This window comes from Clostridium sp. MCC353, assembly GCF_018785315.1.
Classification (GTDB): Bacteria; Bacillota; Clostridia; order Lachnospirales; family Lachnospiraceae; genus CHH4-2.
On sequence record NZ_WQPN01000059.1, the window covers coordinates 1 to 52,792 of the forward strand.

The 52,792-nt window shown below is 43.5% G+C and carries 48 protein-coding genes and 1 riboswitch; of the genes, 10 read left to right on the top strand and 38 right to left on the bottom strand.

Annotated elements, in window-relative coordinates; all coding sequences use genetic code 11:
* Nucleotides 1-180: 180 nt before the first annotated feature.
* The gene (locus GPL15_RS11700) at nt 181-1,431 is read right to left on the bottom strand and encodes an ammonium transporter (protein WP_215698852.1); all 1,251 of its coding nucleotides are present in this window, start codon (nt 1,429-1,431) and stop codon (nt 181-183) included.
* 151 nt (nt 1,432-1,582) lie between these two features.
* Nucleotides 1,583-1,921: a P-II family nitrogen regulator gene (locus GPL15_RS11705; protein WP_215698853.1), complete on the bottom strand. Its 339-nt coding sequence runs from the start codon at nt 1,919-1,921 to the stop codon at nt 1,583-1,585.
* A gap of 276 nt (nt 1,922-2,197) precedes the next feature.
* On the opposite strand from GPL15_RS11705, the gene ispE reads away from it, so the two are divergent.
* From ispE to GPL15_RS11720, 3 genes are read left to right on the top strand one after another with little or no spacing between them, the layout of a single operon-like run.
* On the top strand, nt 2,198-3,106 hold the full coding sequence (ispE, locus tag GPL15_RS11710; protein WP_215698854.1) for a 4-(cytidine 5'-diphospho)-2-C-methyl-D-erythritol kinase: 909 nt from the start codon (nt 2,198-2,200) through the stop codon (nt 3,104-3,106).
* On the top strand, nt 3,096-3,770 hold the full coding sequence (locus GPL15_RS11715) for a GntR family transcriptional regulator (RefSeq protein ID WP_215698855.1): 675 nt from the start codon (nt 3,096-3,098) through the stop codon (nt 3,768-3,770). The genes ispE and GPL15_RS11715 overlap by 11 nt, the downstream gene beginning before the upstream one ends.
* Before the next feature lie 3 nt (nt 3,771-3,773).
* Complete coding sequence (locus GPL15_RS11720; protein ID WP_215698856.1) at nt 3,774-3,968, top strand: hypothetical protein; 195 nt, start codon at nt 3,774-3,776, stop codon at nt 3,966-3,968.
* Between the two features lie 237 nt (nt 3,969-4,205).
* On the opposite strand, the gene GPL15_RS27720 is transcribed toward GPL15_RS11720, so the two are convergent.
* Nucleotides 4,206-4,331 (bottom strand): hypothetical protein, encoded by a 126-nt coding sequence (locus GPL15_RS27720; RefSeq protein ID WP_275950475.1) that lies wholly within the window; start codon nt 4,329-4,331, stop codon nt 4,206-4,208.
* Nucleotides 4,332-4,975: 644 nt separating this feature from the next.
* A complete protein-coding gene (locus GPL15_RS11725; protein WP_215698857.1) occupies nt 4,976-5,695 on the bottom strand; it encodes a YesL family protein in 720 nt (239 codons plus the stop codon).
* Between the two features lie 180 nt (nt 5,696-5,875).
* Here GPL15_RS11725 and GPL15_RS11730 point away from each other — a divergent pair, with 180 nt between their 5' ends.
* Nucleotides 5,876-6,556 carry a hypothetical protein gene (locus GPL15_RS11730; RefSeq protein ID WP_215698858.1) on the top strand — a complete coding sequence of 227 codons (681 nt, stop codon included), beginning with the start codon at nt 5,876-5,878 and terminating at the stop codon, nt 6,554-6,556.
* On the opposite strand, the gene GPL15_RS11735 is transcribed toward GPL15_RS11730, so the two are convergent.
* The 4 genes from GPL15_RS11735 to GPL15_RS11750 all read right to left on the bottom strand — a co-directional run bounded on the left by GPL15_RS11735 (nt 6,486) and on the right by GPL15_RS11750 (nt 11,608).
* Nucleotides 6,486-7,289: a GNAT family N-acetyltransferase gene (locus GPL15_RS11735; RefSeq protein ID WP_215698859.1), complete on the bottom strand. Its 804-nt coding sequence runs from the start codon at nt 7,287-7,289 to the stop codon at nt 6,486-6,488. The two genes, GPL15_RS11730 and GPL15_RS11735, sit on opposite strands and share 71 nt — an antisense overlap.
* Nucleotide 7,290: 1 nt before the next feature.
* Nucleotides 7,291-7,809 carry a peptidylprolyl isomerase gene (locus tag GPL15_RS11740; RefSeq protein ID WP_215698860.1) on the bottom strand — a complete coding sequence of 173 codons (519 nt, stop codon included), beginning with the start codon at nt 7,807-7,809 and terminating at the stop codon, nt 7,291-7,293.
* Nucleotides 7,810-9,078: 1,269 nt separating this feature from the next.
* Nucleotides 9,079-10,005 carry a calcium/sodium antiporter gene (locus GPL15_RS11745; RefSeq protein ID WP_346344947.1) on the bottom strand — a complete coding sequence of 309 codons (927 nt, stop codon included), beginning with the start codon at nt 10,003-10,005 and terminating at the stop codon, nt 9,079-9,081.
* Between the two features lie 262 nt (nt 10,006-10,267).
* On the bottom strand, nt 10,268-11,608 hold the full coding sequence (locus tag GPL15_RS11750; RefSeq protein ID WP_215698861.1) for a sodium:alanine symporter family protein: 1,341 nt from the start codon (nt 11,606-11,608) through the stop codon (nt 10,268-10,270).
* A gap of 145 nt (nt 11,609-11,753) precedes the next feature.
* Between GPL15_RS11750 and GPL15_RS11755 the strand changes: the two genes are divergently transcribed.
* Nucleotides 11,754-12,731 carry a zinc dependent phospholipase C family protein gene (locus tag GPL15_RS11755; protein WP_215698862.1) on the top strand — a complete coding sequence of 326 codons (978 nt, stop codon included), beginning with the start codon at nt 11,754-11,756 and terminating at the stop codon, nt 12,729-12,731.
* Nucleotides 12,732-12,883: 152 nt separating this feature from the next.
* On the opposite strand, the gene GPL15_RS11760 is transcribed toward GPL15_RS11755, so the two are convergent.
* Nucleotides 12,884-13,912 carry an MBL fold metallo-hydrolase gene (locus GPL15_RS11760; RefSeq protein WP_215698863.1) on the bottom strand — a complete coding sequence of 343 codons (1,029 nt, stop codon included), beginning with the start codon at nt 13,910-13,912 and terminating at the stop codon, nt 12,884-12,886.
* Nucleotides 13,913-14,386: 474 nt separating this feature from the next.
* On the opposite strand from GPL15_RS11760, the gene GPL15_RS11765 reads away from it, so the two are divergent.
* Nucleotides 14,387-15,910 carry a BCCT family transporter gene (locus GPL15_RS11765; protein WP_215698864.1) on the top strand — a complete coding sequence of 508 codons (1,524 nt, stop codon included), beginning with the start codon at nt 14,387-14,389 and terminating at the stop codon, nt 15,908-15,910.
* A 13-nt stretch (nt 15,911-15,923) separates the two neighbouring features.
* On the opposite strand, the gene GPL15_RS11770 is transcribed toward GPL15_RS11765, so the two are convergent.
* The 9 genes from GPL15_RS11770 to GPL15_RS11810 form a co-directional block, all read right to left on the bottom strand.
* Nucleotides 15,924-17,801 (bottom strand): LCP family protein, encoded by a 1,878-nt coding sequence (locus tag GPL15_RS11770; protein WP_215698865.1) that lies wholly within the window; start codon nt 17,799-17,801, stop codon nt 15,924-15,926.
* Nucleotides 17,802-17,810: 9 nt separating this feature from the next.
* Complete coding sequence (locus tag GPL15_RS11775; RefSeq protein WP_215698866.1) at nt 17,811-19,229, bottom strand: undecaprenyl-phosphate glucose phosphotransferase; 1,419 nt, start codon at nt 19,227-19,229, stop codon at nt 17,811-17,813.
* Between the two features lie 123 nt (nt 19,230-19,352).
* Nucleotides 19,353-20,327, bottom strand: a complete 975-nt coding sequence (locus tag GPL15_RS11780; protein ID WP_215698867.1) for a glycosyltransferase family 2 protein — start codon at nt 20,325-20,327, stop codon at nt 19,353-19,355.
* Nucleotides 20,328-20,350: 23 nt separating this feature from the next.
* The gene (locus tag GPL15_RS11785; protein WP_215698868.1) at nt 20,351-22,537 is read right to left on the bottom strand and encodes a glycosyltransferase family 2 protein; all 2,187 of its coding nucleotides are present in this window, start codon (nt 22,535-22,537) and stop codon (nt 20,351-20,353) included.
* Nucleotides 22,534-23,640, bottom strand: a complete 1,107-nt coding sequence (locus GPL15_RS11790) for a glycosyltransferase family 2 protein (RefSeq protein ID WP_215698869.1) — start codon at nt 23,638-23,640, stop codon at nt 22,534-22,536. Before GPL15_RS11790 ends, GPL15_RS11785 begins: the two co-directional genes overlap by 4 nt.
* A 4-nt stretch (nt 23,641-23,644) precedes the next feature.
* The gene (locus tag GPL15_RS11795) at nt 23,645-24,712 is read right to left on the bottom strand and encodes a zinc-binding dehydrogenase (protein WP_215698870.1); all 1,068 of its coding nucleotides are present in this window, start codon (nt 24,710-24,712) and stop codon (nt 23,645-23,647) included.
* Nucleotides 24,709-25,860: a class I SAM-dependent methyltransferase gene (locus GPL15_RS11800; RefSeq protein ID WP_346344950.1), complete on the bottom strand. Its 1,152-nt coding sequence runs from the start codon at nt 25,858-25,860 to the stop codon at nt 24,709-24,711. Before GPL15_RS11800 ends, GPL15_RS11795 begins: the two co-directional genes overlap by 4 nt.
* 3 nt (nt 25,861-25,863) lie before the next feature.
* Nucleotides 25,864-26,796, bottom strand: a complete 933-nt coding sequence (locus tag GPL15_RS11805) for an NAD(P)-dependent oxidoreductase (RefSeq protein WP_215698871.1) — start codon at nt 26,794-26,796, stop codon at nt 25,864-25,866.
* A gap of 17 nt (nt 26,797-26,813) precedes the next feature.
* Nucleotides 26,814-28,742: a thiamine pyrophosphate-binding protein gene (locus GPL15_RS11810; RefSeq protein ID WP_215698872.1), complete on the bottom strand. Its 1,929-nt coding sequence runs from the start codon at nt 28,740-28,742 to the stop codon at nt 26,814-26,816.
* 544 nt (nt 28,743-29,286) lie between these two features.
* Between GPL15_RS11810 and GPL15_RS11815 the strand changes: the two genes are divergently transcribed.
* Together GPL15_RS11815 and GPL15_RS11820 are read left to right on the top strand one after the other, a co-directional pair.
* Nucleotides 29,287-30,651, top strand: coding sequence for a cell wall-binding protein (locus tag GPL15_RS11815; RefSeq protein WP_215698873.1), 1,365 nt, complete (start codon nt 29,287-29,289; stop codon nt 30,649-30,651).
* A 415-nt stretch (nt 30,652-31,066) separates the two neighbouring features.
* Nucleotides 31,067-31,450: a hypothetical protein gene (locus GPL15_RS11820; RefSeq protein ID WP_215698874.1), complete on the top strand. Its 384-nt coding sequence runs from the start codon at nt 31,067-31,069 to the stop codon at nt 31,448-31,450.
* Between the two features lie 47 nt (nt 31,451-31,497).
* Here the strand turns inward: GPL15_RS11820 and GPL15_RS11825 are convergent, their stop codons facing one another.
* Entirely contained in the window at nt 31,498-31,656 is a 159-nt protein-coding gene (locus GPL15_RS11825; protein ID WP_215698875.1) for a hypothetical protein, read from the bottom strand.
* A 181-nt stretch (nt 31,657-31,837) separates the two neighbouring features.
* Between GPL15_RS11825 and GPL15_RS11830 the strand changes: the two genes are divergently transcribed.
* Nucleotides 31,838-32,203 (top strand): hypothetical protein, encoded by a 366-nt coding sequence (locus GPL15_RS11830; protein ID WP_215698876.1) that lies wholly within the window; start codon nt 31,838-31,840, stop codon nt 32,201-32,203.
* Here the strand turns inward: GPL15_RS11830 and GPL15_RS11835 are convergent.
* A complete protein-coding gene (locus tag GPL15_RS11835; RefSeq protein WP_215698877.1) occupies nt 32,175-32,693 on the bottom strand; it encodes a hypothetical protein in 519 nt (172 codons plus the stop codon). The two genes, GPL15_RS11830 and GPL15_RS11835, sit on opposite strands and share 29 nt — an antisense overlap.
* Before the next feature lie 214 nt (nt 32,694-32,907).
* Here GPL15_RS11835 and GPL15_RS11840 point away from each other — a divergent pair, with 214 nt between their 5' ends.
* On the top strand, nt 32,908-33,225 hold the full coding sequence (locus tag GPL15_RS11840; RefSeq protein WP_215698878.1) for a hypothetical protein: 318 nt from the start codon (nt 32,908-32,910) through the stop codon (nt 33,223-33,225).
* A 162-nt stretch (nt 33,226-33,387) separates the two neighbouring features.
* On the opposite strand, the gene GPL15_RS11845 is transcribed toward GPL15_RS11840, so the two are convergent.
* The 18 genes from GPL15_RS11845 to GPL15_RS11935 all read right to left on the bottom strand — a co-directional run.
* Nucleotides 33,388-33,828, bottom strand: coding sequence for a phage tail protein (locus GPL15_RS11845; protein WP_215698879.1), 441 nt, complete (start codon nt 33,826-33,828; stop codon nt 33,388-33,390).
* Between the two features lie 101 nt (nt 33,829-33,929).
* Nucleotides 33,930-35,663 carry a phage tail sheath C-terminal domain-containing protein gene (locus GPL15_RS11850; protein ID WP_215698880.1) on the bottom strand — a complete coding sequence of 578 codons (1,734 nt, stop codon included), beginning with the start codon at nt 35,661-35,663 and terminating at the stop codon, nt 33,930-33,932.
* A gap of 226 nt (nt 35,664-35,889) precedes the next feature.
* Nucleotides 35,890-35,965: riboswitch (cyclic di-GMP riboswitch) on the bottom strand.
* A gap of 77 nt (nt 35,966-36,042) precedes the next feature.
* Nucleotides 36,043-36,561: a restriction endonuclease gene (locus GPL15_RS11855; RefSeq protein ID WP_215698881.1), complete on the bottom strand. Its 519-nt coding sequence runs from the start codon at nt 36,559-36,561 to the stop codon at nt 36,043-36,045.
* A gap of 133 nt (nt 36,562-36,694) precedes the next feature.
* Nucleotides 36,695-37,609, bottom strand: coding sequence for a hypothetical protein (locus GPL15_RS11860; RefSeq protein WP_215698882.1), 915 nt, complete (start codon nt 37,607-37,609; stop codon nt 36,695-36,697).
* A 363-nt stretch (nt 37,610-37,972) separates the two neighbouring features.
* Complete coding sequence (locus GPL15_RS11865; protein ID WP_215698883.1) at nt 37,973-38,986, bottom strand: hypothetical protein; 1,014 nt, start codon at nt 38,984-38,986, stop codon at nt 37,973-37,975.
* A 99-nt stretch (nt 38,987-39,085) separates the two neighbouring features.
* Nucleotides 39,086-40,282, bottom strand: a complete 1,197-nt coding sequence (locus GPL15_RS11870; RefSeq protein WP_215698884.1) for an amidohydrolase — start codon at nt 40,280-40,282, stop codon at nt 39,086-39,088.
* A gap of 228 nt (nt 40,283-40,510) precedes the next feature.
* A complete protein-coding gene (locus tag GPL15_RS11875; RefSeq protein WP_215698885.1) occupies nt 40,511-41,470 on the bottom strand; it encodes a hypothetical protein in 960 nt (319 codons plus the stop codon).
* Entirely contained in the window at nt 41,467-42,948 is a 1,482-nt protein-coding gene (locus tag GPL15_RS11880) for a hypothetical protein (protein WP_346344952.1), read from the bottom strand. Before GPL15_RS11880 ends, GPL15_RS11875 begins: the two co-directional genes overlap by 4 nt.
* A 615-nt stretch (nt 42,949-43,563) precedes the next feature.
* Nucleotides 43,564-44,769 (bottom strand): hypothetical protein, encoded by a 1,206-nt coding sequence (locus GPL15_RS11885; RefSeq protein ID WP_215698887.1) that lies wholly within the window; start codon nt 44,767-44,769, stop codon nt 43,564-43,566.
* A gap of 11 nt (nt 44,770-44,780) precedes the next feature.
* Nucleotides 44,781-45,581 (bottom strand): glycosyltransferase, encoded by an 801-nt coding sequence (locus GPL15_RS11890; RefSeq protein WP_215698888.1) that lies wholly within the window; start codon nt 45,579-45,581, stop codon nt 44,781-44,783.
* 7 nt (nt 45,582-45,588) lie between these two features.
* On the bottom strand, nt 45,589-46,509 hold the full coding sequence (locus GPL15_RS11895) for a glycosyltransferase family 2 protein (protein ID WP_215698889.1): 921 nt from the start codon (nt 46,507-46,509) through the stop codon (nt 45,589-45,591).
* 206 nt (nt 46,510-46,715) lie between these two features.
* On the bottom strand, nt 46,716-48,275 hold the full coding sequence (locus GPL15_RS11900; RefSeq protein WP_215698890.1) for a hypothetical protein: 1,560 nt from the start codon (nt 48,273-48,275) through the stop codon (nt 46,716-46,718).
* Nucleotides 48,276-48,280: 5 nt separating this feature from the next.
* On the bottom strand, nt 48,281-49,249 hold the full coding sequence (locus tag GPL15_RS11905) for a glycosyltransferase family 2 protein (RefSeq protein ID WP_215698897.1): 969 nt from the start codon (nt 49,247-49,249) through the stop codon (nt 48,281-48,283).
* A gap of 158 nt (nt 49,250-49,407) precedes the next feature.
* On the bottom strand, nt 49,408-49,806 hold the full coding sequence (locus GPL15_RS11910; protein WP_346344954.1) for a transposase: 399 nt from the start codon (nt 49,804-49,806) through the stop codon (nt 49,408-49,410).
* Nucleotides 49,807-49,833: 27 nt separating this feature from the next.
* Nucleotides 49,834-50,040, bottom strand: a complete 207-nt coding sequence (gene tnpB / locus GPL15_RS11915; RefSeq protein WP_215698891.1) for an IS66 family insertion sequence element accessory protein TnpB — start codon at nt 50,038-50,040, stop codon at nt 49,834-49,836.
* A gap of 168 nt (nt 50,041-50,208) precedes the next feature.
* On the bottom strand, nt 50,209-50,592 hold the full coding sequence (locus tag GPL15_RS27445) for a hypothetical protein (protein ID WP_252198336.1): 384 nt from the start codon (nt 50,590-50,592) through the stop codon (nt 50,209-50,211).
* A gap of 405 nt (nt 50,593-50,997) precedes the next feature.
* On the bottom strand, nt 50,998-52,023 hold the full coding sequence (locus tag GPL15_RS11930; protein WP_215698893.1) for an acyltransferase: 1,026 nt from the start codon (nt 52,021-52,023) through the stop codon (nt 50,998-51,000).
* A gap of 186 nt (nt 52,024-52,209) precedes the next feature.
* A partial coding sequence (locus tag GPL15_RS11935; protein ID WP_215698894.1) for a sulfatase-like hydrolase/transferase occupies nt 52,210-52,792 on the bottom strand: 583 nt, incomplete at its 5' end.

Below are 52,792 nucleotides of genomic sequence, written 5' to 3' on the forward strand. Positions count from 1 at the left end.
TCACCGTGAATGGGCATCGGACCGTCTTTTTTGATGCCTGCGGGCTTTAGTTCCACTTACGGTTGGAAGCCGATTTCCCATACCGTCAGAGCACGGCCCGCCCCGCAGATTTCAAGCCCCGGCCCGGCCACCGTCCCCTCGTCCCGCTTTCCTGCGTAACTTCCTCAACTAAATCCCAATTTATTTATCCAGCCTGAATCCCGCATAAGCCGTCATTCCATGCTCATGCATATCCAGCCCGTCAATCTGTTCCTGATCGCTTACGCGCAGGCCGACGGTCTTGTCAATGATTGTGAATATAACAAATGCCATAACTGCCACATAGAGAATAACGGAACCTACACCGATCACCTGGGTTACAAAGCTGCATCCTTCACCGAACACTCCGGTTAAAATGGTGCCAAAGCATCCGCAGGCGCCGTGAACGCCGATTGCGCCAACAGGATCATCAATCTTAAATTTCTTATCCACCACTTCAATTACAAGGACTACCAGAATACCTGCTGTTGCACCGATAATAATGGCTTCATAAGGTGTTACCACATCACAGCCTGCTGTGATCGCCACCAAACCGGCAAGGGAACCGTTGAGGGTCATAGAAACGTCAGGTTTGCCGTATTTTAACCATGTGAACGCCAAAGTCACCAGAGTAGCCGCCGCCGCTGCCAGATTTGTGGTTATAGCGATTTCTCCTACGCTGGTGGCTGCCGCTGTTGTGGAACCGCAGTTGAATCCAAACCAGCAGAACCAGAGAATGAACACGCCCAGAGCACCGATGGTGATATTATGGCCCGGAAATGCATTGGGCGTGCCGTCTGTATTGTACTTTCCAAGTCTGGGCCCTAAAATCTTCGCGCCGATCAGGGCGCAGAGGCCGCCTACCATATGAACTGCCGTAGAGCCGGCAAAATCATGGAATCCCATATCCGCTAACCAGCCGCCGCCCCAGATCCAGTGGCCTGTTACAGGGTAGATGAAAATGCTGATGGCCGCGGAGTAGATCAAATACGCCATAAATTTCGTACGTTCCGCCATGGCCCCGGACACAATTGTGGCCGCCGTTGCGCAGAATACCGTATGGAAAATCATAAATACACCGATTGGAAGGCCATTTATCATCCCTGAACCATCAGCTAAGGAATATGGCTGGAAAAATCCGGAGGTTCCGATAAATCCGCCCGCATCCGCGCCGAACATAACCGCAAATCCGACAACAAAGAAGAATAAAGAACCGAGTACAAAATCCATCATGTTCTTCATGATAATATTTCCGGCATTTTTTGCCCTGGTAAAACCAGCCTCCACCATTGCAAAACCGGCCTGCATAAAGTAAACGAGAAATGCTCCAAGCATGGTCCATGTGACATTCATCAGAAGGTTCGCCGCCTGGGAAGCCTCCATACCGCCATTGATTAAATCCAGTAAGTTCATAATCATTTCCTCCTATCCTTTTTCAAAATATCCTGAAATCCTAAAGCCAATCCGCCGGGATGGCAGGCCTGCGCAATAGAAAAGGAGATAACTGCCGTTTCCAGCAATTATCTCCTTTGATAATCTATATTTTCTGTATGAAAGAACCAGTCTACAGCGCCTGCTCGCCTCTTTCACCTGTACGGATACGCACCGCATCCTGGACATCGTAAATGAATATCTTGCCGTCTCCGTAATTGCCGGTGGTAATCTCTTTTACAACCTTTTCGATGATCGCTTCCGATGTTTCTTCAGCCACAACGGTTTCTACCTTGACCTTGGGCAGCAGATTTACCGTATATTCGGTCCCCCGGTACATCTGCTTGTAGCCCTTCTGATTACCATAACCCATGACATTGCTGATCATAATGCCATTTGCCCTGCAGCCTTCTAAAATAGTTTTAAGATCTTCCAATTTCTCAGGCTTAATAATAATCTCCAACTTCTTCATACAGCATATCCTCCTTATATTTTTCTGCGCGGTACGGAACGTGTTCCATACAACGACGAAGAGGGCGTTTCCAGCAGACTGGAACGCCCTCGTTCAATATACGTTTATTATACAGAGATTCCCGGCATTGTCAAATATATTTTTAACCTCAGATGCGGATATCTTTTGTGAAATATAGACAAAATGAAATGCTTGTATTTTTGCTGTATAGAGTATATAATATATTGTATACAAAATAATACAAAAATACAATTGTAAAATAAAAGGGGTTTTTACATGATCAGACACCTTAGCTTAAAGGCCTATGGTAAGATTAACCTTGGTCTCGATGTACTCAGAAAACGTGAGGATGGCTACCATGATGTACGTATGATAATGCAGACAGTGGGCATCTATGACCGCATTGATTTAAACTACCAGCCGTCTCCCGGCATCGAGGTGGAGACTAACCTGTACTATCTGCCAAATAATGAAAATAACCTGGTCTACAAAGCGGCCAAGCTTTTAATGGATGAATTCGGGATACAGTCCGGGATCAAGATACGGCTGAAAAAATTCATCCCCGTATCCGCCGGAATGGCAGGAGGAAGCAGCGACGCCGCCGCCGTTCTTTTTGGGGTCAACAAGATGTTCGGTCTTGGCCTCACCATGCAGCAGCTCATGGAACGGGGCGTCAAAATCGGCGCGGATGTCCCTTATTGTATCATGAGAGGGACCGCCCTTTCAGAAGGAATCGGTGAAGTGCTCACCCCGCTGCCGCCGGTTCCCCAGTGCCAGGTCTTGATCGCAAAACCGGGCATCAATGTTTCCACAAAATTTGTTTATGAAAACCTTCATGCCAATGACCTGCGCCCGGACCAGCATCCTGACATAGACGGCATGATCGATGCCATAAAAGCCGGAGACCTCTACCGGATCGCCGGCAAGTTTGGAAATGTGCTGGAAACCGTGACAGCCAGAGAATATCCGGTCATTGAGGAATTAAAAAGCATTATCAGGGAATCCGGGGCCATAGGTTCTATCATGAGTGGAAGCGGCCCTACCGTATTCGGCCTGTTCACCAGCCCCAAAGCTGCGGAAGCCGCCTATGAGGCCCTGCGCTACGGACAGTACAGCGAACTGGCAAAGCAAGTATATTTGACCAATTTTTACAACATTAAGGAGGACCGGTCTTATGGATCATGATTTAAAGGTTAATATGAATGAATATCTTCCCCTGCGCGACGTTGTGTTCAACACTCTGCGCCAGGCGATTTTAAAAGGGGAACTGACACCCGGGGAAAGGCTGATGGAAATCCAGCTTGCAGAGCGTCTGGGGGTCAGCAGAACGCCGATCCGTGAAGCGATCCGCAAACTGGAATTGGAGGGCCTTGTGCTGATGATCCCAAGAAAGGGCGCTGAAGTGGCCAAGATTTCAGAAAAAAGCCTTAGGGACGTGCTGGAAGTCCGCCGTTCTTTAGAAGAGCTGGCCATTGAGCTGGCCTGCCAGAGAATGAGCGATGATGAAGTGAAACAACTGGAAGAGGCTCAGGCCAAATTCCGTCTGGCCATTGAAAGCAAAGATGCCATGAAGATTGCGGAAACGGACGAGCACTACCACGATATCATTTACTTCGGAACCGGCAATTCCCGCCTGGTTCAGATTTTAAATAACCTTCGTGAGCAAATGTACCGCTACCGCCTGGAATATATTAAAGATGAGGACAAACGCCAGGTTCTTCTCGTCGAACACGAGAACATTTTAAAGGCTGTCCGCAGCCGCCATGTGGCTGAAGCCAAGGCTGCAATCCGGGAACATATAGACAATCAGGAGATCACCGTTTCTAAAAATATAAAGGAGCAGGAATAGCCTATGACTTTTAAAGAGCGTTACCTTGCAGGTGAAATTGAATTTGAAGAAATCGACCGCTATATTTCCCAGTGGAATAACAGCGATGATCCGCAAACCCTGGCCCAGTTTTTGGGGCTGAACGCGGAGGAAGAGGATGTGTGGATTGAGGACAGCGATGAGGCGCTGATGGAAATCCTGGATAAACAAAGAGGGTAGCTTTATTTAGCTGAGGAAGCAACGCCGGGGATCCAGGGAATGTGAAGCCCGAGGCTGGTCAGGCGGACGGGGAAGAGGCACCGGATGGAAGTTTGGATCCGCAGGAGGCCAGTTCACGGTTCACAGTTCCAGCTCATGGTTCCAGCCGGGGCAGTTCTAGGGCTGAAAGGAAGGGAAATGAAGGGTACCGAGAACATTCATCGAAGAATTTCTGAAGAAATTTTCGATTCAGGTTCTCTAAATCGCTGACTTTGAGGTCAGCGATTTCCCCTGCATTTCCCTTCCTTTCGGCCCAAGAGCTGCCGACGGCCGGAACAAATCGCTGGAACCGTGAACCGGCCTCCTGCGGACCCAAACTCTCATCTGGTGCCCCTTCCCCGTCCGCCTGACCAGCCTCGGGCTTCACATTCCCTGGATCCCCGGCTGTGTACTGCTTCGAATAAATGAAAATAAAGATTTGGAAAGTGGAAGGAGAAAAGGCAAAAATGTGTTTGGTTGAGACGTTATTTAGTGCAGATTATGACATAGACATTTCAAGTAACTGACGTGGGGATTAACAGTAAAACGTCAAGGCTTTTTCAAAAATGCCTTCGCCCTTTATGTTAAATTTGCTTTTAATTACTACAGCCAGAGAAAACCAGCAGAAAAGCGGGAGGAGGGGGCGAACAGACGGCCGGATTTTTGGAAGGGGCCAGGCCGGGGGGCATCCGTCGGGGATGAAAGCCATCTGGAAACCGTTAGCGAAACTTAGGCTCCAGGGATGGAAAAAGACGGGCAGAAACTGAAAACCAAATCAGTTTCTGAGATGCCCACTGAACGGTAAAGTCCCATAAAGAGTTTACCGTGAATGGGCATCGGACCGTCTTTTTCCGTCCCTGGAGTCTTAGTTTCACTTACGGTTGGAAGCTGGTTTTCATCACTGACGGATGCCCCCCGGCCTGGCCCCTTCCAAAAATCCGGCTGTCTGTCCGCCCCCTCCTCCCGCTTTTCTGCGTAACTTTCACCAATTACATGGAACCATCATCATCCTTAACATCCATCTTTAACGCTTCATTTTCAGCCTCTTCTTCATCTGCAAACAGCGGCCTCATTTCCCCATCATTCCTGGTATCTTCCGGAATATAGCGTTTAAATACAGCGGACAGCATATAGGAATTGGCAAAAGCCAGCAATGCCACGCCGAACAGCATGAGCGGCGGAAAATAGAACAGCATGATTACGATCAGCACCACGTCGATGGCCAGCATTCCCAGAGTATGCAGGAAATGGCGGATGGACATGAAAAATGCATTGAACAATGTCTTCTTAACCGTGTTATAAAACCTGGACTGCAGTGGAAAAACATAAGTAAACATAGCCAGATATACAAATGAAAATGCCAGGAATATGGCAATCATTATGGACCTGAACTGAGCGCTTCCGCTGTAAACCTTCAGGAAAAACCAGAGATCACCGCCCAGGATCAAACCTGCCACAAGCATGATCAGCCAAATAACGGTGGCCTGTTTAAAGTTTTCTTTAAATGATTTAAAGAAAGACCGGAACGTATACCCGTCTTCATCTCTCACCAGTTTTAACGTTACATAGTACATAGCTGTAGTGGATGCCCCAATGGTAAATACGGGAATACTGCAGATTCCCCATAAAAAACTCAATATAATAACATCCCAGAATTTACCGATAAACCGCCAAACAGGATTATCGTAATTAAAAAAACCTGAAAACATTCGACTACCTCTTCTCTCTCATTTGTCGTATTAGAACATTATAGCGAATTTCTTGTGAAAAATCAAACATTCCTAAACAATTCACGAAAAATTTATAAAAATCTGTTCCGTTTTATGATATACTCTTCTTAGCTTGTGCTCTGCGGAACACATGAAAGAAACGAAAGAGGGTTTATCATCATGTCACTAAAAGAAGATTTTAAAAATGAAGCCCGCGAAGAGCGGGAAAAACTCCGTAATATGACATTTAAAGACAAAATCTGGTATATCTGGGAATACTATAAGTTTTTCATCATTGGTATCGTCTGTACCGTGGGAATCCTGATTTCAGTGGGAACCACGATCTACAGCAACCGGTTTGATACGGCTCTTTACTGTGTTGTTATCAATAACCGGACCACGGAGGCCGGAAACCAGGATCAGGTTTTAGAAGAGCTGAAAGATTACCTGAATCTTTCGGATGTGAGGGAAATCGTCTATGATACCAGCATGTTCATCAGTTACGGCGAAAACACCAATGAACTGGGTTATGCCACCATGGCAAAAATCTCTGCCCTGGTCGCCTCCAGAGAGCTGGATATCATGATTGCGGATAAAGACAGCATCGATAACTACGCGAAGCTGGGCGGCATGACTGATCTGGAAGAGGCGCTTCCCGCCGATCTGTATGAAAAGGTCAAGGACCGCATTTATTATACGGATAATGAAGAAGGTCAGAAGCAGCCCTGCGCAGTTTCCCTGGAGGGCACCAAGTTTGCCGGGGATATGAATCTGGTTATGGATCCTCCTCTTATTTCCCTGTTTTCGAATTCCGAAAATACAGAAAACTGCATTGCCCTTTTCCATTATATCTTCGATTGACCAACTCAAAATCCAATGACTTTATAAGGGAGATAGATGCCTGGTTCTCAGGTTCTATCTCCGCCCATATATTTCTTCCAATCCATGCATCCGCATATTTCAATATTTCCAGGCAGGCTTCTTTCGCATATCCCTTTCTCCTGTAAGGTTTAAAAATGTGGTATCCAATTTCCAGGCGGACATCTTCGATTTCGCGGTTCCATTCATTTTCACGGTTCCATTCAATTTCATAGTTCCGTTCATTTTCGCGGTTCCGTCCGCCATCACTACTCCGTTTATTTTCCGTCTTATCCGTTAACCCGGCCATTCCAACCAGAATCCCCCGTTTCTTATCCACAAGGGCCCATATCCCATACTGGTAAAATGTATACTGGTTCCTGATATACGAGGCCAGCCGGTCTTCTGTATAGAACGCCCGGTCATCCTCTCCGTCTTCCGGTTCCCGGATTATATCTTTTCTATCCTCTAAACAGAATTCCCGGATCAGCAGACGCTCAGTCTCCCCTATGATCCATGGCAGCTTTAAATTCCGCCTGACAACCCGTTCCAGATAAATGCTGTCGATTTCTTCCAATCGTTCCGCTCCGAAAGGCGCCCCCGACATGGGGCCGTCTCCTATGAGTTCAATAACGGCCCTTCCTGCTGCCAAAGCAGCCTGAAGGGCCTCATATTCGTCTGAAATCAATACGGGATATTCCACCCCTTTTATTGTTACAAACCGATATTCTGTCATATTAACATTTCTCCGGCTCCGGATAGGTTTCGCCAAAGGTGTCCACTGTAACTGATTTTAATTTCTGTTCCTTCATGGGCCTGTCATTATAGTCGGTTCTCACATCAGCGATTGCATTGACAACATCCATTCCTTCCACAATCTTACCGAAAGCCGCGTAAGCGCCGTCCAAATGGGGAGAGTTTTTATGCATAATGAAGAACTGGGATCCGGCTGAATCCGGGTGCATCGCTCTTGCCATGGATAAAACGCCTTCCGTGTGCTTCAGATCATTCACAAAACCATTCTGGCGGAATTCTCCTTTTATTGAGTATCCGGGGCCGCCCATGCCGTTGCCGTCGGGGCAACCGCCCTGGATCATAAAGCCGTTGATTACTCTGTGGAAAATCAATCCGTTATAATAACCTTTATTCACAAGGCTGATAAAGTTATTCACTGTGTTTGGGGCAATCTCAGGATAAAGCTCTGCCTTCATAATGCCGCCGTCTTCCATCTCAAATGTAACTACTGGATTTGTCATCGTTCTTTCTCCTTATATTCATCTTCTTTTCTCGGAATCAGATCCCAATAGAACTATTTTACCAAAAGCTCATGTAAAAGTCCATACGGTAAAGAGGTTGTAAGGCTTTCTGCCCTATTCTCTGCTCTTTTTCCGGCTTTGAATCCGCCATACTATCTGACTTTACTACTTACCGTGCGAAATTGGCTGATAATTTATTCAAGGGTTGCTTCGTGGGCGACGGCTGGAAATGAAGGCAGTTTTGATGGATATAAGGTGAAAAATAGATAAAGTTCTCTCTCCGGCGTGAGGATTTGGACGGAAATTTCAAAGAATCACTCGAATTTAGGAAATGGATTGATTATAATAGAAGTATAAAAGAAAGCACCCACTCCAAAAGTGGATGCTCCCAAAATGATTCGTTACATGTCCTTACGGACACCGCTCACTCTGTGGATCAGACAGGGTGAGCATTTTATTTACGCTTATTTCTCTTATCGAGAAAGGCGATAATCGCTACAATCAAGCTGCCAAAGGACATTAGTAGAGCCAATATCCCTATGAAGATTGAAATAATCTCGTATGCTGTCGTGAGTGCTTTCCTAATACCCTTTTTGCACAAGAACATATGTTTTTCAATTTTATTTTTATCTTCTGTGAGATTTGTTATGTTTTATATCCTGCAACATAAGACGCTTGTAAATACGTTATTTCCAGGTGTTTTTCTTTTTAATTTTTCTTCCCGTTTTGCTCTTTCTTCTTTTGAAAAGCAGAGTAAACAAAGGGCAAACGGCAGATGGAACTGGGAGTGAAAAACCGGAAAATAAAAAGCAGAAGTACCCGGATTATTAAGTCCTGATACTTCTGCTTATGTTTATTTTATTCTATTTTCGGCCGGACAAAAGGATTAGAACCGGTGGGATAGGAATAACCAAATGGGTCTCATTCATATTTTGTTCATACATCATTCAAAAACCTTTTACACAATTAACATGAATTCTTCATCTTTTCCCCATATACTATAACCATAGACAACAGAACAAGTTGTTTAGCCACAAAGCTTATAAGATTTTTTTCATAATACTCGAGCTGATAATATATATTATCAGCTCTCCTCCCTTTAACCTTTTAAATTCCTTTCTATCCCCATAGAAAGGAATTTTTTTATGCTGCAGCCGAAGAACTCATTTCCCCGTGTTTCTGCGTACATAAAAAAGATTTTTTTATTCTATAGCCGCAGTAACACGCAGAAACAAAGTAATTTGATCCTATGGCTTATATAATCGTCATCTATCTGACGATTATATAAACCATATAAGCCGCATACATCACCAGCATAACCGTTCCTTCCCGTCTGCTGATCTCATACCCGCTCTTGCCCAGGAAATATACAATACCGCTGGAAATCACCAAAAACAGCGCGTCAAACGCGGATAATACAGTCACCTGGATGGGGCTGATGGCCGCCGAGGCTGCCAGGACCATCAGGATGTTAAACAGGTTTGACCCCACCACATTGCCCAGTGCCAGGCCATTTTCCCCTTTTCTGGAAGCCACTATGGAAGTGACCAGCTCGGGAAGGGAAGTCCCCATGGCCACAATGGTCAGGCCGATCAGGGTCTGGCTCAACCCAAATGACGCCGCAATCTCACTGGCGCTGTCCACAACAAAATCACCGCCCAGCACAATTGCCGTAATTCCGCCTAATATATAAACAATACTTCGCATCGGAGACAAGGTTTCGAATACTTCCGCTGCCGATACCCGGTTCGCCAGGGCGCTGCGCACGGTTTTAGCCAAAAAGTAAACAAATAATGCCAGAAGCACAATTCCTTCCATTCTTCCCACCCGGCTGTCTATCAAAAGCATAGCTGCCAGCACAGCGGTCACTATGATTGACAGTAAAAAGTCTCCGTTTAAAATTTTCTTCTCTATGGCCATGGGAGCAATCACTCCGCAGGCGCCCACCACAACCAATAAGTTAAAAATATTGGAGCCGATTACATTTCCCACCGCGATCTCGTTATTTCCTGTAATCGCAGCCGTGATGCTGACCGCCAGCTCTGGCGCACTCGTTCCGAACGCGACAATGGTCAGACCGATTACAATACTTGGAACCCTCAAAAGCTTCGCTACAGAAGAACTGCCCTCCACAAAAAAATCCGCCCCCTTCACAAGAAGGATAAAACCAGCTAAAAGCCAAACATACATCATCATAACATTTTCCTCTCTTCTCTCTGTATTATTTCCCAATTAAATCCTGCGATACAACAAATACCTGCTAAATGTCATGCTGCGAACTGCAATCAAAAAAGCGAGAACTCTTATTGTACCAGAAGATACAACAAAAGTCTCGCTTCTTACTATACGTACCGGATGATAACCATCGTGATGACGATACCGCATAACAACGGCATAAATACCGCTGCAAGCTACTCCCTCTCATTTCCACTTAGTATATGTATTTTCTCAGGATTTGTCAATGCTTTTTGGGAAAATATACCTGTTTTCTGAGTAAAAACAGAGCGGCCACGTTGGGCACAGCCATGAGGCCGTTCCAGATGTCGGACAGCTCCCAGACGGTTTCCAGCCTGGCGATGCAGCCGATAAAAACCGCATTCAAATATAAAAACATGTAGACAGTTTCAGCCGTCCGGACATTGATCCCGGTTCTGGACGCCAGATAGGACAAGTTCTGTTTTCCAAGAAAATACCAGGCGATAATGGTGGCAAACGCAAATGACAGCATGGACAAGGACACCAGATACTCCCCTCCCTGCCCCAGCCGTTTTGAGAAACAATACGCAGTCAGCGCCGCCCCGTCCAGGCCGGATGTTCCCGCCCCCTCTCCCATCACGCAGAGAATGACAAATGCAGTCAGGCTGCAGCTTATCATCGTATCGAAAAACACTTCAAACATGGCCCACATGCCCTGTTTTTCCGGCGTCGTCTCCTCCACCGCTCCATGAATCACCGCCAGGCTTCCAAGCCCCGCTTCATTGGAAAATACGCCTCTCGACACCCCATATCTAATGGCCACACTGATCCCGTACCCCGCCGCCCCTGATAACGCACTGGACGGTTTCCAGGCGCCTTCCAGAATCATTAATAGAACCGCCGGCAAACGGTCATAATAAGAGAAAATGACGATGAGCGAAATGATCGTATAAATCCCGGCCGATACCGGCACCAGCCGCTCCGTAACCTTAGCGATCCTGCCCAAGCCGCCCCGGATCACCAGCAAAATCAATATGGTGAGAACCGCCCCGGTGGCCGCCGGATAGAATGAAAATGAGAAATCAAGGGTTTCGGCAATGGAGTTGGACTGAACCATGCTCCCCATTCCAAAAGAGACCAACACAGCAAAAAAACTATACAAAACCGCAGCGCCGTAAAAGCCCAGCCCTTTTTCCAGATATACCATAGGGCCGCTTATCCAGCTCCCATCCTTTTTTCTTCTGCGGTAACGGATTCCCAACACGACTTCCGCATAGGCTGTCATCATTCCGATTCCGGCAGAGATCCACATCCACAAAAGGGCGCCTGGCCCTCCGGCACAGAGAGCCGTTGCCACGCCCACAATATTTCCCGTTCCGACCGTGGCGGCCAGGGCCGTACATGCGGATTGGAACTGGGTTACGGAATGGGGATTATCCACATCCTTTTTTTCAGAGCCCAGGCTTCCCACCGTTTCTCTCCACCATATTTTCCAGCCGGTAAGCTGAAAAAATCCGGATTTTACTGTAAATAAGATACCAACTCCGAGGATCAGCAAAAGCAGCCAAGGCCCCCAGACAAGCTGATGGATTGTATGGATCATCCGCCCTCCATAACGTTATAGCGCAAGCTGCGGGCTATAACTTTTATCATACCTATTCTCTATATCTTCTATTCTAATCAGCCGGCGAATATGATATAATATTTTTAATAGGTTCAAATAATTTTACCGAGAGTGAGGTATTTTTATGCCAGGATTTACTACTCATTATATTTTAGGTATGAAAGCATTTAATGATCTGCCCAACAACCAGCTGAAGTTTGTGATAGCTAAGTACCGATGGCTCTATCAACTGGGCCTTCAGGGGCCGGATATATTTTTCTATAACATCCCCATTCTGCGCCACCGGGATTACCGGAATGTGGGGTCTCATATGCATGAACACTGTATCAGTGATTTTTTTGTCAACTATTTGAAGATCACTTCCGAGATTGAATCCAAGCAGCAGAGGGAGCAGGCCATTTCCTATTTCTGCGGATTTCTCTGCCACTATATCGGGGATTCCATCTGCCATCCTTATGTTTACGGCAGGATCGAATACGATGTAAAAAATCCCAGCAATTACACCCACGGCCTTCATGCTACGCTGGAAAATGATATTGATGCCCTGCTTCTGCTGAAATATAAAAAGAAAAAGCCATCCCAGTTCAACCAGGCGGCCACCATATGCCTTAACGGCTTTGAGATGCAGTTTATTTCCCGCATTCTCTCCAAATGCATTAATATGACTTATTATCCCATCAACTATAAGAATAACTTCCAGGTAACGCCCCGAATGGTGCACCGCTCCATTTTGGCCATCCGCTTCGGCTGCCGCACGCTATCCGATCCGTCAGGCCGGAAGAAGAATGGTATCCGGAAGGTTGAATCAATTTTTTTGAAAAAACCAATCGCGTCCACCAAACTGGTTACAGATCAGGTTATTAACCCTAAAAAGAGCCTGAACTTAAATCATGAGGTCTGGTGTAATCCGTGGGACAAGCGGCTCGCTTCTACCGCTTCTTTCCCGGATCTGTTTTATCAGTCTTTAAATAAATGCAACAATGTTTATTATCAGCTTAATGCTGATCTTACCAGCGGGATACCGATGAATGAGTTGGATTTTAATAAATTGATAAAGGAACTGGGGAGTTATTCTTATCATAGCGGGTTAAGTGTGCAGTGACGCTGGGAATTGACATTGCGGGTGACATTAAGGGTGAAGGCATTTTCAGAAATGCCTTCACCCTTTACTTTAAAACGCGAAGGCTTTTTCAAAAATGGCCTCGCCCTTGATGTCGCCCTTAATGTCAACCCCCCTGCCATTCCAAAAACCCCCTACTCAATAATCTGATCCCCATCCTTTATCACATAATTCTTCTCCACCCCAGCTTTTTTCATCCACTCCCTGGTGGTCTCCGTAAACCATCTGCCGCTTCCGGGGCCGCCGCCGTTGTCATTATCCCACAGCCATCCCGGAGTGGGCCACAGACAGATCTTAGGATGAAGAATCCGGTATACTCTCTCTGAAACGCCATACTGCCCGTGATGGGCCATCTGAAGGATGTCGCAGTGCATGTTATCGCTGCCGTAATCCTTAACCAGCCGGTCTCCGGCTTCCTCTCCCATATCTCCCAGAAATACAATGTGTTTTCCGTTCATTTTAATGGTATAAGCCACAGAGCTGTTATTAATTGAATTATGAGGGAAAAGATAGGGTTCATTCATTACGGTTATTTCCGTGTTATCCACATAAATCTTTTCATTCTTACCAATATCCCCATGAAGCATTTCCTGGGGCTGTTTGGACAGGGTGTCCATGAATTGGGCAACCATGTCGGCCCGGTAGGATTCGCTGGAATAATACCATTTCAAGTCAGCCAGGTGATAATACAGGCCGTCGATGGTGATGCCGGAATCCGGATCTTTCAGTATTTCATTCAATGCGCCGATGTGATCCGCGTGGGGGTGGGTTACCAGCCAGGCGGATACCCTGCCGCCCTTGCTGCGCAGCGTTTCCATCAGGTGATCCTTATCTCCTGGCGTTCCGCCGTCTACCACGATAACGCTTCCCTCAGGTGTTTCCAACACTGCTGAAAGCATCTGGCTGTCCGTCTGGTTTGCCAGAAGGGTAATCCGCCCTCCTCCCAAATAGGCGGAAGATGTCTGCGGCACATCCTCAAGCTCATGGCCGGCTTCCGGCAGGAGCGCCGGTATTCCGATCTCCTGTTTCTCCATCACCACATCTTCCGGCAGCGGAGGCCGGAGGGGTTTCCGTTGGTTTCCCGGGCCGGATCCTGCGGCCAGGAATATTAAAACAGCGCATAAAGCCAGGCTCAGCCAGGCTTTTTGTTTTTGATTGTTCATAATAAACCTCCATACCGGAGCGTTTTGATATGCAAATTTCGCAACGCGCAGCTTCTACGCTGCACAGCACTGCGCAGGCACGCGCTGAAAATTTCGAATTCCCAGCTATCATTCAAATTTGTGGCTCCGGCACAAATTGGGGGGGAAAAAATAATCCATCAGGATTATTTTACATGTTAATATCCTTCATTCTTATTATTTTGCCATGGTTTACAGCCGCTGGCATATGGGAAATATAAATCGCAGTAACAGTTCAGACCGTTCTGAACCGTTACAAATCACAACATCGTTTTTGTATATTTCAGCGTTTCAGCTTTACAATATGAGTATTATATCTGAAACTCCCTATTTTTTACAGGGGATATGATAAAATAATGTAAATATTCCAATTTTCTCTTGCAAATCCCATCGGATGATGGTAGTATGTTCAATATAGTTATTTTTTAAATATTTTTGAACAACAGGAGGTTTTTCATGAATGACACAAATAAAACCGGAATCCGAAAACAACTGGACTGGATTACTACCGTGGTTCCGTTTGTTTTTATCTTGCTGCTGTGCACTCTTTTCATGCTGAATCCGGAGGGTTCTTCGGCAGTTCTCGGCTCTATCCGCTATTTCTTAGGGGATCAGCTGGGGAGCTACTATCTGGTTATCGGATTGGGCGTTTTTCTGTGCTCCCTTTACATTGCGTTTTCCAGATACGGTTCCATTAAACTCGGAAATATTGAAAAACCTGAGTACTCTTCCTTTAAATGGGGCACGATGATGTTCACTGCCGGTCTGGCGGCCGATATCCTTTTCTATTCCCTCTGTGAATGGATCCTGTATGCCGCCGAACCTCATATCACAGACATGGGCAATATGCAGGATTGGTCTTCCACCTATCCGCTATTTCACTGGGGACCGATTCCATGGAGCTTTTACATGGTGCTCGCCGTCGCCTTCGGTTTCATGCTGCATGTCCGCAAACGTACCAAGCAGAAGTATTCCGAAGCCTGCCGCCCTATCTTAGGAAACAAAGTGGACGGATGGTGCGGGAAACTGATTGACCTGATCGCAGTCATCGCGCTGCTGGCCGGAACTGCAACCACATTTTCTCTGGCAACCCCCCTGCTTTCTATGGCTTTAAGCCATGTATTCGGCATCCAGCAGTCCAATTTTCTTACTATTGCTATTTTGGTCATTATCGGCGTTACTTATACTGTGACAGTTTATTTTGGCATGAAAGGGATCGCTAAACTGGCGGCTTCCTGTACTTATCTGTTTTTTGCCCTGTTAATCTATGTATTTATCGGAGGCGGAAGCCCAAGATACATCGTGGAAACCGGTATTACCGCAGTGGGAAACCTGGTTCAGAACTTCATCGGCCTGTCTACCTGGACAGACGCATTAAGAACCTCTTCCTTTCCTCAAACCTGGACGATTTTCTATTGGGCCTATTGGATGGTATGGTGCGTTGCCACCCCATTTTTTATCGGATCCATCAGCAAAGGGCGGACGATCCGTCAAACCATTCTGGGCGGATATTTCTGGGGAATCTCCGGGACATTTACTTCCTTTATCATATTGGGAAATTACAGCCTGGGGCTGCAGATGCACGGCAAACTGGATGTGGTTTCCCTGTATGCGTCCAGCGGAGATTTATATGAAATCATCATGACCGTCATGCAGACGCTTCCCGCTTCCAGCGCAGGCCTGGTTCTTCTGGCCGTAACCATGATCGCCTTTTATGCAACTTCCTTTGACGCCTTAACCCTGGTCGCTTCCTCCTATTCTTATAAGGAACTTCCGGCCGGGCAGGAACCTGATAAAAAGGTGAAGCTGTTCTGGGCCATCCTTTTAATGCTGCTTCCAATTGCGCTTATTTTCTCGGAGAATTCAATGAATAACCTCCAGACAGTTTCAATTATCGCAGCATTCCCGATCGGAATTATCATATTCCTGATCATAAGAAGCTTTTTTATCGATGCCAGAAACTATCTGGAGGGTAATTAAAAACTGTATTCAGTTAAGCTCCCGGGCCTTCCTGTATGCTTCCTCCCGGAGTGTTTCCACCCGGCGTATTGGCTTCATTGCTGCCAGGGAACAAAGCCGCGGTGGTAGAAGGCTGCGGGGCCGAATTGGTCGGCTGCGGAGGGGCGGGAACCGAGATGGTTTCTCCCGGTGTCTGGGCCGTACTGCCTCCTGGGGTCTGTGCGGAAGTGGTTGAACCTGACGGCGAATTGGGGCCGCCTGGATGATCCGCTGCAGTAGTCTCATGAGCAGAACTTTCAACCGGAGAACTCTCTTCCGGCGGCTGCGTCGGCCTCACTCCCGGGCCTGAGCTTTCGTCCGGATCCGGTAAATCCGTAGGACCATTAGGCCTGGTTCCATTTGCTGAGGAAGTGTGAGGAACAGAAGCAGAACTGTCCGGAGATGATCCGTCCGGAGACAGTCCATTGGCGGCGGAAGTGCTATGGGACGACGGATCCAGATCCTCAGGAGGATCTATGATATTGCCGTGCTCATCCGTTTCAAATGGAGCTGATTCTGAACTGCTCTCAGATTCTTCCGTGCTGGAAGTTTCCTCGGTTGTTGTCACTACGGCGGCTGTGGTTTCTTTTGGCAGATATCCTTCCGTAGATACGTGTCCTACCGGCTTGCCGGCCTTATACTTCCCTGTATGTTCAGAGATCGTCGCGCTGATCTTCTTAACCGTTGCCGTCGGTTCGTATAAATCCTCCTCGCCGAACAGGAACTTGTGAAGTTCTATTACATTGCTTTCCAACGTTGTAGGTATTACACAAGCCCCTCTTTTGCCCATATTGGCATCGTCACGGGCCATGGGGAAACCGATGGATTCACCCATGTGGTACTTTGTAACGCTCAGGGCCACATTGGTTAAATCGGACAGATCAATACTGGTAGCCACCTGGGGCAGAATCAGTTCAAGAAGCTGGTTCAGCACCGCAAAATCTGCTTTTTTGCATTTCTCAAAGGCCTGGGCAATGACCTTGCGCTGGCGCTCTGTACGGGCAAAATCCGTATCCATCAAACGAAGCCGTCCATATGCGACAGCCTGTACGCCGTCTAAATGGTTCATACCCGCTTTCTTAATATGCTGGGAGTAAACTCCGGTTACTTTTACGGTTTCTGTTATAAATGAATTGATATACGCGTGTTCCGCCTTGCTCAATTCGATATCCACACCGCCCAGAATATTGATGGCATCCGCCACAGCCTTCCAGTTAAATGTAACGTAATCGGTAATATTCAAATCCAGGTTTTTGTTCAATGCCTTAACAGCCTGTTCCGGGCCTCCGTTGGCATACGCGGCATTGATCTTATTGTAAGTGCCCTTATCGTCAATGTTCAGATAACTGTCACGGAAAACGGAAACCAGCTTGATCTCCCCTGTCTCCCGGTTGATACAGCAGATCATATTGACATCCGCATTGGTTCCCTTACCCACATTGCTTCCGCGGCTGTCCACGCCGAAGACGGCGATCATCCAGTAGCCCTTCATCTTCGTCAAATCTTCAACTGTCAGCTCTTCATTCTTAATGCTGTCCTGCTGGAATTCATGGCGCTGGATCATGTTCCAGCGTTTTGCAAAAAATGCATAAGTAAAAATAAACAGCAATGCAAAACATTCCGCGACGATCATGGTTACGATCCGCCTGCGCCTCTTGTTCTTCGCTTTTCTCGGCGCCTTCCTGGGCGGTTCAGGCTCCCTGAATTTAGGGGTTCTGCGTTCGCTCTTTTCGGACGCCGTCCTGGGTATCTCCATCCGGTCGGAAGATCGTCCCCTGCCGGTCTGCACGGGCGTCTCACTTCCGGGTTTCTTTCTGCTCCGGCTGCGGCGCTCCCGGCTAAACTCTAATTCATCTTCATACTCGTTATTCATGTTGTACCTCTAATATGCATTTTTGTTAATCAGTCCCTTGAATACGGTTAAAAACATAATCTTAATATCAAACCCAAGGGTCCAGTTCTCAATGTAATACAAATCATGTTCAATTCGTTTCGTTATTGAAGTGTCTCCACGGTAGCCATTTACCTGCGCCCATCCGGTCAGGCCCGGACGAACCTGATGTTTAATCATATATCTGGGAATCTCTTCTTTAAAACGCTCCACAAAAAACGGGCGTTCCGGCCTGGGGCCTACAATGCTCATGTCCCCGATCAGGACATTAAAAAACTGGGGTGTTTCATCAATACTCGTTTTACGGATAAAGCGGCCGATGGGCGTAACCCTAGGATCTCTCGGGGTTGTCCACTGGCTTTTCTCCGTATCCGGCGTCTGCACTTCCATGGAACGGAACTTGTACATCTTAAACGGGCGGTTATGGAGCCCGATCCGCTCCTGGCTGAATAATACAGGGCCTGGAGAAGTTAGTTTTATAATCAATGCAGTTAACAGCATAACAGGTGAAAATACGATCAGCCCCACAACGGAACCGACGATATCCACCGCCCGCTTCACTGCACGATTTAACGGGTCTGTAAGAGGAACTCGCCTGATATGTATCACAGGCAGCCCCTGTAAATCTTCCATAAGCGGAATGGAGGGGATCATATTGTTATAGTCGGGGATGAACTTGGTATGGACGCCTGATTTTTCACAGGCCGCCACAATCTCCTCCAGGTGTTCATACTCCTTAATGCTGAGGGTGATGGCGATTTCGTCCAGTTCGTTTAAGTTTAAAATTTCCTTTAAGTCCGAGGTCTTTCCGAACACGCGGATTCCCTTGTATTCATGGCCCCATTCTTTGTGGTCATCCAAAATCCCCTTGATCTGATATCCCCATTCAGGATTGGCGTTCACCCTGTCGATATAGGCTTCGGCCGCGCGGCTGTAACCGATCAGCAGAATGTGTTTCTGGTTAAATCCTTTGGAACGCATGGACCGCAGGACGAGACGGATGATATTCCGTTCCAGCCCTTCCAGGACCACATTAATCAGGTAGAAGTAAAGAATCATCCTGCCCGATATATTGCCCCAGTAAGAATTCTTACGCAGAACAAACAGCACCATGGTTATGATCAGGAAACCGATAGTGTTGGCCTTACAGATATTGGCAAACTCCATACGCCTTCCCTGTACCCGTTTCGGCGTATACAGGTGAAATGCCATATATAAAAACATGTAGAGCGGTACAACAATAACCAGCGCGGTAAAATATACCTGCGCATCCAGTATGCCCCAATGGGGGCGCAGGATTCTGTTTTCCCAGTACATGATGGTCCATGCCAGCACATAGGAAATGACAATTACCAATGCGTCCAGCAGCACATGGAACCGGTTCAGTTTTTTCTGGTTATCTTTTATCATCGTACCCACCCTCAGTTCAATATCTCATCTATTATACATGATATCATAATTGTATGCTATTAAAATTCTCTTAAAAAGTTTGGTCTTTCGACGATTTTATTTAGATATTCTGACGTTTTCTGCCTATTTTAGCAGTCTCCGCCTGGAAAATTCCCAGACATAGATAAATGTCCCGGCAATCAGCTCCCATTCAATTGAAAGATAATTCACCAGATTTTCAGGCCGGAATTTCACCTTTTTACAGTTCCGGGCGGTTTTTAATCCCTCCAGAAGCCCGGCCACATAATCCTTTTCAAACCCTCTTTTTTTGAAAAAGCCATACTTCATAGCGATTCCCACAAGTATGGGAAACAGATTCACAAGAAGCTGAAGAGCGGGCATATTTTTGTAATTCAGGTAGATATTATTCCTGGCGGCCAGTTTCACCTTAAAAGAGTTATATTTGGAACCGCTGGTAGCGCTTCCCGCATGGTAAACCACAGCGTCCGGGCAGTACCGGTTGTGGTATCCGGCGATCTTGGCCCTGTATCCCACGTCTAAATCTTCCAGATATGCAAAATGCATCTCGTCAAAATAGCCGATGGTCTCAAACACTTCCCTGCGGTAAATCGCAGCCGCCGCACAGGCGGAAAATATCTCCCGCTCCTTATTATATCCTGCCGCGCTCTGCCCAACTCCCCGCTGGTAGGCCCAGCCCAAAACCGTGTACATATCTCCCGCATCGTCCATCAAGTCCTTTTGGTAAAGCTGGATCATCTTGCAGCTGACCGAAAAAATGGACGGCGATTTTTCTATGGCCCGGATCATCTGCGCCACAAAGTCCCCGCAAACTTCCGTATCATTATTGAGCAGGATCGCATACGGCGTTTGAGCCGCTTTCAGCCCGATATTGACCGCGCCGCAGAACCCTGTATTTTTATCCAGAAAAATGGACGGAATCTCCCGTTCCTTCAGCCACTCCACGCTGCCGTCCGTAGACCCGTTGTCCACCACCAGCACCTGGTAATCATCTGTGGTCTGGCGGTCCAGGGCTTCAAAACAGGGCTCCATGAATTTCAGGCCGTTATAATTCGGTATAATAACCGTAACTTTTTTCATTTTACTCCTCCATGCCCAAGCGGCTACACTTCAAGGCGGTATGGCTCTCCGATCGCTTCCTTCTGCAAATCCCGCAGCGCAAAATTAGATTTTCTCAGGGTCAGGTTCGGGTTGTAATACGGATCCCCCTTTTCCAGAATTTCCGGCCATTTCTTTGCAAAAATGGCAATTTCCCTGTTAAATCTGGCAACTTTTTCCGGCGTATCCTCCAAACCTCTGGATTTGGATTCGTAATGGTAGAGAACCGCATATGGATTATACACTACTAGTTTGCCAAGGGCTCTCACTTTCATACAATAATCGATATCATTAAATGCCACAGCCAGTTCTTCACTGAAACCGCCTGCCTTTTCAAATACGGATTTTTTTGTCATCATACAGGCAGCCGTCACCGCACTGTAATCCTGGGCGCACATAGCCCTGTGGAAATAGCTGTTTTCCGCCTTATGAAGTCCGATAAATGTATGGCCTGCGATTCCGCCAAATCCCACCACCACTCCGGCATGCTGGATGGTATCGTCCTGGTAAAGCAGCCTGGCTCCGGCAATTCCAACGTCTTCTCTCTGGCAGAATCCCAGCATTTCTTCCATCATCCTGGGTTCTATGATCTCAGTGTCATTGTTTAAAAACAAAAGATACTCTCCCCCGGCCGACTGCACGCCGAAATTATTGATGGCCGAATAGTTGAATTCCCTTTCCCACGTGACCACATGAACACAGGGAAATTCCTTCTGTATTTTCGTATAATAATCAAATGTTTCCGGTTCCGTACTGTTATTCTCCACCACAATAAATTCAATATTTTTATATGTGGCCCGCTCTGTAATGGACCGTATACAGAGATCCAGATCCTTATGATGATCCTTATTGGGGATCACGATGGAGATCAATGGACTTCCCACGATCTCAAAGGTGGTGTGGTAAATTCCGTAATCCACGCCCTTTTCCACCTTCTCCGCTTTTATTCCCATCCGTTCATAATGAGCCATAACCGCCCTGGAACCGGCCTCAAACGCATAAAGCTTGCTTTCCGGGTTGCTGGCCGTAGATTCCAGATGACAGCGCCAGTGGTACAGAATCTTAGGGATATGGCAGATCTTCGCCGCTGCCTCCGTGCACCGGAAAATGAAATCATAATCCTGGGCGCCGTCAAATTCCTGGCGGAAACCGCCCACTTTTTCAAATAAACTCCGTCTCACCACAAAAAGATGGCAGATATAGTTCACGCTGGTCAAAAGATCCGGATTGAAATCCGGTTTAAAATGAGGGTCGAATAAGGCCCCGCCGTCCATATCCAGCTTGTCTTCATCGGAATAAATCACGTCGCAGTCCGCATTTTCATTAATGGTCTTTGCACACTCATAAAGGGCGTGGGGAGGCACCGTATCATCGTGGTCGGCCAGGACGATAAAGTCCCCGGAAGCCATTTCCAGCGCAGCGTTGGTATTTCCCGCAATTCCCCGGTTTTCTCCCAGAACTTTATATTTTATCCTCTTATCCCGGTCCGCGTAGCGTTTTAAAATGCGGCTCACATCCTGTCCTTTGGGGCTTCCGTCCGCGATGCAGAGTTCCCAGTTAACATAAGTCTGATCCAGAATGGAATCGATCATTTCACGGAGATATTTCTCCGGAGTTTTAAAAACCGGGATCACAATGGAAAATTTTGGCATGAAAGGAAATGATTCATGACGCTGTTTCTCCAGCTCTTCCTCCGTGGGCTTGGTCAGCTCATACCACTCGGCGTAATCGTAGTCATTGTCCAGACCCTGGATTTTATGTTTGGATTTCACAATCAAGGCCTTTAAGCCGTTCTTTTTCCAAAAGTCCAAGGCCACATGGACCGTTTCCATGTTCATCAAATCCTTGATTTTCTCTTTCCGCTTGTGGGCCACGCTGCTGCGCTTGGCGATCAGGTCTTCATTGTATTTGATGCGGGCTGTTTTGCCGTCGCAGGTGATCAGCAGATAATAATCCTGGCCCCGTTCGTAAGGGAACTGGATGTCAAAGCCGAAGTCTTTGTCTATGATCTGCTTATAATAAATCTGGCTCACGTCGTCCCGCCTTGTGGATACACAGCGGAATTCCACGGGATTCCGGCCGGCGTCCTCCACCGCAAATGACGGTTGGGACTGGGGATCACGGCCGATGACCCAGCCGTTTAAAGTTATTTCATTTTCGCGTATGCGGACTATGTCTATTTTGTATTTCATTTTTCGTTATTTCCTTTATTAACGTCAGGGGAGAGGGGAGGATTTTCCTCTTTGGACGCGTTTTCGTCTGATGCGTTTTCGTCAGATGCGTTTTCGTCAGGCGCATTTACATCAGGCGTGAAGGCATTTTCGAAAATGCCTTCACGCTTGATGTTAAAAAACTCCCCATCCTGAAAGTTAATTCTTTCTTCTTCAATCACCAACGGCCTTTTCATCACCCTTGAATTGATGGTGAGTATATACTCCCCCACCAACCCAATAAAAAATATCTGAATCGACCCCAAAAACAGCATTCCAATCAGCATGGGCGCCATACCTGCCGGAAACCTGTCCCACCAGATCAGCTTCATAACCAAGTAAACAAGAGCCACCACAATGCTGATGCCGGAGCAGATAAATCCGAATATGGTAGCCAGCCGGAGCCCCACCTTCGTGTAAGAGGTAATGCTCAGCATGGCCGCGTCATACAGCCGGTAAAAATTATTGCTGGTCTTCCCGGCCCGGCGTTTGGGCTGCTCATAAGGAATCTCTTTTCTCCTGAATCCCAGTTCCGCCACAATCCCCCGTAAAAACGGCGTGGGATCATCCAATTCCCTGAGCACTTCGATAAACCGCTTATCATACAGTCCAAATCCGGTAAAATGTTCGATCTGCTCCACGTCGGACAGTTTTTTTATCAGCTTATAATAACAGCTTCTCAGCCAGTACATGATTTTATTCTCCTGGCTGCTCTTTTTTATGCCAATGACGATCTTATATCCCTCTTCCCAGGCTTTCACGTATTTGGGAATCATCTCCACCGGATCCTGGAAATCGGCTGCCATCAGGATGGTACAGTCCCCGGTGGTCTGAAGCATTCCATAATAGGGGGAATTAAACTGTCCAAAATTCTTTGCATTAAATATCCCCTTGATCCCGGGGGCCCTGCCGCAGAGTTCCCGGATCAAATCCCGGGTTTTATCGTGGGAATCATTGTCGATGAATAAAAGTTCATATTCATAACCAGGCAGTTCTTTCTGAAACATGGAGACAATGGCCTGACTCAGGGGAACCACATTCTCTTCTTCATTATAACATGGTACAACTATACTGATTTTCTTCATTCTGTCACTTCCAATCTATCCGGACCATCACCTTCACCAGGTCCCGGGGTTTATCTCTCATCAGATACAGGGCATCTTCAATTTTATCCAGGCCTTCAAAGCAGTGGGTCACCAGCTTTTCCGGTGAAATGCGTCCGTAACGGACCATTTTCATCATCCGTTCTATCCGTACTCTTCCGCCCTTAGCCAGCTCTGTGTGAATGGTCTTTCCAGCCATTCCACGCCCGCCGGAGAATTTAGGAAAAGGCAGGTTCCCTGTCCCGCCGAAATAATTGACATTGGAAACCGTACCGATCCCATAACGCACCATATCGATGGCCTGGGAAAATACCTCGTCCCCGCCGCCGCAAATGATAACCGAATCCGCCCCGATGCCGCCTGTCATGGCCAGCACCTGTTCCACCACATTGCCGTCCTTATAGCTGATGATATCCGTGGCTCCGAATTCCCGGGCCAGGTTCACGCAGACCGGCCTTGTGCCAACCGCCGCAATGCGGGCAGCTCCCAGATGCCTGGCGCCTTCCACAGCCATCAGGCCGATGGGGCCGATCCCCATCACAACTACCGTATCTCCAAATTTAATGTCCGCATATTCCGCGCCTGTAAAACCGGTGGTCACCACATCCACGCACATGAGCGCCTGTTCCACGCTGACCCCTTCCGGAATCCTGGCGAGGGTGGTATCCGCATCCGGTATCAAAAATCGTTCAGAAAATGTTCCCGGCTGGCTTCGTCCCAATTGATGCCCGGAAAACGGCGCACCGGCGTGCTTAAAATTGCATTCCTGAATGCCCGGGTCCCGCCAGTTGGGAGTGATTGCAGGCACGGCCACGATCTGCCCCGGCTGGAAGTCCCGCACCAGTTCCCCTATTTCCAGAATCTCGGCCACACATTCGTGTCCTAAAACCAGGTTGGGAGCCTTTTTCGAACCTCCGCCGAACACCGTATGGACGTCTGATGAACAGGGAGCCAGGGCTATGGGACGCAGAATCGCCCCATAGGGCGTAAGTTTTGGCTCTGGCGCATCAAACCAGCCCACTTTTCCAGGCTCTTTCAGTACAAATGCTTTCATCGGCTTTCCTCCAGTCTCTCAAGATGGTTTGATTTCAATGCCAGTATCTCCACATTACGTCCAAACCGTTCCCGTATAATTCCGGCGATCTCCGCCGTATAGCCGGGAGCGACGATCAGAATGGCGTCCACCGGATGTTCCATAAAATAATCCGGCGAAACGATGGCCAGATGGGAGGTAGGAGCGAATTTCCCCTGCTTAAATGGAGCCGAGTCGATGATATAGCTCACTTTTTCTCCCAGCCTGGTGGTGGCCGCCAGCGTGAATCCCTGATGGCTGGCCCCCCAGACGGCAATGCTTTTTCCCTCTTCCGTCAAATGGTCTATCCAGTCATTTACTTCTTTATTTATTATATGAAAGCTCTCCTGCAGCCTGACCGCATTAAGCTTTTTCCTCTTTTTCACGATCATGGAAATGGTATCCCGGTTCACCAGTTCCTGTTCCAGCACCTCAAATCCATTGCGTTCCAGCAGAAATCCCAGCGTATCAAAGGTAAAATACGCGATATGGTCACGGATCAGCTCATAAAATCCGTCATATTCCAAAATGTATTCCATGCTGGGCACGGTGATCAGCCCCATTCCATCTTCCGTCAGATTCTGATAGATGGCCTGGAGCATTTTGTTGGGATCCGGCTGGTGTTCCATAAAATTAAATGACAGAAACACATCAAATGGTCCCCCCGGTATCACGGTATCTTCCGATTCCGTAAATCCGCGGCTCACATTGAGGCCTTCCTGCTGTGCTGTTTTTACAAGATCTTCTCTGTTTTCAATTCCATAACATTCTACAGGGAAATGGGTCAGAACCGATAAAAATTCGCCTCTGCCGCAGCCCACCTCTATGAATTTCTTTCCCTGAAGGCCGTAGGTTTCAATCAAATGTTCATACTGGCTTCTTCTCAGCTCCACCATGGTGGTGGAAAAACCGCCGGAACGGATCACGTCCCTGTAATAGCCCACCGGCTCACAATCGAACTGGACCAGGCCGCAGCCTCTGCACTGGCACAAATCCAGCGTCAGCCCGTGATCGGATGAAATCTGATCCCCATCAGGGATATCCTGCGCCGAAGCAGGCATATTGTCCAGTGTCAATATGGGGTCTTCGTATAAAGGGGCCCCACAGGATATACATTTTTTACGTTTCACAGCTTACTCCTTTTGTACCGGAAGCATGGAACGGATACCGTCTGCAAATGAAACCTTAGGTTTCCATCCGGCCGCTTCTTCTATCTTTTTAATATCGGGAATCAGGGACGCAGGCCCTTCCGCGTTGGGCGGCCTCACTCCATAGGAGTAACTGCCTCTTTTCCCGCACAATTCAAACATTTCTTCCACAAACTCCCGCAGTATGCGGGTATCATTACCAGCAATATTATATACGCCAGATTGTTTTGGCGCAAGTCCTAATGCTAAACTTACCACAGCCTCAGCCATATCTTCTATATATAAAAAATTCCACTGCTGGGTGCATTCCCCAAGCTCCATATGTCCGCCGGACAAAAATGTGCTCAAAGCCGTGTTCACCAAAGACCAGGGATGGTCCCCCGGCCCATAGACGCTGAATATGCGGGCATGGATAAAGTCCATATCTATACCGTTTAACTCCGCCCCATTCAGGGCCGCCATGGCCTGACGGCCAAATTCCAGTTTAGCCTTTCCGTATTCAGACACCGGACGGCAGACGCTGGTTTCACTCATCCGATCCCGGTGTATGCCGTATTCCGCCTGGGAACCGCTGAATAAGAAACGTCCGCAGCCGAGAGCCGCGGCAGTCCTCACAGCCTGCATGGAATGAATCAGGTTGAGCTTCTGGATTTCCCTGTCATTCCGCCCCGCGCTGCCTATGCCGTCCCAGCCAAAATGGAGGAAGATATCCGCATCCCGGCATTCTTTTTCCTCCTCCAGCCGTTTTAAGTTCGACAGGTCCTGCCAGACCACCGACAAATTATCATGCTGTTCTAATTTATCCGCATTGGATGACCGGGGGCGCACCACCGCACAGACCTGGTGTCCCTGCTTCAAAAGCAGTTTCACCGTATGGCTTCCGATAAAGCTGGTAGCCCCCGTTACTATAAACTTCATATTCCGCGTTACCGCCTTTACTTTATTCTCTTGATTATCATGAGACGGTCCATCTCTTCTTCCGGAAGGAATGGCGCCATATCTTCCAATGGCGGCGATACCATGGTTCCGTCAGGAAGCCGTTTGGCCGCCGATTTGGGCTCAAAATTCTGGTCTGTTGTAACAAATACTTCGCAGATCACAGGCCCTTCCGCCTCCAGCGTCTTCTGTACCGCATCCTTTAACTGGCTGTTGTGATGGGCGCAGAGATAGGGAATTCCATAGGCAGCCGCTAATTTACCCATATCGGGGAAGCTCAGGTCGTGGCTGTCCACGCCGATGCCCACCAACGGCTCTCCGAAGAAGTTTTTCTGTGTCTGGCGTATGGAATGGTATCCGCCGTTATTGATCAGGAATATCTTAATCGGCATTTTGTGATGGATCACGGTCTGCAGTTCCTGAATGTTCATCTGAATGCTTCCGTCCCCGGTGACCAGAATGATGTCTTTTCCGGCGTTCTCCGCCATACAGACCCCGATGGCCGCCGGCAGGTCATAACCCATGGAGGCAATGGCGGAATTGGTGATGAAACGCTGGCCTTCCTTGATAATATACCCGTGGCCGCCCACCACGCAGGCGGAACCATTGCCCACCACGGTGATCTGGCCCTCTGGCAGGCGGCTGCTGATCTCATAGATCATTGCGTAAACATTGGCCTCTTCCTCATCCGTATTGGCAAAATGTTTGGGAAGAATCACCGGATAATTCTTTTTATACATCTGGCAGGTCTCCTGCCAGCTCATTCCCGGAAGTCCTTCTCCGCCGTGGAATACAGGGGTCTCCTCCTGATCCAGCAGGCGGTCCATCACCTCTAAAAGATCCTTTGCGTCGGCCAGAACCGGCATGTCCACATGCAGGGTGGGCTTCTTTAATTCTTCCGGGTCAATATCATTGATGATGGTATATGCCTCTCTCGCCCATGTCTCATAATTATATCCAACCTGGCGGATGCTCAGACGGCTTCCTACGGAAAATACCAGGTCGCTGTTCTGCACCGCCAGATTTCCCGGACGGTCCCCCAGATTTCCCGGACGGCCCACATACAGCGGATGGGTATCCCAGATACAGTCCTCACTGTCCCAGCCTGTTACAACAGGGATTCCCATTTTTTCCGCCACCCTTATAAATACCGGATGGGCGCCCGCGATCCTGATCCCATTTCCCGCGTTAAATATTGGCCGTTTGGCCTGTCGGATCTTTTCTATAATCTTACGGGCAGTTTCCTCGCTCACTTTTTCGGGCAGCACCTGTCTGGGTTCGCCCTGTCCTGCAATGTCTTCTTCGATCTGCGGCACATGTTCTCCTGCATCGGCAGGCCAGCCGGTTCCGCCGGCATCGTAATTTGCGGCATCAAATCCGATCAAATCATCCGTCTCGATAAACGCCCCCTGGACATTGAGAGGGATGTCCAGCCAGACAGGGCCTGGACGGCCGGAGTATGCCAAATGAAGGCATTTTTCCAGGCAGAAACGGATTCTCATGGGATCGGTGACCATCTCACAGTACTTGGTCATACAGCTTACCGCCTTTGTGATCTCAAATTCCTGGTCGCCAAGAGCCCGTATTCCCACACCGGACCAGCGGGCTGTCGTATCATATCTCACCTGCCCTGACAGAATCAGCATGGGAATGGAGTCCAGCCACCCCCCTACCACGCCGGTAATGGCATTAGTTCCTCCTGGGCCTGTGGTCACACAGAGAGCCGCGATTGTATTATGGATTCTGGCATATGCCTCCGCGGCAATGGCGCTGGCCTGTTCATGATGGTTATAAAGGCAGCGCAGGCCCTTCTGGTGGCCTAAAGCGTCATTTAAATGCATGGCGCCGCCGCCTGTGACGGTAAATACCTGGCTGATCCCTTCCTGCACCAGTTTCTCCGCTATATAATTAGAAACTTTCATTCTCATACGCGATCTCTCCTCTTAACATTATTGCCAATAGTATACCATATTAACTTTTTTGGGGGAAGTGTTTTGTTTTTCACGGGGGACCCCTAAGTTACCATTCCCAGTTCCCCGGGGCCAAACCCGGCAAGCCGGCAGCACACGCCGTTTGAGCGATTTTTGCAGGCCATCGACAACTCTTAGGCCGGAAGGGGATAAAAAAAGGGGGACAATCTGACCTACAAAGTCAGATTGTCAGAGGACCTGAATCGAGAAGGCCTTCAGGACTTCTCGATGAATGTCATCGGTCCCCTTTCTTTTATCCCCTTCCGGTCTTAGAGTTGTCCTGGCCGAAACCATGAGCTCAAACGGCGTGTGCTGCCGGTTTGCCGGGTTTGGCCCCGGGGAACTGGGAATGGCAGTACCCCTAATTCCTGCCAGCATTACCAGTAAGACACATCTGTTCAAGAGCTGATCCGCAGGTTATAATCACAAACGTAATGCAACGATGGATTTTCGGCCAGAAGAAAATTATTAATTCATCACTCAAAAAGGAGAAAACATATTTATGAAGAAATCAACAAATTTTATGGCTGTATTATCCGCTGCTGCAATGATGTGTGTGGCAGCCCCTATCGTATCAACTACTGACGCTTACGCGGCTCAGCCTGCAGGCTGGGTAGAAGAAAACGGCACATGGATGTATTATGATGCCGATGGTTATTACCTGACAGACTCATGGAAAAAACATGGTGACAACTGGTATTATTTAGACAGTGAAGGCGAACTCGCTTTTGACACCATGGTAGATGAATACTATGTAGATGAATTCGGCAAACGTGTCTTCAATACCTGGATCACCGTTGACAACGAGGTGGACTGGGATTCCGACGAGCCGGAACAATACTGGTACTACTTTGGCAAGGACGGAAAAGCCGTTACTTCCAAATGGTACAATATAGGCGAGAACTGGTACTATTTCAACAGTGACAGCCAGATGATGACAGGTAAAGTGGAAATCGACGGCGCAACCTATTACCTGGGTGAAGAAAATGACGGCGTCATGAAAACAGGCTGGATTCAGTTAGAAGAAGAATCTGACAATCCTGACGAAGAATTCGTTTGGTACTATTTCAACTCCAACGGTAAAATGGTTGAGAACCAGGTTGACAAGAAGATCGACGGCGCATATTACACATTTGTAAATGGTAAAATGCAGACAGGATGGTACAAGCTTCCGGTTTCCGAAGCTGCTACCGAAGCCGCTGGGTCTGAAGCTACTGATTCCAACGCAGAAGCTGCTGCAAAAGAAACAACGGTTGCCGGATACCAGTATTACGATAAAGAAGACGGCAAACGTGCCGACGGATGGCGTAAAATTGAAGGCGTACAGGGTATCAGCGAGGAAGCGGAACTCTATAACTTCTTCTTCAAAAACGGAAAACCATTTTTCGCAGAAACAGGAATTAAGGTATTTACCGTAGATTCTAAAAAATACGGCTTCAATACAAAAGGTGAAATGCAGACAGGACTTCAGGTTGTTACTTTAGACAACGGCGATGTTGCCAACTTCTACTTTGGAACCGACGGCATCATGAAAACCGGCAAACAGACCATTTTTGATGAAAACCTGGGAGAAAACCAGACTTGGTTCTTCTACACAGACGGATCCAGAAAAGGACAGGGCTTCCACGGCGTGCGTGAAAACAACGTGTTCAAATACGGCCTGCGCCTTGAAGCAGATACAGACCTGCGTTATGCACCGGTTACCATCGATGAAGTTTCTTACCTGGTAAATACAGCAGGAACCATCCAGAAGGCATCCTCAGGTTCTAAGTCCAGCGAAAAGCCTGAATTAGGTTCCGGTTATAAAGATATTAAAGATGCAAATGATAAGGTCTGGGTGGTAGATACTAAGGGGATTGTGCAGTAATAGGAAAGCGCAGTCCGGGGCCGCGGAATTACCATCGGCGGGATCACTTAGTAATATGATTCAGTAATTTTCAAAAGATAATAATCCGTTCATATCATACCGGACAGCAGATTGCCGTCTGCTGTTCCCAGGAGGGCGCCGCAAATCATCAAACCAGATGATTGAGCGGCGCTCTTTTTTATTTTCCTCTTTGATTTTCCACATCTTTTTCCCCAATCTCCCGTCTAAATGGTTCTATTACTCATAATTTTTGCATATATATTAATTATCCGTTAATAAAATGTGGCTTATTGCGGCTTTTTTGATTACAAAATTCGTATATCGTATTTATATTTGTCGAAATTTGTTATAAAATAGCTATTCCTGCGTTTATAACATCAGGTAAATTTATATCATTTTTTAGGAGGGAGTCATTGTGCGAGAGCTAGCTGTATATTATTGCTTGAAATGCGGACGCTACGGCTATTACCAATCATCAAAGAATGCGACCTGCCCGATCTGTAATGAACCTATGAAGCTTTTGGATATGAATTATCAGGATTTTATGAATTTAGACTGTGAGGAACGGGACCTTCTGTTTTCCCGCCTGATCTTTGAATCCTGTCCCTCCTACGTTCAACAGCTCATGGCCCCTCACCAGGCAGCCAACCATCGTGAAACCATTGCCCGTATGAGTCAGAAGATAATTGAATTGGAAACGGATAATAAAAAATTGAATGACACGATCGAATGGATGCACAACACCATCTGGGATTTGCTGAAAGAGAATAAAGAGTTAAAAAAAGAATTAGGGAAATAACAGTTGGGAGTGTACTGCACTCCCACTGTTTGTATGTACGGATAAACTTAAACCATTCTTTCTGAATTGTTATCCGATATATAGCGGCTGAGCAGGCGGTTTAACGTAACCTTCATTTGAGCTACTATATTCAGCAGCATTTCATTGTCCGACTTCAGCCTTTCGTTTTCTTTTTGAAGCAAGACCAGTTGATTGGTTTCATTCATTGCGGGAACCTCCTTAAAGATTATTAATCTGAAACCAATATAAAACTTTTTTCTCATTTTGAAAAGCAAATTAAATCGCAGAATTCGACAATACCGCCTCAAATTATCTAACAATTTTAGCTTTATAAGCCATCAAATACACAAAATATGGATTTTTCCCAACGGAGAGGATACAAGATCTATGGATATGACACAGATATTTGTTTTCGACGAAATCGTTGAAATAGACACAAAAACATTTCCGAAAAATTACAGGGAACTGTTTTTTCGCTCCCTGCCTGATGTCCACTTTGCCCACGAGGTTCCCAATACTTTGAAAAAGAACCATCAAAAAGGAATCCGGAATGTGTTGGTCGCCTATAATTCAGAGACTTTGGTAAAGGAAAGCCTGCTGGCATTGGATGCGTGCAGGCTCTTTGATGATCTCATTATTGCAGAAGAACAATTCCCATTTACCGTCTTTCCCAAAACCGATATTGAACAGCTTCTCACCAAACGGTACGGATCGTGGAATTACTTTACTGGCCGGAACCAGATTTCCCATTAGGGGTGAATTCAACGTATTCTCCCGGCCGGACGGTTATATCCATAATGCATTTATCATCCTCGAAGTATTGTCCTTCGGGATAGACCATTACCTGCAAGGTATAGTCCTTCAAAAAACCACCAAACGACTTTTCCGATGACCGTTCATACTTAAAATCCTGTGTTGCCACTTCATCATTCAACCCTTTAGCAACTTCCATAGCATATGCTACTGCATCATCAGGATCCGTGTCCTCCTTTACCTGAATCGTTAACTGAGCATATTTATTTCCAGGATCAATGACTGCTCCAATTTCAACGCCCATTGGATAGGCGTCAGGTTCAATGAAAGTCTCATCCAGACCAGCCAATACCTGATCCCAATCGATTTCAATTCCTTCTTTTATGTCAGTTTCCGGTTCCACTGCAAGACTCGGTGCAACGATATTACTTTTAGTACAGCCGCTAAGGAACAATATGCAGCCCGCAATTAAAATAAGCATTTTCTTCATTTTGCTTTTTCCTCCTTCAAGTTCAACATCTAACGTGTGTCTGAAAACTGCTTTCCGTCAGACATACTCTAGTATTATATCGGATAGCCGTCTTTTTTTACAGGCCTTTTTTAAAAAAGTCAGAAAAAGTTCACATTTTAGTAAAATACGATACTAGCATAGTGTTTCCAACTGTGCTATAATTAAGAAAAAATTAAGAAAGGTGAGATTGTTTATGAAGCGCAGAGCCTTACTGACAATACTAACCACTCTCCTTCTCGTCACTTACCTGTCGGTTCCCGCTTATGCCGAATGGGAAAAACAGGGCGACGTCGGCTGGAAATACACGAATGAAAATGGAAAATATCAATACGGATGGATCGAAATTGACGATAACTGGTATTATCTGGATGATAAAGGATATATGAAAACAGGATGGCTGAAAGATCAGGGCTCCTGGTATTACCTTCATCAGGATGGTACGATGGCTCATGACACCTGGATTGATAATTACTATGTCAACAGCAGCGGGAAATGGGTTAAAACAAGATAGGACAAGGAAAACAGTTATTTGGACGCGGGATGGGTGCGCGTTGGATAGCTGTTTTTTCCGTATCGGCAGATTCATAATTCCTTCCGCTGCTCACAGTCATTTTATTTTCATAACCTTTGGGATTTATTCCCCCATGGAATTCCGCTGTCTTTCATCCTCCGCTCACAAATCCCTTGCCATTCCCTCATGAGCCAGTTCCAAAGTTTCTACCGTGATCTCATTGGATGCGGCGTTGAAATCACAACCCGAGTATTTGGCAGGCCATGCATTGATCACTCTCCAGGATGCCGCCACCATTTGTGTTTCATCCAAAAGCTTGATTATAACCGTCCTCCTGTCCACTTCTCCATTCTGCCCTTTCAGGATCCAATCATAAAAAGCTTTTCCTTCGATCATGCCCTTTTTCAGCGTGATATTTCCATACTTACGAAGACCTGCCACCTTTAAATGGGCCCCTGCTGCCATGCCTGCTGCCATATCCCCAGCCCTGTACTCTATGGGTTCTGCGGGCGCATCAAAACCACTGACTTCTGAAAAACCTCCTGCTTCCAATCCGTCTATCTCCAATTTAAAGCGGAATTTTACCTGCGGATAACCTGCCATAACTGCCTCACTTTCTCCGCATCTGCGGCTCTCTTATTTAGATTTCCTTTAAGGGGGCTGATAACAATCTGCGCTCTTTTACTTTAACCGGAACAGCCGTCCTACTGAGCCTCCCCGGTCTTCTGTGTTATTCTGAAAATTACAAATTCCGCCGGTTTCACTGGAGCGGCTCCAATCAAACAAATCAAACGTCCCTTGTCAATATCATCCTGGCTCATCGTACTCCATCCTATATTGACAAAAAATGCTTCTTCAGGAGTCACTCCCGCCAGAGCGCCATTTCTCCATAAAGTAGTGAGAAATATCTCAATAGTTTGCTGAACCCGCCGCCAAAGGACTTCATTATTGGGCTCATATACTACCCAGCTTATATTGTCTTTAATTGATTTTTCTATAAAAATGAAAAGCCTGCGGACATTTATATATTTCCAGTTACTGTTGCTGCTGGCCGTCCTGGCGCCCCAGACACGGATACCCATCCCCGGAATTGCCCTGATCAGATTCACTCCCTTTGGATTTAATATATCCTGATCCCCGTTATTAAACTGGACATCCAGACCGACACAGGAACGTACCACTTCGTTGGCCGGCGCCTTGTGAACGCCCCGTGCAGCGTCATTTCTGGCATAAATACCCATCACGGAACCGGATGGGGGGATAGCGATCTCCTTTTTATCCAATGGGTCAAATACCATCAGCCACGGGTGATAGACAGCCGCATAGGACGAATCGAAAATATCCCTGTGTGCCAAAATATCCTGTATCTTCCTCGCTTCTTTCGGCATATCCAGCACAGCGAACCTGCTGGCCTGTTTCTCACAATGGGCAGTCAGCGCCAACTGAACACCGGGATCCGTTACTCCAGGCACAGCAATAACAGAAACCACATCATTGTCTGCAAACGCCTGAATCCCGCTCCTCTTCCCTGCTCCGCCATCCCTGCCGACGAAATCCTCCGCCGCCATTCTCCGGACATTTCCATTGCTTCCATTCGTAAAGCTGACCGTGACAGCGGCCCGGCCTTCCTCAGCCAACTGGACAAAAGGCGGTATCGCCGACCGCAGGTCATGCCCGGCGTAAACTGCAGTGACCAGCTCTGATTTAGCCAGTTTTCTTTCTATATAATTGGGGATCTGCATGTTAAACGAAAGGTCATTATAGCTTTCCACAATATCATCATTTCTGATCTCCATATTAAATTCACAGGTAGATATCACTCTTTCCGGAAGCAGATTTTTATCGACCACATCCAAAGCGAACTCTTTCTCAAAAGCAATGATATTATCCCGGATTTTCTCCACCCGGTTATAAATAACTTCCCTACCGTCCGTAAAGCACACAACATCTCCTTCATAGAAACCGGAACTGCTCTTTACGGAATAACACCGGCCTGCTGCAGTCTCTAAAACTTCTAATATCTGGGTTTTCGCCTTTCTGGAAGGTGAGATATTCACTTTTAAGTTATTGCCCCAGACCCCCGGATTTTTAGCTGTCAGTTTCAAAATACAATCGTCCTTTGACGGCACTGCCGCAGTCGCACAGGCCGCATCCTGTGGTGATACCCGCATGATGAAACATCTGGATCCGCCGTTATTAAAGAAATGCTCCACCGCATAGGCCAGGAAACGGTAATCACCATATTCGCCGACAGATAAATAACCGCCATAATTTCTTTTAAAATCCTCAAAATTGGTAACTAACCGCGGAAGACCCAAAACAGGCCCCCTCTCCGCCATTCCTATAAATCCTGCGGTACTTGTATCCACCCCTTCTATAGTATTGATTCCTGAATCGAACTCCTCTACATAGACCCCGGGTGATAAATATTCTGCCATGCAATACCTCTTTCCTCAGCTTATGCGCTGTTAACCTTATTTACATGTTATGGGTTTGAAGCCAAGTTTCCGGCCCGCAGTTCTTCTCACTAACGCGGATTTTGGTTCACGTACTTTCTTTTTATGCGCCGGACCGAATATGGATGCTGCCTCCTTTTATAACAGGATAACGGAATCATTTTAAAAAAGGGCCGGCCTAACGGCCAGCCCTGCATAATTTCATGGAATGTGCAGCTGGCTGCCATTTAAAAGGCCCTATAGCTTTGCGTCATCAACTTTCATTGATTTTGCCTGTGATTTTCTGTTTATTTCTTGGAATAATTATACTTGTTTTTACAATTGTTGACAATCAATAAGATTATTATTACATTTCATCATTTTACATCGTAATTGCATTTATGACTATATTGTCCAAATATTCCCTCACAGAATTTGTGTCTAACGCATTTATAATTCCATCCTTTTCTAATATAACCACTAATTCTGGTCTTTGCGAAAAACGAAGAAGTTCATTTTCTAAATCTTTAGTAACACCATTCCACGCAACTAAAAATCCTAAAGTACACCTACAACGCCTATTTTTCATTTTTTCGATAAAAATGTTTAACTCAGCCCGTTTTAAAGGCCTATTCCAATTTTTACATTCGCACAGTATTATTTTTCCCTCACGGTTAAACATGTCTGAATTATTAATTATCTCTATGTCAAGCTCTTCTGTTCTTGTCCTAATATTTTTAACACAGGTAAAACCCTCTACCCTATTAAAAAAGTTAATCATTAACTCTTCCAGTAATCTCCCCCTTCTCTTAGGTGAAAGAGTTGTATTATCAACATCGTGCAGCAAAGCCTGCCATTGATTAATGCCCTCTCCTCTTTTGGCACTTACATCATAAATCATCTTTTTTCTCTCCTATACAACCTCATACCAGTAAAAATATTTCATCTATATTTCTTATATAATTATTTGTGTATAAATTGACTATTCTGCTGTAAAATCCCTAAGTTTATTCTTCTAAATATTGACTATTTTATCAGCCGTTACTATTATTAAAATATCTATCATATTTTTCTGCCAAATAATAAACCAGCTCCTTACTTTTTACTGGAAAGTCCTTACACCAAAGTTCATATGCATCTTGTTTAGTTAGATTCTTTTCTTTTGCCTTCATAATCATATCAGTAACTACTTCTTTAATTAAGTTAAAGCGATCCATTTCAATTTCAAACTCGTTAAATACTTCTAATTTTATTTTGTTATGTATTATCTGGCAACAGAGTTCGTCAATTAAACGGAAAGCTTCTATTGAATTATGATTAAATAATTCAGAAAGATCTTTTATCTTATCATACTCTTGCTGTATTGTATCAATAAAATCATTTATTCTATCTTTTAATATTATATTATCTGGGAACGACAACACCCTTTCCTTTTCATCAAAACAATCATTAATAATTATCCGTTTCATTTCTGCTCGGAAAATATTAAATTCCTGTACCATATCCGGGCTAATACCACTCGGATATGGTGATTTTAGAAGATGCAGTCTATCAATTATAATTAATTCATCTAACATGTATTCCCATTTCCAGCTAACGTTCATGCTGAACCTTTTTACTGGATTATTATCTTCTGTTTTTAATAGCCATTTCTCAATATATTTTTCCGCTTGTGAAGTTAAGGAGTACATATTTTCTTTTTTATTCTGTTGGACTTGGATTAAAGTAATATTACCTTCTCCCCTTGCAGCCAATTGCTCATTTATAACATCTGTCTTATCTATTATTTTTTTAATATTAACACTTAAATTGCTAGAAGATATATTTAAAATTTCCATTAACTTTTTATGTGTAATTTCTTTATATCTATAAATTGTTAAAAAAATTGAATCCTGATGTTTTCCTTTTAAACGTTCAAACTCTTCATGTATCAAATCATCGTAATCCATTTATAATCCCTTCCTAAAATTATTTGTTTATTCCATTTTAAAATCAATCAGCATTATTTTCAACATATTTTTAATCAATTATCGTTTAATTTTAACATTATACTTTTTAATTTTACACATAGGTATTCAAATTAAAGGCAGTCATTTTTTTACTAAATACCGAAACGCCCCGGCTGCGCATAACAGACGGGGCGTTTCGGTATTTACAAATAAAACTACTGTCTGCCATCTGAACTTCCGCTCAAACTTAGACATTTACTGATAAAGTTGCTATGTAATAGCCTTACATCATTTAAAATTCATTGTCTGGAGTATTTCCGTTTATACTTTTTTATTATTTCATCCAGTGAGTTAAGTTCTACATCACCTCATCATACTCATCATATCTTCCAATATCCCATCTACTTCCTCCAGCTCATCACTCACCAAACGAATTCCGCAAAAATCACAGATATGGCTCAGTGCCGCAAAAATCCACGGATTTCTCGCATAAATCGTTTTCATGCGCCCATACTCCATCACAAATGGAATAAAGAAATTCAAAATTGCATCTACTTCAGTCTCCTCAATATCCATCATATGCATATCGATAATCATATCTGCCTGTACGTCTACAGCGACCAAAACCATGGGATTCATCGGTCTTTCATATTTGTCATCCGTCACGCCGCAGTGCATATAGCTTAAATCCAGTGCAATCTCCGACTTGTTCCTCTTCATTTTCTTCAATTTCTGCTTTAAAATATCATCAGTCAATTGAATGTATGGATATTTCCTGGAGCAGTCAGGGTGGGGAATAGCGGACATATTCCATATTTTTTTATCTTCATCAAACCGGCAGGATAGTATCTCATCATCATCCCAATCGATTTCAACCGTATGATCTATAACAGCTTTAATTGCAATAGGAAGAACCCTGTATGTATCCAACAGCACCTTTGTTTCCCGTTCATCGGGAATATAGGAAAGATATCTCTTCTTAAAAGATTCAAAATAGATCCACTGCCCTCTACCCCGAAACTTTAATCCAAGCTCCTTAATCACCGCCTTTTGCTCCCTCGGAACTTCCTCACGGTCGCCAAAATAGCAGCTTAAATTGGACTGGTCTCCCATAACATACGCTGCCGGCAGCATAAACTTATCAGCCGTAGCAATCATGTTAAAATCAGCCAGACCTTCCGATCCCTCATACAAACCGATTCCATAGCATTCTCCGCCTTTTCCCATAACCGAACAATAAACCGGTTCCTGATAGCCGGGCAGATGCATCTCAATTAAATCCATATCCCATAAATATTTCCATGGCTCCAGCTTTTTAATTTCGATAGCCAGATCATAAAGTTCCCGCCACATTTCCAAAGATGCTTCTTTTCTCATCAGTGAACTCCTTTTATGTGATAAAAACGAATTCATTTAAATTTGTCCTTATCAGTTTAAGTTATTTTAGCTAATCGTTTTGCAGTCTCAGAATTTTGTCTACTTATAACAATCAGGAATCTGCTGTTCATGGAAGGCGTTAATCTCTTTTCTGAACTCCTCACTTTTTAAAATGTCAAGCCCTGTCATCGCCAGCCCTTTGGCACCCTTTATGCAGACTTCATCCGCCTCCGGCATAGCCGCCGCCTTTGTATAATCAGTTGAATGGCTTTGTATTGTCTCATCATCTGTAATGGAAAGATAATCGTGAATGCTGGGTATTTTAATGGATACATTTCCAATATCAGAGGAACCATACTGTTTTTTCGGATCCGGATAGCACATAGGCACGCCCAGAGCCTCCATATTGGCCTTAAATGCCTCGCACATCGGCATATTGGAATAACGTTCCGCATAGATCGGTTCCAGCTCTACAGTGGGCACTGCGCCCGTCAGCTGGCTTGCCCGTTCAATGCAGCCTTTGACGGTTTCAATCAATTCTTCAATCCGGTGCATGGTCTCCGCCCGTATACAGAATTCACACTTCGCGAACTCAGGAATAATATTCCCTGCCACACCGCCTTCCAAAATAACGCCGTTAATATTGTCCTGCATCTCGAACGTAGGACGAAGCATATCGATCTGGTTAAACAGGCTGATAGCGGCATTCAAAGCATTCACGCCATTGGCCGGAACGGAAGAATGGGCTGCCTTACCCTGGAATGAAACCGTTACACCTCCTGAAGCCCGTCCGCCGCGGCCGATCAGATTAGCCTTAGTTCCGCCTCCTGAAGGATGCATCATCAGAGCATAGTCCGACTGTTCAAATGCCCCCCGCTCCAATAAAACCGCTTTTCCCGCTCCATGTTCTTCTGCCGGCGTTCCGATAATGGATACCTCACCATCATAGTTGTCCATAACAGAAGCCAGGCCTAAAAATGCACCAACAGCGCAGGTAGCAATGACGTTATGGCCACAGCCATGGCCAATACCCCTAAGCGCATCGTATTCAGCCAGAAATGATACCCTTGGGCCCGGGGCTTTGCCTTTTTTTACGGCCCGGAAGGATGTGGGAATGCCGCAGTAGTTTTGTTCCACAGTGTAGCCCTGGGATTCCAAGGTTTCTGTGATGTATTTTACAGCCTGGAACTCCTGGAACCCAAGCTCCGGGGTGGAATGGATGTTGTGGGAAAGGGTGATCAGGGTGGGGCGTAATGTGTCGATGGTGGTGATGATTTGTGATTTTTCAGTGGACATGTGAGATGTTCCTCCTTTGGTGTGGTTTTATTTGTGTGGCTTTATTTGTATGACTTTATTCGTATAGCTTTATTTGTTTAGTTTTATTTGTTTAGCTTTATTGTTATGCTTTAACATAACATTTTGTTTCTCTCTATTCCTAAAGAATTATAGTTCCATATTATCAGATTATTGTCCTTTCGTCCAGTCGGCTTCTGATGCAGATTCAAGGCCAATATTCAAGGCCGTTTAAAATTTATTTCTCTCAAGCTGTTTATCAATATCATATGTCAGTTTGGATAATGGCCTGCTGCCCCATGAAGCTTTATCCAAAGCAGACATATAAAGCAGACCTCTTATTTCTTCTTTTGAACTGAATAAATCTCCAAATTTATCATACAGCTCCTGAATCCGCTCCGGCGGATTTATGTAATAGGATTTCAAAATATCCTGCACATACCCTTTATGCTCATGATATAATTCGTTCAAATGAAGCTTTTCCATCTGATTGTCAACAACATCCAGTCCCTCAGGGTAAACCTTGATTTCAAAATCATCCGATATTCCCTGCATAATCCTGGTGTAACTCTCATTTTTACCGATCTCCACCTGAAACTTCACATCATAACCAAATTCCTCTTCATAGGGATAGAGTATGGGCGATGTCACAGTGTCCAAAGAAGACTTAGCCTGGTTGCAGATACTGCAGCTGGGAATGAGATTGTACAGGGACAGTGCCAGATACGGATACAGGCTTTGAGGATAATAGTGGTCAAATTGGGGGCGTACTTTACCATTTTTCAACGTAAAAATATATTGCCGGTTGCAGTAAGGACAAGTATATATGTCCAGTTCTCTGAGAATTTTCACAGCGCTTTGGCGTTCTGAAAAATTTTTATACCGAAACACCTGATTTACCAGTTCTTCAAAAAGGGCCTTACTCCCTTCATAACTGCCAAATTCATCTATATATTCTTTTAATTCCTCCCGGTCAGCGAATAGAAGTTTTTTCACTTCATTTTCATCTAAAACTCCTGACTTTGGATCATACAGCCTGTTATAAATTTTACTATGATTACGTTTTAAGATCCTGATAACCGCTTTGTCCTTCAAAACATTAACAAGCCCTGTCTTGGCCTTTTGAGCGTCCTGCCAGAATATGTTCTCTATTCTTCTTTTTTTCTCTTCATTCACGTAAATTCTAATCACAGCTTTTTCTCCAGATTACTTATAATCAATTCCAGCTCTTCTTTTTGTCGTCTCAACTTTGCAATGGTTTCCGTAATCCCATGATCCGCTGATCCACTGTCTTTTTCAGATGCCTGATTGAAAGAGGTTTGATTTTTATAGGCCGTACGCTTAGATGATTGACTTTCTGATTTTAGGTGATCAGTTTTCTGATTATGAAACATTTGTCTCCGCGACAGTTCATCGTAATATAATTCCTCCAATTTGGATTTAACAGGCCCTTCACCTATATAATCGATAATTGTTTTAACTTTCTCCCTCTTTTCGCGAAACTCATCACCATGATTTAGCAAAATACTGGCGGCCTCATTAATCTTCTCCTCCGCAAAAGCCCCCATCGTTCCGTCTTCATCCAAAAAGAACGAATTCAAAAACAGAGTGTATATGTTGCTTCCAAACGTATCAGCAATGTCCGTAAACGTCTCTGTCTTCCCATTCATTTTTTTTAGATATAATACGCTGTTGGACGGAAAATCCGATAAAAGGATGGGGGAATGGGTAGTGATTATTATTTTTACCTCAATCCACTGAAACAGGGATTTACAAAACTCTGTGATCCATTTTATGTACATCCGCTGCCACCGGGGATGCAGGGACAAATCCGCTTCATCCAGTATCAGCAGGACATTGCTGGTTGCCCATGATAACGGAGAGTAGTTATATACATTGGTAATTCTCTGCTTCGTATTCACCATAGAGAAAAGATGGGAAAATACAGACAGAAAACAATACTCCCCTGTGCTGACGCCAAAAGAAAACTCCAAAAAAGGAAAATCAAAATTAAGATTGGAGTAATGCTTTATTAACTGTAATATAAAGTCCTCTGTTTCCGCCCCAGTTTTAAAGCTGATCCCCCTGTTATCCCAGGTTTGGTACGCTTCTATCCTATCTTGGTTTCTTTCCAGCCAGCTAATAAATTCATCTGCTTTTTCAAGATATTCCTTATGTTCAAAAAAATGTTTTTTTAAAGAATTTAATATCCTCCTCGATGCTGAATAAACAGTATATTTTTTTAAATGCACTTTATGTTTCAAAAAGTCGCAGGTATTACAAAAAAACAGGCAGTTCTCCTGCGCTTTTTGCGTGTCATAGGGCACTGCACAGGGAATAATCATTCTCTTAAAGCTGTTTAGTATAACATTTATCACTGCTTGAGCCGCCCAGTTTGTACCATACTCGTCTTTCAGGTTACTGAATCCTTGCTGCAAAGCAATTAATTTTTCACTAAATACCGGTTCGTCCTCTTTGTTTACGCGTATTTTCCCTGCTTCTTTCATAAGATAATCCTTATGATAGCCCCCATCCGCAATTTTCACCGTAATTGCCTGGGGTAAAGGAAATGGAGTCTTCGTCTGGCTGTCTAAGGCATACCCGTATAGAAATTCAATAATCCGAAATGCTTCCTGAGAGAAATAATTCATGATTTTATCTTTATTCAAACCGTCATAATGCATTTCATAAGTCATGTTAAAATGCTCATAGATCAAACGGCCGGCAGAAAAATCATAATTGCATTTCTTCTCATATTGATAATCATTTTGAGTTAGAGGGTTATGGAAATAAGAAATCTCATACTCATCCAGAAAATCCAGCGGTTCTCCCTTAATAAAAATCTTTTTGATCACTTTGATCTTCAGATTTTGGGAATTCACCTGAATTGAAGCGAATTGTCCCGTACAACAGAGCAGAATCTCCTCTTTTCCGCCTGTTCTATGCTCAAACACCATCATAAATTCACTTCGGGGCTTGAGGGCTTCTTTCATATCTTTGAGAGAGTACATTAAAAAATTCATCAAATTCGTTTTGCCGGAACCATTTTCCCCGACTACAGCAAAACAGCTGACGATATTGCCGCCCCAGAAATCATCCATATAGTCCTGGTTTTGGGAAATGTTCAGGGAGTTCTCGTTTTGGTTATATTTAATCTTGTATTTGCCGCTGAGAGGGTAAGCGGTGTTTTGGAACTCGGGAGGGCCCCAGGTGGCGTTGTAGGCGTAGATTAGGTCTAGGGAATTTGGCATTGTGGTTCTCCTTGAAGGGTTTTTCTAATTATATCATACTTCGGTATCATTTTTTACATTTTTCTCCAGCAAAACTATCACCATCCAGAAAAATGGCTGCCGGTAATTAACTAGAAAAAGGCTTTCTCCCAACAAGGCAAAAACTCCTGCCATTTCCCCCTTGCTTCCTTGCTTTAAATACCCCCATAACCATTTAATTAAAAATATAGTTGGTATTATTCCATAGCAAAACAGTATACTGAATAAGCTGGAGTGTATTTCATTAGCATAAGCTGCTAATGTAAACCGCTCATAATATCCTTCGCCAGCGCCCCACAGCATATATTGAGGGTATAAGATTATCTTTTCAGCTCCCCGGTCATATAAGAAACTAACAATACCTCCTTGTGTTAATTTAAAAATTTTTTCTTGTATTCTGGACAAAATTGAAAAATCACTGTTTTGTATTGCAAAGTCCTTTGAAGGCCATATAATATATAATCCAGTAATAATGCTTACTGCTAAACATCCTCCAATCAGCACCCAGAACTTCTTTGGCAAACGTCCGGATTGATAGAATTTCCATAACTTCAATATCCCTATACCAACTGTAAACAGGAAAATACCTACAAATATTCCTGTGGACTTTGACACAGCTATAATCCACACAGATAAAATATAAAATACCGGAAATGTTCTGTCATTATATTTACAGGAATAGATATAGATCAGCAGCATTGCAGAGAATATATAGAATGCCAGCTGATTAGGATCATTGAATGTTCCCATATATCGTATCCCCCCCCAATACTCATAGAACTGTCTGCCAACCCCAGTTATGTAAAGGAGGAATTGAAGCAAAATAGACGCTTTTAAAACGAAGGCTAACTTTCTTAGAAATTTTTTATTTATAAGATTTTTAAAGCAGATTATAGCGCAGGCATTGTAGATCCAGTATAATATATATATCAAAAAAGAGGGTTGTTTATAAATCATAAAATTGATGAAATTAATTATAACAACACATATAATAAATGCCAGTCCCCAGAAATCCTGGTTTAAATTTAAAAACGGCTCTTTTTTCTTGATTTTTGATAACATTAAAAAAAGGCATGATACTGCCAAACATGCATCACCAATGCCTAAATTTCCCGAAGGTAAGATATAAAATTGTTTTAAAAATACAAATAGTAAAAAAAACACTTCTGCTGTCATGAAATATTCCTCACTCTGTTTTAATGTCATTATTCTATCATTCATAGGCTGCTGCTTTAGCGTTTTTCTTTCAATTTCCAAATTAACCGGTGCGGAATCAGACCGACTAATAACGGTTTTATCACATAAGGAATCCCTTTGGGCATTAACCCCAATTTTCTAAAATTCCCCAAGCGTACAATCGCTTCATCAATCCGATATTGGTACCGTCTTTTTTTCCTCATCATCTCCACATTTACATAATACTGATATAAAACGTCCTGCAGATTATATCCCCGATAGCCCAGTGCATACAAACGCATAAACAGATCATAATCTTCTGCCCTTCTACAGACCCGGGCTGCTGAATACCCATTCGCTTTCAGTAAACACTCCCTTTTTATCATAACGGTGGCATGGACAAATGGCATCGACCATAAAAAATCTTCTTTCTGAGGTTCTGCTTTTAAACGGTATTGACTAGGTAAAACATTGCTGCCATCGAATAATTCCGCATCGCTGCACACAAAGTCATAACCGGGATTTGCCTCCAGAAAAATGAACTCCGTTTCCAATCGATGCGGATAACAATAATCATCCGCATCCATTATCGCTATATATTTCCCCTGTGCCGCAGCAATTCCTTTATTTCTGGTCCTGGCAGCATATTCATTAACCTTATTAACAATCAGACTGATTCTCGAATCTAAATCTACTATTTCTTCTAAAAAAAGAGAGATCTCCTCATTTGATGCATCATTGCAGAGAATCAGCTCAAAATTCTGATAAGTCTGATTAAGTATGGACTGCACCGCCCTTAAAATCAAACCTTTTTCTTCATTGTGTATCGCCATTATCACAGAAATATCAACCATCATATTCAACCTATAGCTTTCGGTCCATCATATATAACCATGTCTCTTTAATAAATTTTTTTAATCCTGCCCTATATTCTACTACATGCAGACAATGAAGTAAATATATAATAATTCTATAAAAATACAGGGCCCATAATGAAATACCTGATGCTTTTAAATATTTCCTGCAATAATATATCTCACTGTTCACATTGCAGGTATAAGCGAAAACCTTGACATGTTTCGTACTTGCTCCATGTAAATGCTGAACTGAAAATTGCGGTACATACATGGTTTTCCATCCAGTTTGTTCCATATGAATTCCGAGAATAAATTCTTCCTCATATAAAAAAGTACCTTCATCTAAAGGGGTTACATCCTCTGCGCATGCTCCCGACATCATAAAACAACAGCCAGAAACAGCATGTACCGGAAAAGTTTCCCGGTCATAATCATAGTTCAATCCCCAATACCTTCGATTATATCCTGGAAAAAAAACATGAAACCTGGTTCTTAATAAAAGATTCTCCTTCATTCCGGTTTTCAGACACATGTTGGCCTTCTGCGTATTACCATCTCTGTCAACAATCCTTGGACCCACGATGCCTACCGAAGGATGGGATTTCAAATATTCATACATGCCAGTAATTGTTCCATCGAAGAATCTTATATCATTGTTGCTTATCAAAATAGCATCACATCCGGCCTCTTTGGCGGCTTTTATACCAATGTTGTTTCCGGCGGCATAGCCGATATTAGTAGGATTGTAAAACGTGGTAATGTCGGGGTGGCGCAATAGTTCCGAAGTATGATTGTCTGGTTTTATTGTGGAGCCATTATCTACACAGAATATCCTATATTTTTGTTGAGGCTGATTTTGCAGGACGCTTTCTATGCATGCCTGGGTTTCATTCCAATTGTTGTAATTTAGAATTATTATGCCTATCATTCTATTTAAGCCTTTCATGGATTTCAGAACCAGTGAATGGAATAATGTTTATTGTTCCATATAAATAGTTTCAACGTCATAATACCGAGCAATTATAACGTTTCCCCAATAATCCGGATAGGGGGACAAATCTCCATCACTTATTTTATCACTGTAACAAGTATACTTTGTATATCCTAATATTACAGGTAATGTAAGTTCTGTTGTTATGACATTTTTTTTAATCCCTTCGTCTCAAATCTTCCTACTATATTATCAAGACCTACTGATGCACAAATTATATACATTGGCAAAAAGCAATACAAATATCTTGCCCTAGCTTCAAAAATCCACAAAAACAGAGTAAGTCCAAAAATACTTAACAAGGCGATCATCTCACTAATTTTTATATCATCTTTCTTTTTTATACCTAACCCTAATATAGATGTTAAAACAAATATCCATATAATTTTTACAAATACCATATAAAATGTATAATAATACTTCCCATCGTGATAATATAAATTCCGTAAACTTATTGCCGTCTGATTATCCTTTGGTAATATCGTTGCGTAAAAACCACCTTCTGCTCCCCATGCAAAAGTGCCATCATTATAATTTACCAAAGTTTTCTTTTTTATTAACTGTGCAAGACCTGATAAGCCCATCTCTGATATACGCTGTTTAGCTACTTGAAGAGTTGCTTCCTTTTTTTCTTCCAAAGTAGAAAAACTAGTTGTGTAATTTATATCTTCTGCCGAGTTTCCACCTGTTTTTTCAACATTCATACCCATCATCAAATAATGTGTCATAGGAACTTCTAAATTTTTATTTAGCTCTGCATTTAATATCCTAGTCACACCAACAGCTGCTAGTTGTGAAACTAAAAATGTAATTACAAGCATAGGCATACAATATTTCATCAAATCAAAAAATTGGTGTTTATTCGATACAGATCCAATCAATTCAACAACCAGGATTGCTATTAAAACAATAACAGTGGTTGGTTTAATTAACATACCCAAATAACTAAATAATCCTACAAGCATCCATTTCGACAGTTTACAATCTTTAAAAGTAATATAAAAATAGAATGCCAACACTGGAAAAACAATTCCATATGCATCAGAATATGGAATTGTGATCCATGGTGACAACGCTACAAGCAAAATGTAACAAATCCAGCTGATCCATGGTATCAATACACTTTTAGATAACTTTCTTACAGACAGAACTGTAAATATACCTGCAATATTAACAACAGCGTTCGCAACTACAATACCAGGAAAATACAACTCTTCTATCCCAAATGCTAACGCTGCCTTCATAATCAATACCATAATTGCTGTTAATGTTCTATTATTAGGATAGAGGGATAAAACGCCTTCAAAATTTTGAGGTGAACCAGTTCTGACTATTGTTAAAGCTGCCTTCATTAATGTGCCGCAATCCCATTCAGTATAAAAATAAATATTATAAGAAATAAAAACTTGTAATAAGAACAACATCACACCACTAACTAATAAAATCATTAAAAATTTTCTGTCTGATATTTTTCTCATTTTTAAGTTTGCCTTATGTATAATAAAAATCAACAATGCTATTAATGGAATTAAAAATAATACAATCATTTTATTACTCCAACCGCAATTCACTTGGCAATAATAAGGAATACTCGTATCTATAAATACAAGATCTAACCAGATTAATAAAAATGCTAAAATACACCCGTAATATATAATGGCATTTAATCCCCCCATTATCTTAGTTGTCTTTGATTCCACCATTATAATCATTCCTCACTTTTCTCATCTGCATCAATTAAAAATTCATCAATTAAAAATCTGGGACGCTGCTTTGTTTCTAAATAGATTTTACCTATATATTCACCTACAATACCAATAGATAATATTAACAGACCGCCTATACCCCAAATTGAAACCATAAGACTTGCCCATCCTGGCGTTGTATTTCCCTGGAAGAAACCAGATACACTCCATGCCAACATTATCATACTCATAATAAAAACCAGGCATCCCAAGAGCGTAATAATTCTGATAGGCTTTACACTTAATGAGGTTATTCCTTCAAAAGCAAACGCTAACATTTTCTTTAAAGGATATTTACTTTCTCCGGCAAACCTCTCATTTCGCTCATAGTATACAATACCTGTTTTATATCCAATCATAGGCACAATACCTCTTAAAAATAGATTTACCTCTTTGAACTGAGATAAACCTTCAAGAGCTCTTTTACTCATCAACCTATAGTCCGCATGATTATATATTGTATTGGCCCCGAGCCAATTCATAACTTTATAAAAGCATTCTGCAGTAAAACGTTTGAATAATGTATCTGTTTCTCGTTTGCTTCTTACACCATATACAATATCACAACCGTCTATATATTGGTCTACCATTGAATCAATTGCATCAATATCGTCCTGAAGATCTGCATCCAGAGAAATGGAGAAATCACAATAATCTTTTAGCATCATTAAACCAGCAAATAAAGCATTTTGGTGCCCTCTATTGCAGCTTAAATTTATTCCACCAAAAATACAGTTTTTATGACACAAATCTGAGATTATATTCCAAGTATCATCCTTAGAACCATCATTAACAAAAACTATTTTACTAGTTTCTCTGATTTTATTCTGTATGATTAACTTTTTCACCTTAGTTTCAAGCCGTTTTGCAGTTTCAGGTAAAACAGCCTGTTCATTATAACAAGGTATTACAATATACAATATATTTTCCATCTCCAAATTTTCTACTCCCATATCAATTTACAGTTCGATGGTAAATCGTAATATGCTTTATAATAGTCATCCAAAATCTCCCAGCCTTCAAAATAGGCATTATATGTCCATACCGTAAACGCTCAATAACCAGTACCTTTACAATTATGGGGCCGCAGTTATGTGCAGCCCGTTGAGCCCTGCTTTTTCGGTTTTCGTATGTGCTCTGGCAGTTTCTTAGACCAAGGAAGCAGATCTTCCAGGAAGCTTCTCTCAAGGTCATCTGCGTGCTTTGGCAGTTCGGTCAGCGGATACTCAAAATAATCATACGGCTTTCGATTGTTTGCCTTCACTGTCTCAGCGATGCTGTATATGATCGCGGAGCTGGCTGCCCCGTTAATGGTGTCGATTACCTGCCAGTTTTTCTTCCCTACACAGAATACACGGATGGCTTTTTCGCTGGCATTATTGTCAATGGGAACGTCTCCGTCTGTAAGGAACACTGTCAGATACCGTTCCTGATTTAAGGCATAAGTAAAGCCTACCCGGAGTTTCCCGTTTGCCGGCACTTCATGCATTTTTAAAATCTGCGAATTGCACAAAGATTACATTGCTTTGGTCGGATCAGCCATTTCTGATATCGGATGCTTTGCGATTATTTCCAGCCCCTGCATCAACATCTGAAACTGATCTTCCGAAATGGTTACTGCCTCCGCTTTGGATCTGGTCCAGTTAAATGCACCGTTATCCAGGCATTTATAAATCAGAAGAAAAACCATCACCTTCCCATAAAAGTGCTTTGATGCGGTCACAGAGCCTTCCACAGAAAAGGAAAAGAGTATTCCTGTCATACGGATCCAGCTCAAACTGAAAACAGATGATTCCTGCCAGAGCCTCAATTCCGCCGCGCAGATCCGTGTAGCCGATCACCAGGTAGCTCTTTTTAAATCCCTTCCGTCATTAAGCATGAGCTAAAGCCCTCACAAGAATGTGCAACAACTCTTGTGATGTTTCAGGGAAAACATCAATCGCAATACCATTGTTTCCACGGATAATGGCCGATGCAACTGACTTTTCCGCATTGTCTGTTCCCTGGGTATTGCCAGAGACAAACAGCCAGACAGGACGGACAACTCTACAAAATCAGAAATCTGTTTGCGATTCGAGTTTTCTTCTGCTGAGTAGTTTAATATTGCCTGACGGACACGACGAAGTCGAAAATAGTAGTTAGCTTTGGTAATTCCTTGCTGCCTGCACCAGCCATCCATTGTCAAGCCAGCCGGACGATTTTGACATTCACGGATTTGTTGACTCCATTGTTTCAAACGAACAGATTCGGCAACTAATCTTGCCTTGGTCTTCATAGCACTAACCTCCTTGTAGCAAGTATAAAAAGTTTAGTACTCAACTTTTTATACTTTAAACTATGGAGTAATTATGCCATGAAATTTAGTTATGGGCAAGATATTGGTTATTAGCGTTTACTCCTCCTATAATGATAGTCACGCAAGTATGTGCCAAACTCATTATAAGCGAAATTTATGGGAATGGCCCACCTTCCGTGAAGGTGGCTCCTTCTCATCGTTATAGTGGTTCTAAATGACCGTGCAGATGGTATTCACTGGTCGGAATATACACACGGATCGAATTCTTCAACAGATTGCTAAAACTGTATATTCCGCTTGTATGCGCCACTTGCGAAAACAATAAGTTGAGTTCATTAATCGACATGTACACCAAAAAAGACTTAATAAAGAGGAAGGTAACCCCTACCCTATCTTCAAAATTATTTTTATTGTTTCTATAAAATACGAAAAAAATAGGGAGATCATTATTGTGACAGTCACCATAAAAAAGGGGGAATTCAAGTTATAAATGTAGGGTGTCGTATACATATTTGTAATAAACAAATGAATTAAATAAATGTTAAATGAATGCTTGCCTAAAAAAGCTAGCATGTTATACCATTTATCATCATTTTTATTATCATATAAGTAGTTTTCAATCAAACAATAAAGAGGTGCCAATATACAATCAATTCTAATCCCCCAACCATTTAATCCAACTTTTATACGGAAAAAACTAATAATACATGTAACTATCACAAAACAAACTATATTGCTTTTTTTAATCGATAAATGCTTATAACAAATGTTAAAAATTTCGTATTTGCTAAAAAAAGCACCAATAATAAAAGGACAAAAATATAAAAGATTAACATAGAAATCATTTATTTGTATTTTATTAAAAAGGCTATAAAACAGCAGAGCAAAAATTACTAAAATAATTGTCCCCTTTTTATTCTCCAACATTTTTTTCATTAAAGGAAAAAGCAAATAAAGTAATAAGATTTCAGAGACAAACCACCAAGAAGGATTATATCCCATATAACCATTATAAAAATATTGTATACCTAAAAAATTTATGATCAAATTTTTCAAGGGACTAAATGGATATTGTAAAAAACTCAAAAAAATATTACGATAAAAAAACCATCCTATGCTAGTAAAAATAATAAAGACCATCCAGTAATTTATATAAATAGTTTTTAATCTTTTTACATAGAATTTTTTTATTTCAAAGGATCTTTTTTTATAACTTTCAAATAAACCATATCCACTTAAAAATAAAAATATTGAAACACAAATTTTTCCTAAAATTGCTAATTGAGGCATAATCCATATTCCAAAAACATTTAATCCATATCCTTCCATATTGGGAAAAATATGATGAATTATCATTAATATTATTGCTATTCCTTTACAAATATTTGTTTGCGTCTTATCAAATTTCATACTACATTAACCCCCATTTTTAATATGTACATACAGTTTACAACCCTTCATTCCGGCACTAAAAAGAGCAGTTATCGTTCCTTTTACTGTAGTTATGAGACTGCTTCTCACCAGTTTCATAGGTGAAATTAAGCACTTACTATATATTGAGTAAGTATTAATACCAACTCTATACCTTAGCAGTTATTAATATTTTATATGATTGTATTGCATACACTCGTACTGATCTAATAATTTTCGCAATTCAAAAGGTAAATCGTTATAAGAATAAAAGTTACCTTCATAATCAAAACATCCTTGATATCCTATAACAGGTATTGCTTCATAAAGATTCAGTAAATATTGTTGATACACAGGTAGTGGTAAATTAGCTTCATCTAAAATAATACTACCCAGATAATTAGAACTTATATAATCGATATTTCGAACTTCTAAATTATAATTAGTCCATATAAAAAATGGGGTTTGATACATTTCAATATCTTTTTTAAGGACCTCTAATGATTGTCCCATTAAATCTTGATACGCACTATCTGATAAAGCTGGTAAATGATCACCAAAAAATACAATCATTGTATTTTCATCTTCTTTTGAAAAATAATCAATTAAATATTTTAATGCATTATCGGACTCATTTATAAGAGAAAGATAACAATTAGCGACTCTATTGTTTCCATTAAGAGCATATATATTTTCTTCCAGACTACCATTATCTATATCATAGCCTCCATGGTTTTGCATAGTAACATTAAACACAAATAATTTCTCA

What these genes read in the sequence shown, in the direction of transcription:
- GPL15_RS11700 (WP_215698852.1), bottom strand. Translation starts at nt 1,431, where the DNA reads ATGAACTTACTGGATTTAATCAATGGCGGTATGGAGGCTTCCCAGGCG.
- GPL15_RS11705 (WP_215698853.1), bottom strand. Translation starts at nt 1,921, where the DNA reads ATGAAGAAGTTGGAGATTATTATTAAGCCTGAGAAATTGGAAGATCTT.
- ispE (WP_215698854.1), top strand. Translation starts at nt 2,198, where the DNA reads ATGATCAGACACCTTAGCTTAAAGGCCTATGGTAAGATTAACCTTGGT.
- GPL15_RS11715 (WP_215698855.1), top strand. Translation starts at nt 3,096, where the DNA reads ATGGATCATGATTTAAAGGTTAATATGAATGAATATCTTCCCCTGCGC.
- GPL15_RS11720 (WP_215698856.1), top strand. Translation starts at nt 3,774, where the DNA reads ATGACTTTTAAAGAGCGTTACCTTGCAGGTGAAATTGAATTTGAAGAA.
- GPL15_RS27720 (WP_275950475.1), bottom strand. Translation starts at nt 4,331, where the DNA reads ATGAGAGTTTGGGTCCGCAGGAGGCCGGTTCACGGTTCCAGCGATTTG.
- GPL15_RS11725 (WP_215698857.1), bottom strand. Translation starts at nt 5,695, where the DNA reads ATGTTTTCAGGTTTTTTTAATTACGATAATCCTGTTTGGCGGTTTATC.
- GPL15_RS11730 (WP_215698858.1), top strand. Translation starts at nt 5,876, where the DNA reads ATGTCACTAAAAGAAGATTTTAAAAATGAAGCCCGCGAAGAGCGGGAA.
- GPL15_RS11735 (WP_215698859.1), bottom strand. Translation starts at nt 7,289, where the DNA reads ATGACAGAATATCGGTTTGTAACAATAAAAGGGGTGGAATATCCCGTA.
- GPL15_RS11740 (WP_215698860.1), bottom strand. Translation starts at nt 7,809, where the DNA reads ATGACAAATCCAGTAGTTACATTTGAGATGGAAGACGGCGGCATTATG.
- GPL15_RS11745 (WP_346344947.1), bottom strand. Translation starts at nt 10,005, where the DNA reads ATGATGATGTATGTTTGGCTTTTAGCTGGTTTTATCCTTCTTGTGAAG.
- GPL15_RS11750 (WP_215698861.1), bottom strand. Translation starts at nt 11,608, where the DNA reads ATGATCCATACAATCCATCAGCTTGTCTGGGGGCCTTGGCTGCTTTTG.
- GPL15_RS11755 (WP_215698862.1), top strand. Translation starts at nt 11,754, where the DNA reads ATGCCAGGATTTACTACTCATTATATTTTAGGTATGAAAGCATTTAAT.
- GPL15_RS11760 (WP_215698863.1), bottom strand. Translation starts at nt 13,912, where the DNA reads ATGAACAATCAAAAACAAAAAGCCTGGCTGAGCCTGGCTTTATGCGCT.
- GPL15_RS11765 (WP_215698864.1), top strand. Translation starts at nt 14,387, where the DNA reads ATGAATGACACAAATAAAACCGGAATCCGAAAACAACTGGACTGGATT.
- GPL15_RS11770 (WP_215698865.1), bottom strand. Translation starts at nt 17,801, where the DNA reads ATGAATAACGAGTATGAAGATGAATTAGAGTTTAGCCGGGAGCGCCGC.
- GPL15_RS11775 (WP_215698866.1), bottom strand. Translation starts at nt 19,229, where the DNA reads ATGATAAAAGATAACCAGAAAAAACTGAACCGGTTCCATGTGCTGCTG.
- GPL15_RS11780 (WP_215698867.1), bottom strand. Translation starts at nt 20,327, where the DNA reads ATGAAAAAAGTTACGGTTATTATACCGAATTATAACGGCCTGAAATTC.
- GPL15_RS11785 (WP_215698868.1), bottom strand. Translation starts at nt 22,537, where the DNA reads ATGAAATACAAAATAGACATAGTCCGCATACGCGAAAATGAAATAACT.
- GPL15_RS11790 (WP_215698869.1), bottom strand. Translation starts at nt 23,640, where the DNA reads ATGAAGAAAATCAGTATAGTTGTACCATGTTATAATGAAGAAGAGAAT.
- GPL15_RS11795 (WP_215698870.1), bottom strand. Translation starts at nt 24,712, where the DNA reads ATGAAAGCATTTGTACTGAAAGAGCCTGGAAAAGTGGGCTGGTTTGAT.
- GPL15_RS11805 (WP_215698871.1), bottom strand. Translation starts at nt 26,796, where the DNA reads ATGAAGTTTATAGTAACGGGGGCTACCAGCTTTATCGGAAGCCATACG.
- GPL15_RS11810 (WP_215698872.1), bottom strand. Translation starts at nt 28,742, where the DNA reads ATGAGAATGAAAGTTTCTAATTATATAGCGGAGAAACTGGTGCAGGAA.
- GPL15_RS11815 (WP_215698873.1), top strand. Translation starts at nt 29,287, where the DNA reads ATGAAGAAATCAACAAATTTTATGGCTGTATTATCCGCTGCTGCAATG.
- GPL15_RS11825 (WP_215698875.1), bottom strand. Translation starts at nt 31,656, where the DNA reads ATGAATGAAACCAATCAACTGGTCTTGCTTCAAAAAGAAAACGAAAGG.
- GPL15_RS11830 (WP_215698876.1), top strand. Translation starts at nt 31,838, where the DNA reads ATGGATATGACACAGATATTTGTTTTCGACGAAATCGTTGAAATAGAC.
- GPL15_RS11835 (WP_215698877.1), bottom strand. Translation starts at nt 32,693, where the DNA reads ATGAAGAAAATGCTTATTTTAATTGCGGGCTGCATATTGTTCCTTAGC.
- GPL15_RS11840 (WP_215698878.1), top strand. Translation starts at nt 32,908, where the DNA reads ATGAAGCGCAGAGCCTTACTGACAATACTAACCACTCTCCTTCTCGTC.
- GPL15_RS11845 (WP_215698879.1), bottom strand. Translation starts at nt 33,828, where the DNA reads ATGGCAGGTTATCCGCAGGTAAAATTCCGCTTTAAATTGGAGATAGAC.
- GPL15_RS11850 (WP_215698880.1), bottom strand. Translation starts at nt 35,663, where the DNA reads ATGGCAGAATATTTATCACCCGGGGTCTATGTAGAGGAGTTCGATTCA.
- GPL15_RS11855 (WP_215698881.1), bottom strand. Translation starts at nt 36,561, where the DNA reads ATGATTTATGATGTAAGTGCCAAAAGAGGAGAGGGCATTAATCAATGG.
- GPL15_RS11860 (WP_215698882.1), bottom strand. Translation starts at nt 37,609, where the DNA reads ATGGATTACGATGATTTGATACATGAAGAGTTTGAACGTTTAAAAGGA.
- GPL15_RS11865 (WP_215698883.1), bottom strand. Translation starts at nt 38,986, where the DNA reads ATGAGAAAAGAAGCATCTTTGGAAATGTGGCGGGAACTTTATGATCTG.
- GPL15_RS11870 (WP_215698884.1), bottom strand. Translation starts at nt 40,282, where the DNA reads ATGTCCACTGAAAAATCACAAATCATCACCACCATCGACACATTACGC.
- GPL15_RS11885 (WP_215698887.1), bottom strand. Translation starts at nt 44,769, where the DNA reads ATGAATGATAGAATAATGACATTAAAACAGAGTGAGGAATATTTCATG.
- GPL15_RS11890 (WP_215698888.1), bottom strand. Translation starts at nt 45,581, where the DNA reads ATGATGGTTGATATTTCTGTGATAATGGCGATACACAATGAAGAAAAA.
- GPL15_RS11895 (WP_215698889.1), bottom strand. Translation starts at nt 46,509, where the DNA reads ATGATAGGCATAATAATTCTAAATTACAACAATTGGAATGAAACCCAG.
- GPL15_RS11900 (WP_215698890.1), bottom strand. Translation starts at nt 48,275, where the DNA reads ATGGTGGAATCAAAGACAACTAAGATAATGGGGGGATTAAATGCCATT.
- GPL15_RS11905 (WP_215698897.1), bottom strand. Translation starts at nt 49,249, where the DNA reads ATGGAAAATATATTGTATATTGTAATACCTTGTTATAATGAACAGGCT.
- GPL15_RS11910 (WP_346344954.1), bottom strand. Translation starts at nt 49,806, where the DNA reads ATGCATGAAGTGCCGGCAAACGGGAAACTCCGGGTAGGCTTTACTTAT.
- GPL15_RS27445 (WP_252198336.1), bottom strand. Translation starts at nt 50,592, where the DNA reads ATGAAGACCAAGGCAAGATTAGTTGCCGAATCTGTTCGTTTGAAACAA.
- GPL15_RS11930 (WP_215698893.1), bottom strand. Translation starts at nt 52,023, where the DNA reads ATGAAATTTGATAAGACGCAAACAAATATTTGTAAAGGAATAGCAATA.